Consider the following 54,467-nt stretch of genomic DNA (forward strand, 5'->3'; position numbering starts at 1 on the left):
CGGGCGGCCGCTCCCCGCTGCTGGCCGTCGTCGGCAGCGCCGGCGGTGGCCAGCTCCTGCGGCTGCACGCGGTCGCGCTCGCGCGGGCCAGGGCAGCGGCAGGCTGCAAGCCCGGGAGGGCATGACGGGCCTTCCTGGGCGGCTCGGCGCCGGTGCACCTGGTCGGGCGGCCGCTCCCCGCTGCTGGCCGTCGTCGGCAGCGCCGGCGGTGGCCAGCTCCTGCGGCTGCACGCGGTCGCGCTGGCGCGGGCCAGGGCAGCGGCAGGCTGCACGCCCGGAGGGCATCACGGGGCTTCCTGGGCGGCTCGGCGCCGCTGCACCTGGTCGGGCGGCCGCTCCCCGCTGCTGGCCGTCGACGGCGACGCCGGTGGTGGCCAGCTCCTGCAGCTGCACGCGGTCGCGCTGGCGCGGGCCAAGGCAGCGGCAGGCTGCAAGCCCGGGCGGCGTGACGGGCCTTCCTGGACGGCTCGACGGTGACCCCCTGCTGGCGAGGGGGCGATTACAGGCAAAAAAAAGGGCGGCCCCTTCGGACCGCCCCTCTTCGCAGATTGCGTTAAACCGCGCCTATTCTCGCGGGGTAGTCCTGCGCAACTTTGACGGTTGCCAGCCGCCGGATCGCACTGACCAGCCTCACCAAAACCACAGCTGCAGGCACGGTAACAAAGCCGATGACCAGGGGCGATAAACCGAACGAAAAAATCGCCATGGCAGCCGCCGTCACTGCAAGACCCGAAAACCGCTTCCACGTCCGGACATCGATTTCCAAGAACGTGCGCTCCAACCTCATGCGCTCATCAAACTTCGTGATCTCTTCCGGCGTGAGAGTACGCGCGCCGGCTTCAAGAGAGGCCATCATCCTATCCAGCTGCGGCGTCAGGTCCTTCAGGTTATGCCTGCAATGGACGAACGTCCTGATGCTCTGGAAATTGACCACGCATAGCACTGGAACCGTCAGCAGCAAGAGGATCTTGACAAAAGGAGAGAGCGCAGCCACCGGAGACGAGATTTCGGCAGGCAACTCCGACACTCCCGGAAGCGTCATCCAAGCCCACACCGCCACCCCAAAGGCGACGGTGAAGGCCAAGCGCAGCAACACCTCGAAACGAGCTGCGCGGTACCAAATATCGAGGGCATTCCAAGTCGCATACAGATCGGGAAAATCAAGCTGCTTTGCGTCGTTCATGGGCTTCTACCGGTGTTCGTGAATGAAAATACTGTATCAGCGGTCCGTCTCATGCGGCGATACGGGCAATGGGTCAATGGACGCGACCGAGAAGCGACCGTAATAAGCCGACCCGCGCTCATTCGGTCGGCGGTCGGGGTGGCCGTTTTCGTGTATGTACCGCTCAACGGCGACCATGCCAGCCGAAAGAGCGCACGCGGCGTCGATGTCGTGGTAATCCTTCGGCGGGTACTTGCCTCGGACGTGTGAAACGCGGACATGATGCTTATCGGCCATTGCTGTTGCTCCTGTAGGTAGATGGATAATTCAGAAAAGTGAAAGCTGCGGACGTGGCGACCTGGCGCCCGCGTCCGGGGCGGGCGGTGCCTGCACATCGTCATGCCCGGCGGGCGCGGGGGCGGCCTCTTCCGCGCTACGCCGCAGGCGGAACGACCAGCCCCCACACACGTGGCTGGGGGTGTACCAGTGCTCCCTTGTTTCGAGGGTGAGCGTATTCCCCACAACGATCACCGCAGGAACATCCATCAGGGAGAGCTGGACATACGCCATGTGCGCCGCACGACTATCCACGTCCACCGCAGTAACGTGCACCTGGTGCTTTGGGTTGAATCCGGCATCGAGCATCGCCTCGACGAAAGCGATCACCATCGCGCCAGCGCCGCAAGCAGGCTCGCTCACGGTCACATAGCCGTTCGATTCGATCAGCTGGCGCATGCGTTCACCGTCTCCCACCTGCAGGCGCGCCATCAGGGTGCACACCTCATAGGGGGTGAAGAACTGACCGCGATACTTGTTGTGGACCTCCAACTGCCCAAACACAGCCCCCAGCAGGTCGCCTGGGCACGCGGCCAAGGCCATTTTCGTCTCTGCCAGGATCTGGCTAAAAACGCTCAACTCCTCGCGGTTATAGGCCGCGATGAGCTGCATGTAGCGCGCCTCGCGTGCCTCAAATTGCGCCCAGTCCGCCAGATTGCTCAGCGCAAGCGCCATCATCTCCATGCAGTCGGAAAACAGCCGGTGCAGGTCGTGCCGGTGCCGAAGAGCGGTGAACAACCCAACGATCTTCTTGATGTGCGGTGCATGCGCGCTACTTGCGGTCACCTGTTTGGCGTGCTGGTCTTGCATTGCTCGTTTGCTCGATCTGTGGGGCCAACCGGGGCCGTTGGCGCCGACAGGCACGGCGGTCGGCCGCCAGCAACACCCGCAGGGCCGCAGCGCAGCGAAGGACGCCGCAGGCGTTGTGCTGGTGGCAGCCGTGCCAGGCTGCGCCAAGGTCAGGCCACGGTTCGCCCTGCAGGGCAGACGGGAATGCAGCCGCACGGCAGCGGCAAGGCACACCGGCCGGCGAGAGCCGGCCACATGGCGCGGGGCACCCGCGCGGCGTGCCGGCCAGGCACGCGCAGTGCGATGGGACGCTAGCGGCCCCAGCACTGATCCGGCGCGGCCAGCGCCGCCACTGGCCGTGACGCGTCACGGTAAATGCATAGCCTCCCCTGCCCCACGTCGCTCGATGTAGGCCGCCAAGGGCGCCATGACCTGGGTGGTGTCCACACCGACGCGATGGGCCATATCATCCATCCAATCCCGCAGGTCCATTTCGGTTGCGCAGTACATCGCATACTCATCTTCGCCGACCCGCTCTTGCTCGTCCCATGCGTGCACAGCAGCCTCGTAGGCATCAATGAAGCCGTCCCAGCTTGTTCTGAGCCATTCCGGGATTTCGATGGCTGGGAACCGCTCGCGGTAGCTCAGGGTGTGCGTGTTTTGGATCATCTTGTTTTCCTTGCAGGTGCGGGGTGGCGGCCGCTTGAGCGGCCGCCGATCAAGTCGCTCAGATATGCCATTCAGCAACGACGGTGAAGCGGATGAGATGGCCCAACCAAAGCAAGGCGCGCAAGTCTTCATCCGAGAACAGGTCGGGATTCACCTGCGACAGCCGCACGTCTTCGGCGTAGCCGGGGCCGCCACGGAACCACTGCGCCAGCGACTCGTTGTAGAGGCTGACCGTCAGGTATTCATCCCCCGCCTCGACCATTACCCACTGCCCCGCAATGCGATGGATGGTCAGCGAAACGCCGTAGTCGCCACGGCTGCGCTGCAGCAGACCACGGTGGAAGGTGCTTTCCGCCAATGCCGCCGCATGAAACTGCTCAAGCGAGCAAAAATCCGCGAGGTACTGCCGCCACTTGTGTTCCAGCGCCGGAATTTTCAGGTGAGCAAGGTGGTCATCCTGCGAATGGCTGATGGTCATGCCCAGCCACTGGGTTTCGATCCGCTGCTTCTGATTGGCGTGCTGTACTTGCATTGTCGTCTGCTCGTCGTGGTAACCCTCGTGGGCCGTTGGCGACGTCAGGCACGGCGGAAAGCCCGTGGCAGCACCCGAAGGGCCGCAGCGAAGCGTAGGACGCCGCAGGCGTTGTGCCAGGGGCGGCCGTGCAAGACTGCGACAACAGCAGGCCCGCGAGGGGTAGCACGTGCAGGCCCGACAGTCAGGGCAGCAATGGGGCCCCTGCCGGGCGCCGAAGGCGGCCGGCCATGCCGGCAGCACCGCTGCCGGCACACGGATTGGGGTGGCACGTGGCCACCCCTTGATCCACTTACGGGCGGGCCTCCATCGCCGCCTGCTGCAGGATCTCCCAGTGCGTGGGTGAGCGAACCACCTTCACCGGCACGCGCTTTCGTTCAACGCGCACGAAATGCCCGTTGTCGCTGAACAGCCGCCGCCACCGACCTACCGTGTAAATCTCCCAGTGCGTCCGCATTGGTCCGCTAACGTGGACCTCGGAATGCGGCTTGGTTCGCGCCGGGCACTTCTCGGTCAGCATGGGCTCGTCTTCCGTGCCGTGCTGCACGTAGCACTCTGCGAAGGAAATCAAGTCGCTCATGCGCGGCGCTCCAGCTCGGCAACAATCCAACCTCGCGCGATTCGCTCAGCCACCGCAATGTCGTATTGCTGCTCATGCCCGAGCTGTTTGCCCAGCTCCTCGGCGATGTCGTAGGCGAACACACCCGGGAAGCCCTCGGGGCACACGTCGTCATGCAGGACCCACAGCATTGCCGCGATCCGGGCCAGGTATTCAGCATCTTCCATGGTCACAGGCTGCCCGGACTGGCTCCACCCCGCCCCCAGCAGGGCCAGATCAATGGGGTCAAACTTCGCTTCGCTGATGGCGTTGGTATTGGCTTGCTGCGACATGGTGGTTCTCCTGGTGCTGGCCCGCCGTGGGCCGATGTCGCCGGCAGGCGCGGCGGAAAGCCGCTGGCAGCACCCGCAGGGCCGCAGCGCAGCGGAGGACGCCGCAAGGCGTTGCGCCGGTGGCGGCCGCGCCAGACTGCGACAGCACCAGGCCCGCGGCGGGCAAGGACCAGGACCCATGAGTCAGGTGAACCACGTGCCGGCGCCGCCGGCACCACAGCGCGCCGCGCTGCACGGATGCGAACGCCCTACAAACGAAAACCCCCGGCCGGGCCGGGGGTTCGTTTGGTGCCGAGGTAGGCGTTAGGCGTTCTCGCCAATCTTGACAAGCTTTGTTCCGTCGTCATTTCCAGGTTCACGCTTCATGCTTGACCTCCAGACGTGGTGGTGATTTTGCCCTCAGCGGTGGTGGTCACCTGGAGAGCCAGGCCCAAGGCGTCGAGGACGGAGAGCAGTGTGTTGAATCGGGGATTCCCCGTAGGGCTCAGCGCATCATAGAGCGCTTTTCGCGCCCCGCCCGTGGCGCTGGCCAGCGCGGACATTCCCCGCGCCCGGGCGATCTGACCAAGCACATCAAGGATTTTTTCTTGATCGCCTGTATCAAACGCTTTTTTTAATTTCTTCAGCTCAGCGGCGCTGACCTTGACGCCTTCAATGCTGGACATGCGCCCCAACTCATAATCAATGAGGGGCTAGTGTAACCTATACGACACAGCACGCAACCCGGCCGCGCCGCGCGCATGGCCATCTGCCTTCGCCAGTCGGCTGCCCAGCTCGGCCACATCGCCAAGGGTCAGCACGCCCTTGGCAAACCACGCCAGGAGAAGCCACTCGATGTCGGCGCCGTCTACGGCCGATGAGCCGACAGGGCCACACTCGGCGACCAACTGCAGCAGCTGGTCGCGGGCCTCAGCGCGGGTGATGACGCCAGCGTGGGTTGCATCCTGCATCTTCAATCCTCTCCCTGAATCATGATGGTCAGCACCGGCTTGGCACAGTCGCCGGGGCCGCAGTAGAGATAAAGGCCACTGCCATCGAAGTCGAAGCATGCCGTATTGCTGCCTTTGGATGCCACGGCCGCCATCTTGGCCAGCAGCAGCATGCTGAACAGCCGATGTGGTTGTTCCTCGGGCGAGCCACTGATTGCCGCTTCCCATGCTGCGATAGACACCGCCAGCGGGAGCCGAAAACCGACAGTGGCGGCCTGTTCCGAGGCATCGATCAAGTCTCCACAGGCGAGCAGTTCCGCGCGTGAGGCTGCATGGACCACCGTGAAGTCATCCCACAGCCCAGCCGTTCCGTTTTCGCTCACCGCAGCATCGGTCGTTGGCGTGATTTCGCTGTTCATTGGGTACTGTCCTGGTTAGCCCGTTGTGGGCCGTTGTCGATGACAGGCACGGCGGCCGGCCCGCGGCAGCACCCGCAGGGCCGCAGCGTAGCGAAGGACGCCGCAGGCGTTGCGGCAAGGGCAGCCGTGCCAGGCTGCGACAACTGCAGGCCCAGGACGGGCTGACCTGCGCCAGCCCGATCGACAGCGAAGGCAGGCGCATTTCGGCGCGCGGAGCGCGCAGGTGCCCGCAAGGCGGGCACCGGAAGGGTCAGCGACGAAAGCCCGCCCCTGGGCGGGGCGAGACTGCGCAGCTGGCTCGATGCGCAGCACACCGGCGCGGTGCCGGCCTGCCGGCAGACCCCCAGCCCCAGCCGCCCGAGATCCGCCAGCACCGCAATTCAACCCGCCTCCAACGCCAAGCCCGAATGAGCCTCCAACACGGAATGGTCGAGGTTCACCGCCTGGCGCTCACGCTTGCGGAAATTGATCCGCCGCACCTTCGCCGGCGCACCCAAACCGACCAGCTGGACCTTGAAGGCATACTCGTAATGGTTCACCCCCTGCCCATCCGTGTAGTTGTTGTTCTGGATCGACGCCTCAACGTGAAGCTGGCTACCAACACGGGCATGCTCGCGGACGAATGCGGCATTCATCCCATACGCGTTGAAGGTGAGCGTGACCTGACGTTTGAACGGCTCGCGACCTGGAACGTCGTCAACGATTTCCTCCCGAACCAGCATGAACCACATTGCGCGATTCTCGGGCGGACCGTGTTCGGCCATCTTGGCAATATGACCGCTGAAAAACAGATTGTTCATGCGTTTGAGCCTTTCGTGACGCCCTGGGCACTGGGAAGGATGGGAGCACCGTTGACGTCGCGCTTGAGCTGCGTCGGGCATTTCGGATACGCGGTGCACATGATGAAGTCGAAGGAACCGGGCTTATAGACGTGGCGGAGCGGAGAGGAGCACGCCGGGCACGAGTGCGAGGAAAGCGGGGAGCCGCCGGCGTCGAGTTCGCTGTGCTTGCACGCCGGATAGGTAGAACAGGAGAAGAAACGCCCAGCTGCGCCCTGGCGCAGCTGCAACGGATTGGCGCACTTCGGGCACGGGTAGGTCTTACCGTCGCCCTGCAACACTGCGGCCTGGACGCGGGCGCCGGGCGCGCCGTTCACGTCAGGGACGGTGCATTCGCACGTCGGATAGGCGGAGCACCCCCAAAACGGTAATGACGGCCGCGTGGCGGTGGCCTTGGACATTTTCCGCCGCAGCAGCTCGCCACAGGCCGGACACGGGTGCTTCGGGGCGGCGGCTTCCATCGCGCCCAGCTCCATGCTGAGGCGCGCGTCGGCGGCCGCCACAACGGTGACGTAGTCAGCCTGGCCGTTCGCGATCCGGTCAAGATCAGCCTCCATCGTGCGGGTGTAGTCCAGCTCGATGAAGCTGAAGCGGCCAGTCATGGCATCCACAATGTTGAACGCCAGCTGCGTTGGCCGCAGGAAGCCCTTGGTGTCGGCGACCGAGTAGCCGCGCTCGGTGATCGTGGTCATGATCGCGGCGTAGGTTGAGGGACGGCCAATGCCCTGCTCTTCCAGCTCGGCCACGAGCGTGCCTTCCGTGTAGCGCTTCGGCGCCTTGGTCTTGCGCTTCAGCACCTTCGCCTTCTCGACCGCCACCGAATCCCCGGCGCTCAGCGCCGGGATCGGATTGGCCGCATCAGCTGACTTGCCGCTGTCGTCATCCTCAGCCTCTTCGTAAACGGCACGCCAGCCAGGCTCGATGAGCGTGCTGCCGCGTGCGACGAAACGAACGGGTACACCGTCGACCTGGCCGGTGAGCACAGCGCGGCGCGTGGCATACACGGCGTCGGGCATCTGCGAGGCCACTGCCCGCTGCCAGATCAGCTTGTAGAGCGCCTTTTCTTCAGGTGTTGTGCCCGCCTCCCGGACATTGAAGTCGGTCGGAACACAGGGGTCATGCGCTTCCTGGGCGCCATCCTTAACCTTCCACACGCGCTGGTCGGCGGCCATCGGGATGCCGGCGGCATGGTAGAACTCAGCCATGCGCGCGTAGGTCACGTCGACTACGTTCGGTGAGTCGGTTCGGTGGTAGGTGATGTCTCCGTTGTCGCACAGGCTTTGCGCCGCATCCATTGTCGCCTTCGCCTTCAGGCGGAGCTTGTTGGACGCGGCCTGCTGCATGGTCGACGTGGTGAACGGTGCCTTCGGCCCTTTCCGAGTCGGAGCGTCGACAAACTCGGTGATGGCCAGGGTCTTTACACCCGCCACCGCCATCGTGAGCTGCTGATCCTGGACGTATTCGGCCCCTGCCTTCAGATGCGGGGCAGTGTCCCATTCGGCGGTCCAGCCGCCCGCGAAGGCCAGCTCAATCCCAAAGTGCTCGGTAGCGGTGAAGTTCAGGATTTCACGCTCACGGCGCACCAGGATGGCTACCGCCGGCGACTGGACCCTGCCTGCCGAGACCTGCTGAGACACCATGCCGGAAAGCGGCCCGCTGACGCGGTAGCCAAACAGCCGATCCACCGCACGCCGGGCTTCCTGTGCGCGCACACGGGGGTAGTCGATGTCGCGCGGGGCGGCGATCGCCGCCTCAACCACGGACTTTTCGACCGCGTTGTAGGAGATCCGCTGGTAGGTCCCGGGGGCAAGGCCCAGCTCATCGGCCAAATGCCACGCGATGGCCTCACCCTCGCGGTCCGGGTCGGTGGCCAGCAGCACATGCGAGGCACTGCGGACAGCGGTCCGCAGAGCGTCGACCTTGCCGGGGTCGGGGACCTCGTAGGTCATCGCATATGTTTCCGGATGGATGCCCATCTGGCGTTCCGGCAGGTCGCGGATATGGCCGCGACTGGCCACGGCGCGGTATTCAGACCCGAGGAACCCGTTGAGGGTCTTTGCCTTTTTCGGGGATTCCACAATGATCAGGGTGGTCACGCTATCTCCTTGTCGAACATGAAGGGGCCGAGACGCATGGCGTCATCGGGCGTCACCTCAGAAATGGGGCAGCGCTTGCGCGCGGCCAGATTGATCAGGCCGTCGACCTCTGCGACGTACTTCTGCAGATGCCGGGCAACACGGCGAGCGGCGGGAGGAATGTTGCCGCCGCCGTCTCCCCCGGCCTGCGCGGCGACGGATTGAGCCGCCATGCTGTGCTGCAGGTGAAGCAGGTAAAGCGCCCGTTTCACGCGCTGGGGATCGGTGCTGATCGGCTGCATTCGGCGCGGACGTGGAACATGCCGCATCACGCCACCTTCGGCATGTAGACCTGCCCGGCGTGCAGGTCATACAGCGGCAGGATCGTGCCGATAGCACCATGCAGCCACATCAGCTCGGCTACGGAGACGGCAGTGCCGTCGCGCAGCAGCAGCCCGGTGCTTGCCGGTGAGTGCGGCGTGGCTTTGTCCGGATCTGCAGTAAATACATCGAGCCACTGGATGGCTTGGATCAGGGTAGATCCACGGTGGAAGCGCAACAGGACCGATTCCAGCGGTCGCGTCTCATCAACGACCAGGGATTTCCAGCCTTCGCCTGGACGGGTGGAATCCGGAACCAGCTCTATGTAGACAGCCAGCTTCGGGCTCAATCGGATGGGGTGGATGTGGATCAAAAGTGACTCCAGGGCGGCGGGCGCCTTGATTAATAGTCTATAGACGTAGTTCGCAGGGCAAATAAAAGGGCACCGGCGAGCATAGGCCGGTGCCCTTTACAGATCAGCGCCCCGTTTTGCGCTTGCGAGTAACCTTCTCCTCTTCCTGCGACTGGCTCTGGCCCTGGGCAGCCTTGCCACCCGCACGGTCTGCGCCCTGTGTAGCGCGTGCCCGATCCAGAGTCGCTGCCAGCGCCTTCTCTGCTGCGGCCGCCTGGGTCAGTGCAGCTGCCACCTTCCAACTCTTGACTGGGGTACTGTCATCGACGGTCGTGGCCGGCACCAGCTGGCCAGAGGATCGATCATCAATCGTGCGACCCGCGCGATAGTCGAAAGCCTTGAGGGCGGCCGTAGCGCTGTCAGTCTCAAGCAGGATCTCTTGCCGCGGCGGCTGCTGGTTGGGCACCCACTGGCGGACAACCCAGCGCGCCTCGTCAGCGTTACGCACCGTTTCCATGGTTCGCTCCAACGCCCGCTCTGCGGCTGCCGCTTGGCCAAGCTCCGTCGAGTATTTCCAGCCCTTCAGGCCGGGCTCGTCAACAAGAGAGACGCCCTGCTTTCCGGTTGCGCGGTCCAGAATGCCGCCGCCGCCACTGTAGTCAAATGCGCCTTGTGCGGCCTTTGGGCTATCCGTCTCCAGCACCGTACGTCCGGCCGCATTCGTCACGATCCAGCGTGGCCCTTGCTGCTCCGAATTCACGATTGGCTGTTTCGCTTGCTGCTTGGCCTGGGCCTGCACCGCAGGTTCCCGGGTAGTTGCCGCCGTTACGCGCGCAGCCCCAAGCTGGGCGCGCCATTCGCGCTGAAGCTGCGGCAGTGAAGCGCCGGCCGTCATGTACTTGTCGTTCCAGTCCGAGCCCTGCTCGCCCTTGGTAAAGCGGGGAAGCATGACCAGGCCGTTGACCGACTCGGCTGCTGCGATTGCTTTCTCTTTGCCCACGTTCTTGGCTGGCCGGCCGTCGGCGCCGATGGTGTTCTCCTTGGCATGATCGTTGTCGCCGGCGACGATGATCTGTCGATCCGGGAAACGCTCACGCAACTGAGTCACGATCGCCTGCAGATTCCCGGCGTTGAAGGCAACGATCACCGGCTGCTCCGCGATCTTGGATACGGTGTCTGCCGTGGCGTAGCCTTCGGCGACGATCAACGGCAAGGCGTGGTCCTTGGCGAGCGGCCCTTCCATCAACGGGACGTCGCTGCCGGCCACCGTATGCAGCCCGGACACACGACCACTGGTCATGAAGCCCTTGAACATCGGATTGACGCGCTGCACGCTCCACAGCTTGCCATCCATATCGCGGGCGGGAACAAGCAAGTCACCCTCCATGAAGACGGGGGTTCCTTCATGCTCCTGGCCGAGCTTCTTCACGTCCCACGGCGTTTTACCGATCAAGAAGTTGGCGGTCTGATCACTGGCCGCCGGGGTGACGCGCAGCCCCACCGGGTTGTTGATCCCCTTCTTCGCGCAATACGGGTCTTCACCGGTGGCCGGTGCTGCAGCCGCATACATTGCCGAAGCAACGACGGACGCCTGATCGTACTGCTGCTCCTGCTGACGCTCACGATCCAGCCGACGTGCTGCCGCCTCTGCATTCAGGCGTGCGCGCTCTTCCGGCGAGACAGTGGGAACGACCTTCTGTGTGCGCCAATTCTCTTTGACGCCGGCGCGATGGTTCTCGAAGTAGCCAGCCGGCGTCCCGTCGAGGTAACCCTTGTAGGCGCCGCTCTTCTCCGAACCGCGGTCGCCTTCGATCGGCACGCGGTGGATCTTGCCATCCATGACCGCCAGGTCGTTCATCACAAAACCCTGTTGCTTCAGGACATCCGTGAACTCGCGCTGGTAGTCCACATCCGAAAGGCGGTCCATGGTTTGGCTGACGCTCTGCTGCACCTGGTTCTGCGGCAACCACCGGTCGAACTTGGAGAGATCGGCGTCACCCGGGGCAGACCAAGACTTGGCGTCCGTGTCCCATTCGATGCGGAAGCCGCTATCGACGGCGAGCTGCTTGGCCTCTTCCTTGTCGGTGAACGGGATGGCCAGGTACACCCGATCCGGCTTGATGGCCGCGTTCGGCGGCACCACGGTTTCAACCACGACTGGCTCCTTGATGGGAAGTTCTTGCTGCTCAGCGCCGGCAGCCGCCACTTCCTGCACGAGCTGAGCGATGCGCGCGTCGTTGGCTTGTACTTCCGCCTCTTGGGCGCTGCTGATGGACACGGCGGTGATCTGCTGGGGCGATTCGCGGTCCCACGAAATCTGCGGGGGCGACTGGATGGCGCCGGACTCGGTGATTGCCGCCCTACCCCGCTTATCCATCATCAAAGACTTCGGCTGCAGGCGACCATCGGCATCGACGTAGTCGATCGCATACGTCGGCTGATTCGGGTCGGCCTGGCTCCAGTCGGAGAGACCGGCAAACCGCACCATCGGCCGCAAGCCCTGTTCTTCGGCCGAGAACTCGATTGACTTCAGCGCATCCTTCGGCGCTTTGCCGATCGCCAAGGTGGAGCTATGGGCGTCGAGCGCAAACCGCGCACGTTGATCGGCGCGAACGCGATCCTCGTGGCTCACGGCCTGCACCTGGTCGGCCGCCACCCCCAGTTCCATCCGGGCAATGCTCAGCCGGGTAACGCCCTCCTGCCATTCCTGCTGCGCCGACGACGCGGCAGCGCGTAGCGGGCCGCGGTCCTCCTCGCTGGCCACTTCCACGTCAAACGCCCGGTCCTGGAAATCGGAGTAGGCCTGAGAGGCATCCTGTTCGGCCGCCATCAGCTTGTCCCACTGCTGCCGCAGCTCGTCAGGCGCCCCCGAAACGGCATTGGTCAGGTTCGCCTGGGCAGTATCCTGCCAGCTCGTCGCAAGGGCTTGCTGTTCTGCCAGCGTTTCCCGGTCCATGGCCGGGTCGGTCCGGGCCATCTCCATCATGGCCTCTGCATCACGTGCGGCCTGCAGCGCCTCACCGCGCAGATGGAGAAGCGTCGAAAGGTTCTCGGCGCGCTCTTCGGTCAGGAACCGGATCCGTTCCTGCTGCAGCCCCAGGACGTAGGTCTGGATCTTTTCAGCGTCAGCAGCTGCGCGGAATATCTCACGCGGGTCGTCCTTGAGCGCCTTGATCCAGCTTTCCACATAGGCGGCGTGGCGGTCCGGGTTGTGCCCGATGCCGAGAGTGTCACCCATCATCAGGGAGGCGATTTCAGCACGCAGTTCCTCGCGCGCGTATCCCGCAGACCCGAACGGGTGCGAAAGGTCGCGGCCAAGCCGTTGCGGGTGACCGGTCCAATGCCCCAGCTCGTGCAGCGCAGTGGAGTAGTACCCGCTCGGTTCATGGAACTGCTCGCGGTCTGGCAGGGTGATCGCATCCGCCGAGGGGCTGTAGTAAGCCTTGTCCCCGCCATGCTGAATCCGGGCACCCGAACTGCGCAGGATCGCTTCAGCGGCGGCGTGCCGCTCCATCTCGGGCGCCATCGGGCGCGCCTCCGCCGGCGGCAGTCCTTCGATCTGCTGGGCATTGAACACCACCGCATGGAAAACGCGCGGACTGGTGTATTCCACCTTCTGCTGCTTGATCGAACCGTCCGGATTCTTCACGTACTCGCCGGTCTCGTCGCGGACCGGTTCAGTGCCGTGGAACTTCCAGTATTCGATCTTCGTGCCCTTCTGCCCACGGCGCACCTGGGCACCTTGGGCCTGGGCTTGCTTGTAGGTCAGCCAGCGAGAGTCGCTGAACCCGCGGCTCATCAGGTACACCGAATTGATGCCGCGGTACTCGTTGCCGCTGGTCGGGTTGTAGGGGCGGAATCGCTCACCAGGCTTCCACGGTCTCTGCCAAGGGGCAACACCGCGCTGCAGCTGGTCGATAAGCGATTGGCTTACCTCGTCGGCGTAGTTACTTGCCATCGTTGCCGCCACGGACGGGAGCCAGCTTGCTGACGGTCAGGCCGGCCTTGTGCCGGGACTGGGCAACTGCTTCCGGCGTGGTGTCCGCATCGTCCAGTGAAGCATTTGCATCCCACGCGGACTCTTCGGAAAGCGCCGTTTCCTCGAACGCACCCATGCGTTCGGCTTCGTCTGCGCCGACCTGGACCATGACGCCTGGAATGCTGGCGTCCTGCACGCTGCGCGAGTAGACGATCGTGTCATCACCGGCACCCGGCTGGGTGTCGGTGGTCGGTTGCTGGTTCATTCGCTTGGTCTCCTTGCGGGTAAAAACGGTGGTTTCGGTACTGGGGTCATAGCTCGGTGCGGTGTACTGCATTGCGACCGGTGGGCCGTCGATGCGCTGGATGTAGCGATTGACGTAGCCGTTAGAAAATCCGTTGCGGAAGTTGCCGGTGTTGTAGGCCGAGAGCGAAGCAAGCAAGGCCTGTTGTCCACCGCCAAATTGGCCCGACGCCGATCGGTAGAACGTGGTGAGGATCTGAGCGCCTGCCGAAATGTTCGTGCATGGCTCGAACATCTCTGCGACTGAGAACCCCAACTTGGGGAGGTTGTGGCTGTTTACCTGCATCAAACCCATATCGACGCTGTAACCCGCTTGGATCAGCGGGGTAACGATCGCGACCGCCTCGGCGGCCGTGGTGGGCGCCCGATAGCTGGGCTTCGCGTGCCCCTTTCGCGCGTTGACGTTGATCGCAAGGGGGTTGCCCCTGCTCTCCACATGAATGATGTGCTGCACTGTTTCGGGCGCAACCTGGGGCGCGCACATGAGAAGAAGATCAAGGCCGAGCATGGGTGCTGCTCCTGTCACTGAAGATGGCTGCGGAGTCGCCACGCACCAACAACGGTGATGCGATGCCGCGAACGTCCTGTTGATGCAAGGGTCCGAAGTACCGCGAATCGAAGCTGTGATCGGTGTAGCTGGATACCACCCACAACTGATCGCGCTGCACGACATACCGGCCCTCCTTGACGGCGGGTATGCCAAGAATCAGATCGGCCGATCCGCTATTTCGCAGCGGGTGCCCATTGACCGAAATGGCACCGCGCAGTACCTCGACGGTGTCACCTTCGACGGCCACGACAGGCTTCAGGAACGGAACCGTCGCGGATGGACAGGGCCTCGGCGCAATCCAGTGAAACACCCCCCAATCAGCTGCGATGTGTCCCGCGTCTCGCAGCCGGGTAACCAGCTCGATGTCCGGCGGACAGATGGCCACAGTGGCGCCCCGGCTCACCGGGAGCGCTACGTCAGCCACTCGCCACACGCCGGCCGGCGCCGAGGCGGAGACATTCAGCCGAAACCCTGCCGAGTAACCGACCAACGCGAGTACACCAAGGCTTACGGCGGCACCCATCAGGACACCTGCTGCAGGTCGACGGCTCAGCATCAGTGCACCCGGAACTCTTCGACCGCTACGCCCGCGTCCATGCCTTGGTCATGCCCATCTTCGAGATAGGGGTTGTCCTCGTCGGGCGCGAGGAGCGGCGCGGGCGCGCTCCAGGCTGGCGATTCATAGGGCAGACCCCACCGCTTGCTCATCTGCGGATCCAGGAAGTAGACCGACTGCACGCCGCGAATGACAGCAGTACCAGCGACGAATATCAGCATTTCACCTGGTGCAATAACGCGGCCTTCCTTGGTCTTCTTGGCACCTGGCAGCGTCCTGATTTCGTCGGCCGTCATGAGCGGTCGTTGCTGCTCCTCGATGCTCACCGAAACGTTCTGATGCATCGCCGCCATTCGCTTGCCAGAAAGCGTGGTCTTCTCCTTCATGTACGTGCTCGTACCGGTCATCTTCGACAGGATGTCTGCCGTCTCCGGGCGGTTGGGGGCAAACGCAGCCAGGATGTGGCAGTTCGCGATGATCTGTTCTTCGGGGCCGTATGCCTCACGGGAACGCAGCTGGGAGAAGTCCTGCATGATGAGCATCGCCTTGATGCCATAGCCGGCCATGTAAGCGAGATTTTCCTGCAGGACCTCCAGCTTGCCGAAGCTTGGAAGTTCGTCAAACAGCAAGAGCAAGCGGCGCTTGTGCGGAGACACTTCGCGGCCGTTGACCATCTGAATCGAGGGCCGCAACAGAACCCGCAGGATCTGGCTCTTGACGAGCCGGATCAGCGGTTTCATGCGGTCCTTGTTCTCGGGGGACGGGCACAGATAGAGCGTAATGGGGTCATCAGAGTTCATCAGGTCCATGACCTGGAAGTCGCTGTGTGCAACATTGCCGCGCACAATCGGGTCGTCGTACAGCGAGAAGAAGGACTGCGCCGTCGACAACACCGAACCCTGCTCTTCTTCTGGCCGATCAGCCTGCGTGCGACCCTGCTTCGCAACGGCCATGTGCACCTGGCCATTGAGATGAGTGTTGTTCATCATCTCTTCGTACAGCTCGGTGTGAGCACGCTGGGGATTGGACATCGCGTCGCTTACATCGCCGAGGTTCGCGCATCGGCCTTCACCATCGCGAACCTGGTAGAGCACATGCAGAACCAATCCGACCAGGAACTGCTGGGCGGTCTTTTCAAAGTGGCCAAGCCTGTCCATGCCCTTGCCGGATGGGTCCACGATCACGGTGGTGATGTTCTGCACATCGCCAACCTCGTATGGCGTGCCCAACCGGACCTCTGCGAGGGGATTGAACCGCGTTGGTGAGGTAGGGCTGCTCGGTGCGAACTTGAGGATCCGATTCTTGGCGTACTTCGAGCGCCATCCGGCGGTGCCGTTGAAAAGCTCCTCCTTCAAGTCGCCGACCACAACACTATCCGGCCAGGAGAGCAGCGTGTTGTTCACGATGCTGATGCCCTTGCCAGAGCGCGTGGGTGCAACAACTGCGACATGCTCGGGCCCGTTGTGTCTGAGGTAGCGCAAAACGCCCTTCTCGTCGCGCCAGCCACCGACGAATACACCAGTGCCCTTCTTTCCTTCTGCCGGCAGCAATCCGGCCTCCTCGATTTCAGCGCGCTTGGCGAAATGTGCGGTGCCATGCGCATCGAGGTGCTGCTTCAACTTGCGATTCTTCAGACCGTGGGTCAGCACATAGGCGCCCAACCCGATACCTGCGCCGGCCAAGAACCCGACGTAGGTGTTATTGAAGGTCGCGGGAGCAGAGTTGTAGAACTTTGCCTGCCAGGAGAACCATGACCAGGGCGCATAAAAATGGGCGAACAACGGTTCGCCCAATGCCGGGTGGTACTTCAAACGGCCTGCCGCGTACTGCGTGCAAAGCGACGAAACAACACCCCAGTACAGAGTCAGCGCAGGGATGCCGATGGCATGGAACCGCTTCTCTCTGTCCTTGATTTCTTCTGTCACCGTCTTCGACCTCGTGATGTATCGACGAACCGACCACGCTCGTCCAACACGACGGCCTGGCCAACTTTGAATCGGCTGGCCTTGGCAGCAACAGCAGCGGTGACTGGCTTTACCAAGGTTTGCCCTTGGCGACCCAGCAAGACCACCTCGCTTCCATCCTCCATCCGGCGGCGACCTTGGTAGGTTGCCTCGCCGGCATCGGTGGATACCCATAGCCGCGTATAGTCTATATCAGATACGCGATGGGCGGTGTTGTTCCGCTGAGCGACCCATTTGATAACGGCCGGGCTGGGCGTTTCTTTCGCCCCAGTTTTGAGAACTGCGTCACCGATTGACCCATCCGCAACCTGCCCCTCCTTCGTGGGCTTGGATGTTGGCTGTTGGCCGGAATCGGGGCTTGGCTGCACCGTAGGAGCGGGTCCGGCGGCCTGGTTCGGTGTCGCTGCGACTGTGTTGCCGGGCTGCGGCTTGGCCTGTTTGGCCAGCGCGGCTGCGCGATCGGCCGACGCCTTCGCTGCCTGCTGGCGATGTGCTTCCATGCCGGCGTCCGCGAACCGCACCTGTACGGCCTTGGTGCCAGCCAGCTCAGCGACCTGTAGGCGAAACTCTTCTGTCCCCTCGACGACTAGGGGCTGCCCAGGGAATTTGGCCGCAGCCAGGCTCAAGGCAATGAATGCCGCGGTAGCGGTGGACTTTACCGACCGCACCTCTCCTCCTCGGTCGATGACCAAACCACCATCGCTGGTTTTGTAGTGGATCTCCCCACTCCGGGCTACGCGGGGCTTCAGATGCTTGAAAACGATTGCCCTTGCCTTCTCGGCATCAGGGGCAGTGAGCAAATCAAGATGGGTCTTGATCAGCCTGTTCGCGCGGGCACGCATCAACGCCAATGCGTCCTGGTCACCCGTGGCCGCCCGTTGCCGAACGAAATCGTCCCAGCTCGGGGCCACGTTGGACTGGACTGCTGTCTTCCGGGCTTTGGCTAGCTCAGCCCGGATGGCTGCGACGTTCGCCTGATGCTCCATGCGAAGTGCTTGGTAGCTGATCTGCTTGGCATGCCGAGGGATGCCCCCGATGAGCTTTAGCGCCTTGCGTTTGGCGGCATGTACCGCACGCGCATGCTCAAGCTGGGCGGCGCCCTGCTTGTTGATTGCATCGAGCGCGCTGCGGCGCTGCGCCTGCTGGTTGTCTCTATGCCGCTGGTACTCGGTGTAAAGACCGCTGCTGTCCAGCCCCGGCGAGCGAGGGCTGCGGGAATAGCCCTTCCCTGGAGCGACAGAATGGGCAGATGGAGTGAACTGCCCCAGTCGATCACTGAGCGACTTCATCGAAAGCGAACGATCCACGCTGCTGGGTCGGATGCCGATGCGAGCTGCCGGATCATAAATGGTCAAGCCAGCACCGCGCAGCTTCAGTTCCAAGCCCAGCTCCCCAACGACGCGATGCACCTGCTCCCAGCTCGCCGCGGACTTCAGATCCTCCAAGGCATGCTTTCGCACCCATGTCTGCATGCTGTCTTCGCCGGTGTACGCCTCCATGGACGCAACGCGAGCGGTCGGCCTCACCCCATCGCGGCCATCATCTTTGCCCTCCGCTCGGCCAACGCCATCTCCCGCCCGTCGCAATACTTCAATTCCTGCGGGTTTTCCAGCGTGTACGTTGTCACGTGCATTATTCTGCAGTAGCACGTCACCGCCCCGGGTGACGCGAACCATACGGAGGCTGGACACGTTTGGCAGGCTGTGTAGTTGACCGGGCGCATGCCTTCGGGGATCAAAAGCAAGGTCGGACTCACGTAGTCCAGCAAGCTCGCTCCATCGGTCGTTACCGGGGGGTGGAAGTCGTCCGGCTCCTCGTGCTCGATCTCGATCTCTATATCGCTCATTGGTACGTTCCTGCTGCTGTTGAAGCCGCTTCTCGTGAAGCTGTTGGCGGCCATGATTGGTGGGCTGAAGACCGTGCTTAACCTCCAGGCGATCACAGGCCTCCATCAGGCGTTTGTGGTCGTAGAAAGGCTCGAAGTTGCGATAGGTCTTGGGGTGAACCTTGTTGATGGCCACATGGACATGCAGGTGGTCTGTGTCGATGTGGACAGCTGAAATGCGTTGATGGTCGGCCATGCCGATGGCGGCACACAGCTCGTCTTCGATCGCGTGCAACACAGCCATGGGCGGCTGCTCACCAGGCGGAAAGGAGAAGACCAGGTGATACGTCTTGTCCGCCTTGGAACGGGTGTTCAGCGCCTGCGTGGCCAGGATCTCCAGGGTGGCCGCAACCGGCTCGGTCGAGTGGCAGTTGCTCACACGCATGCCGCCGACCTTCTCGCCGTTGCTGCGGGTGGCCAGGATGTACTCGGCGGTGTTCGTCCAGGAGCGTGGATCCTCCCGGCCCTGGGCGTCCACAACGTACCTGACCAGCTTGGCCATGTTCGAGGTGGCGCGATCACGGGGTATGCGTTTGGCGATCACGACCGCAGGACCTCGCCCATGACGTTCAGCATTTCGACCTGCCCGTCACGAATCCCATCCAGGACGGCCTGCACATCGCTGGGCTTGGCGCCGCGGCCGCGCCTATCCGGATCTGTCAGCCACAGCTTCAGCAGACCGCCAAGGCGCCCCAGGTCTGCGTTGACCTTCGCCAGCCGGGCGACAGCCTGCAGGTCCACCTTGGACCGGATCGGCTGATTGAGGCCGACCAATTTGAGGTAGCCCGATCGGGACAAGCCGGCCTCCTCAGCACGAGCTGAGATCGCTGCCTTCTCCTCATCATTGACCCATACCTCAATCGGCTTGCCCCGCCGTCGAGCCTTCTTCGCTGGTGCCGCGGTGCTGTCAGTCATCTGTTGCCTTCTTGGAGCGCTCGTATCGCTGTTGCTGGGCTTTGGCTATGGCTTCTGTCGCGGCAGCGACCGTGTGCGTCGCAGACCAAGATGACGTCGAGCCGAAGGCGAGTAAGGCCAGGTGATGGATGGGTGCGGGCTTGCCCGCACCCGTACATCACACATCTTGTCATCTTCTTCTCCGCGATTTTATGCGTTTGCTTGCCCCATCTCCACCCCAGCAAAGCTGACCGCACCACAAGCTCTGCGGTGGTTCGGAATGCGGCTTCCAAATCAGCTGCGGAGCAGCTGACACGGATCCGAAGGCATTGAAAATCAGGCTCTCGCCCTCTGTTCGACAACCTGGTGAGGCATCCCGACCGATCCCAAAGAAGTTCTAGGATGAATGGATACTAAATAGCGCTACTTAGCGCTACATTGCATTGTGTTGCATTAAATTGCGCTAAGTGGCATACTTTCATTGCACCGTAGCGCTAAGTAGCGCTATCGTCCTCACCACTGAAGCCGGGAAAGGCCCATGAAATGAGTACGCCAGAGAAGAAGTCGCGGGGCGGTGGGCGAGTCGCGTTCCTGAAGCACCGCGCCGCGATCAAAGAAAAAATCGAAGCCGGGCATGTCCGGCGCCACATTTACGACGACATCCCGGACCTGGGGATTAGCTACAGCCAGTTCATCCGGTATGTAAATCACTTCATCACCCCAGGGGATCCCAATGTCACCCAAGCCGCGCCGCAGCAGACCCCAAAACCCCGAGGCCAAGCTGACGCCGGCCCAGGAACAAGCCCTCCCTCCCCTGCCCGACCCGAACCAGCCCAGCCAGGCACCCCAGCAAAGCCCGCCTCAACAAGCGAGCGCCGCTCAGGAGCCCAACCCCGACTCCAGCACACCAGCGCAGCCAGCAAAGACGACCTCGTCGGCTAAACCCACTGAAGGATCAATCCAAAAAATGAACGCCATCGTGAACAACAACCAGTCCGCTTCTTCCGCTCGCGGCCCGATCGTCCATTTCGTCCTGCAGGGCAAGGGCGGCGTCGGCAAGAGCTTTGTTGCCTCCCTGATCGCCCAGCACGCGCGCGATGCATCCGTCCCCCTCGGCCTCATCGACACTGATCCGGTCAATGCCACGTTCTGCGGCTATAAGGCCCTGAACGTCGACCGCCTGGAGCTGATGGAAGAGGGCACGTTGGTTGAGCGCCGTTTCGATCAGGCGATCGAACGCATCCTGGGCGAGGACGCGACCTTCGTGCTGGACAACGGTGCTGCAAGCTTCATTCCCCTGAGCAGCTACCTGCTGGAGAATGACGCCATCCAGATGCTCCTGGATAGCGGCAGGCGCGTCATGATTCATACCGTTGTTACGGGTGGCCAGGCGATGACCGACACCTTGAACGGCTTCAACACGCTGGCATCGCAGTTGCCGGATGGGGCTGAACTGATCGTTTGGCTCAACGAATTCTTCGGCCCCATCGAAGCCAACGACAAGTCCTTTGAAGAGATGCGGGTCTACCTTGAGCACAAGGACAAGGTGAAGGGGCTGATCACGATTTACCGACAGACCGGCTCCACCTTCGGGACTGATGTGCAGCTGATGCTGGAAAACAAGCTGACCTTCGATGAAATCGCCACGTCGAGCGAGTTCGGATTGATGGCCAAGCAACGCCTGAAGACCGTCCAGAAGAGTATCTGGAAGCAGCTCGACATCATCCTCTAAAGCACGGAGAGGGTCACATGGACGACATGCTCGAACCCTCTGCCGCACGCATGGCCCTGATCGAAAAGATCAGGGCCCGCGTCGCTGTGGAGCAGCACGTCTTGCTTGGCAAGAACGATCCCATTCTGTCGGTAGTCCTCATCATGGAAGAGGTCATCAAACAGTATGGCGAAGCAATTGCGGACGACATCCAGCTGAATCAGGAACAGCTGGGGATACAGCTACAAACGGTAGTGGAGGGCGCCAAGGAGAGCGCAGGAAAGCTCATCACCGACTCGGCCGGCTACATGAGCAAACAGATGGTTGCAGCTGGCGACCAGGTGAAACGCGACATCTTGCAGGCTGCGAGTGAGATTCGCGCCCAAGCAACCAATGACAGCAACCGCATGCAAGAGGACAGCCGGCGCGTGCATGACCAAGTGCATAGCATGCGCACAGAAGTGGTCGACGCCAAAAAAGGGATCAATCTGGCGATGATTGTGACGGTGATCTCGGCAGCAATTGCTGTCGGTGCTAGTGTCATTGCTCTCTTGAAGTAACCACCACTGACGCAACAGGAGATGTCTGATGCGGCTCTTGAAGTACATCGTTCACTGGGGCATTTGGGCACCAATTCTGGCGGTCGTGTACTCGACCGTCGTGATCTGGCTCTTTAAGGATGGCGCACTGGATAGCGTGCCGCGTCTCCTCCAGAACATGGTTGGACTGAGCTGCTTCGTCATGCTTGGAGCGGGGATCCTGGTCGTTGGGTTCTTCTCGCCAAGTACCGCTGCTATCAATAGGAAGAGGGAACAGGCCAGGATGTTCTGGGCGCAACGCGGGTAGCGGCCTGCCGAAAATCAGGTATGAACCTCCAAAGCCCGCCCCTGGCGGGCTTTTCATTTGCCAATTCGGCAGCACCCTTGCATTTGGCACGCGCACGCGGCACGGCACTGTGTCGCACCGCACATCACTGGGTACGCCGCGCTCGATGTCGGGCCTGGGGCGGCGCACTCACCGCTGCGGCCCGGCCGCGCTCGATGCCGGCGCCGACGCCGGCGTTGGCGTTGGCCAGCGGGTCTACCTGCAGGCCGCCCCGGGGCAGATCCACGTCGCCATCGCCGCCGGTTGCTGCATGACCTGGTGCGATCGCCAGCGGCATGCGCACGTGGTCCCCACCGCGCCCAGCTGCAGGCCGAGCTGGGGACAGGGCGGTGCACTCACCGCCGCGGCCCGGCCGCGCTCGATGCCGGCGCCGGCGTTGGCCAGCGGGTCGACCTGCAGACCGCCCCGGACAGATCCACGCCGCCGGCAGCTGCATGACCTGGTGCGATCAGCACCGGCATGCGCATGTGGTCACCACCGTGCAGCTGCAGGCCGAGCTGGGGGCAGGGCGGTGCACTCCACCGCTGCGGCCCGGCCGCGCTCGATGCCGGCGCTGGCGTTGGCCAGCGGGTCGACCTGCAAACGCGCCGGGCGGATCCACGTCGCCGGTGCCACCGGCAGCTGCATGACCTGGTGCGATCGGCACCGGCATGCGCACGTGGCCACCACCGCGCAGCTGCAGGCCGAGCTGGGGGCAGGGCGGTGCACTCACACCGCTACCCGGCCGCGCTCGATGCCGGCGCTGGCGTTAGCGTTGGCGTTGGCCAGCGGGTCTATCTACAGGCCGCCCCGGGGCGGATCCACGTCGCCGGCGCCGCCGGCAGCTGCATGACCTGGTGCGATTGCCACCGGCCCGCGCACCTGGCCACCGCCGCGCCCAGCTGCAGGCCAAGCTGGGCAGGATGATGCACTCACAGCCTCGGCCTGGCCGCGCTCGATGTCGGGCCTGGCGCTGGCCAGCTGGTCGACCTGCAGGGTGTCCTGGGCGTATCCAAGCCTCCGACAGCTGCAGAACCGGAGCGCGAATGTGACGACGGGGACACCGTGAGCACCGTCGCGCCCAGCGGCGGGCCGGAGCAGAGCGGCACGCTCAATGTCGATTGTCATCAGCGGGCCACATGGCCTCTCGCGTCCTCAGCACCGACCCACCACTGCTTCATTTGGAGCGGCATTTTATTTGTTTCTTTGTTTCTTTGTTTCTTTCTTTGTTTGTTTAGGATCATGCTACACTGCAATCAACCACCCGAAGGAGACAGGTATGCGACCCGCCGAAATCAGCGATGCCGAAATCATTGAAGCCGGCACACAGCTGCAGGCCCAAGGCACGAACGTGACTGGGTTTTCGCTTCGCAAGCGCACAGGGCGTGGCAGTCCGGCGCGGCTGAGTCAGGTCTGGCAGACCTATATGGCCACGGCGAGCGTGGCCCCGGCGGTGGCAGCCGAGCTGCCCGTCGAGGTGGCTGACGACGTGGCCAAGGTCGTAGCTGATGTAGGGGGTCAACTCCATCGCGTAGCCACCCTGATGTACGACAAGGCTGTGAGGACAGCGGAGCGTCGAGTGGCAGAACTGGTTAGGGCGACCAAGGAACAGCAAGCCCAAGCAGACCAGGAGCTGGCCGATGCGTCCGCGGCCTTTGAGGAGATGGAGGACCGATTCGACACCCAGTCAGCTGAGATCGAAAGCCTGAAGGAACAACTGGCGTCCGCACGCACCAGCATCCAAGGCCAAGCAATCGAACTGGCCAAGGCTGGCGAACACCTGGTCAGTGAGCGGCAGCGCAATGAAATCCTGCAATCCGAGCTTGCTCAGGCCCGCTCAGATGGCCGGGATGCAGCTGTTCTACAAGGGAAGGTTGACGCTCTCACTGAGCAAAATGCCAACCTGATGGCACATCTGAATGGGCGTGGAGCAATCGCGCCATCGCACGACTAAGAATGTTCCTCAAGGAACATTCAGCCAGTCATTAACGCAATTTAATGCAATTTTGCGGGTTTAAATGCAACACAGTGCACTTTAGTGCATCTAGAGCGGGCGGTTGGAGAAGGGATTCAGTCCGGTTTGCCCGTGGTTACCGGGCTCGCCCATAGCCGGCCGCCCTTGATGACTCCCCGGCCCGTCGCTGCGTAGCGGGCTGAATTGTAGGTCGCCCTGGGTGAGTCCACGTCGCTGCCGGCGCCGGCGCTGGCCAGCCGGTCGATCTGCAGGACGCCGCGGGCGGATCCACGTCGCCGGCAACTGCAGGACCTGGTGCGCGATCGACACCGGCCGCGCAGCTGGCCACTACCGCGTCCAGCTGCAGGCCGAGCTGGGGCAGGGTGGTGTACTCACCGCCGCGACCCGGCCGCGCTCGATGCCGCCGCCGGCGTTGTCCAGCGGGTAGACCTGCAGGGCGCCCCGGGCGGATCTACCCCGCCGGCAGCTGCAGGACCGGTGCGATCGCCACCGGCCCGCGCACGTGGCCACCGCTGCCCCCAGCTGCACTCCGAGCTGGGGCAGGGCGGTGCGCTCACCGCCGCGGCCCGGCCGCGTTCTATGCCGGCGCCGCCGGGAGAAGTTGTCCTCGCAGACTCCCCGGCGCTTGCCGCTGTTGCTCTTCCAGGCTCTTGATCCCCTTGTAAATCGCCTGGCGCCTTATCAACTTGTTTATATACAAACATGAAGAGCTACTTGGGAAGAGCTACGTGTAAAGCCTACTTGTGTGCGATCTCTAACGCCTAAATGTTCTTTGAAAACATGTGGTTGTATGACATTTCGGTTCTTGATGCATTAGAGATTGCACGTGAAGACGTTAGAGATTGCACGTGAAGACCGTTAGCGATTGCACGCACATGCATTAGCGGTTGCACGTGGATAAATGTTTAAGTAGATGATTTTAAAGGAAATTCTAGGCGTTAGAGAACGCGCGTGGATAAGTCGGTCTTATCCACAAGGTATACATACCTTATCCACAACCACTGTGTATAAGTGCGGTAGCCCTTGGGGCGCCAATGCTCTGACGCGATCACCGTGGGTTCTCTGACGCGCCCATCGGAAAGTGACTACGGTTACTGGATCGTACATTCCAACCCTTTTGGATCGTACGTTCCAATGCACTGGCCTAACGGTGCGTGGCAGGCTGGCGTTAGCGATTGCACGCGCTCGCAGGCCAATATCAGCCTGGACACCGTTAGAGATTGCACGCGAGAGGAAGCCGTTAGAGATTGCACGCACCCTTTCGTCTATCGGGTCTGCGCTGAGTAGGTACACTCGCGGAAATGTTCGCCAAGGAACAAATCAGTGGACCAGCTCGCCGAGATTGAGCGCCTGCAGGCTGCAGGGAAGCTACAGCGGGAAATGGCTGTCATCCTGGGGCTCAGCCGGCCACGGGTCGCCAACCTGGTCCGCGTGTTGGCGCTGCCGGCGTTCTTGCTTGAACTGGTTCGCTCGGGTGGGTTGACCCCTAAGCATGGCGAGCTGCTCGCGGGTATCAAAGACAGCGCCGTTCAGCGTCGCCTTGGCGAAAGCGCGTTGGCTGGCAGGTGGACAACTGCCAGGCTGGCAAAGGAGATCGACCGATCACGAGGGAAGCGTGATCGGGATGATGTCCACAAGGACGCGGACATAGCGCATCTGGAGCGTCGCCTTGGAGAGCATCTGGGAACAACCGTGCAAATAGAAACAGGCGCAGGCCACGGGGGGGCGCTGCGCCTGTTTTATACCGATCTGGATACCCTGAGCGGGCTCCTGGAGCGGCTTGGATTCAGCGAGTAGGGAGCTTTGCCATGATGTGCAGCGGCGCCGGTGTCAGCACCAGGTTGTCGCGATCGTCCGTGATGTGGCCACGAGCCTCGGGATAGAACACGAGGACTTCATCAAGGCGCTTCAGGAAGTAGTAGCGGAAGGACCGCACGCCGGCCGCAGTGTCCGCGTAATTGCTGCCGATCTGCCCTTTCAGGCCCAGCCACGGAATCTTGACCGAAGGCTTACGCGAGTGCCGAAGGACGTACATGCGGTAGGTCAGCCACGTGTAGATGTCCATCGCCAGCGGTGATTTGCTGATCGAGTGAAACACGCGCAGATCCATCGGCACGGGTCGTTCCGTGACTTCACGGAAGAACTCGTCGGTGAGGTTCAGCGAACTGACCCACAGCGACTGCACGTCAGGGTTGTGGTGCCAAAACACCTTTTCTGAGGTGCTGATCGGAAGGCGAACGCTGTTCTCCGACAGGTCGTCGTCTTCGTACTCGATGGAGATGACCGATCGGAACAGGGACATCGCCTGCTTGCGGAAGCGGGCGATGTCCGAGCCATTGCTATGCAGACCGATGCGCTTCAGGAACTCCGCCTGACTGCGGCCTAGATCGAGCTGCTTGTTTTGGGTCCGCACCGCTTCGGTGCAGATCCACGCCAACAGCACGCGGGGTATGGACCCGTAGGGGATGCCATACTTTCGGGTTGTGGCGACAATGTTGAGGGTTGCCCGCCCGGTGGATCGGGAATACATGGTGCCAGGCGGAAGCTTGGGGTCCATGTGGGGCAGGGTGGCCTGAGCCAGGATGCGAGCCATGTAGCCCAAGGCCCCAGCCGACACGGCATCCTCACGCTCGATGGCCATCCAGTCGTCCAGCATGGCACGATGACGGGGTCCCAGGAGGGACTTGTCCGGGGGCAGGATCAACGTGTCGCTTTCAACCTGAACGGGTCTTTTGTTAGATTCGTCAGTAGCCATGCTCTGTAGCCGCTCCTTATTGGTGTGCAGAGTGTGGTTTCGTGTCGGTCGAGGGCTGCAACCCTCGGCCGACTTTACTTTAGCCTGATTGTATGGAAGGGCAAAACTTTGCGATTCCGCGAGCGGAAGTGGCCAAGCAGCACACAATGAAACGACTTCCAGCCAGCGTAGACGAGTCCGAGATCCCCGAGATGCGGAAGAAGTTCGCAAAGAACTTCCGCGCAGCCAGGATCAGAGCGGGTCTAACACAGAAAGACATCTGCGAAAAGGCGGGCCTGACCCAGCCATACCTCAGCGAAGTTGAGCGGGGCTTGAGCAACATCAGTCTCGACAACATGGAAGTCCTCGCAGGCCTGGTGCACAAGCCACTATGGGTCCTGCTTAGGTAATGACCTGATCCGAAAAGAAGAAGCCGCCGCTGGGCGGCTTTTTTTTTGCCCGATGATCCTTGCAGCTAAAGGCGAACAAGCCAAACGTTGGCAAGTTCTGTGATCGTGTTCGCAAAAACAGGGGTGTTGGACGCTGAGAATTATAGTCTATAGACTATACGCGGGGAATCCTTCCCGTGGAGATTTGCTGTGGATGGAACAGGCACACCCTCGCAGCCAAGTAATAGCGGCAGCTCGGCCGATCGCTTGAGGGAAAAGTTGGAGCGTGAGCTGGGGCGTCCCGTCATGGAGCTTCTGCGTGATCCGACTGTTGTTGAAATCATGCTCAACCCCGACGGCGTGCTGTGGGTAGAGCGCCAGGGCAAGCAGATGGAAGAAGTAGGAAAAATGGCGCCACATTCGGCGCTTTCGGTGATGACTACCGTGGCCAGCTTCCTGCAGACCGAGATCACTCGCGAAAAGCCGATCCTGGAATGCGAGCTGCCGATTGATGGCTCTCGCTTCGAGGCGTTGCGACCCCCGGTGGTGTCAGCCCCCACCTTCGCAATCAGAACGAAGGCAAAGCGCATCTTCACCCTGCAGGAATACGTCGACAGCGGAATTATGTCGCCAATGCAGATGCAGCAGCTTCTGTCGGCCGTGCGGAGTAGGAAAAACATCTTGGTCGTCGGTGGCACCGGTAGCGGTAAGACAACGCTGTCGAACGCCATCATCCACGCGATCTCGGAAGAGCACCCGAACGACCGAATCCTAATCATCGAAGACACCGGTGAGCTGCAATGCGCGGCCGCGAATGCCGTCGTTATGCGTGCTGTCGAGGACGTGACGATGGAGCGGCTGTTGAAGGCATCGTTGCGACTTAGGCCGGATCGAATTCTCGTCGGCGAAGTCCGTGATGGATCCGCGCTGACACTCATTGAGGCCTGGAACACCGGCCATCCAGGTGGCATTGCCACCATCCATTCCGACGTAGGAGATCCGGAAGCGGCGCTCCTACGCATGGAAAGCCTGGTGGCTCGCGCCACCAAGGCACCGCAGCAGGCTCTGATTGCCAAAGCGGTCAATGTGATCGCCTCGATCGCGAAGACCGCAAATGGTCGAAAGGTGCATGCAATCACCGAGGTGACGGGCTACGACAGCCTGAAAAACACCTACTCGTTTCAACATGGAGATGAAACATGAAGTTCAATCGCGCGGGCAGCAAGCTGGCTCGCATCCTGACCCATCCGGGAACCCGTACGTTCCTGATGATGCTGCTGTTCCTGTGCGCCGCCCAGGTAATGGCGAGTGATGCTGGTTCCGGCGGCGGCGGTAGTGGCCTTCCCTGGGAAAAGCCGATCGAGAAGATCGTGGCATCGATCAGTGGGCCGGTTGCATTCGGCATCTCGCTGCTCGGACTGATCGGCGCTGGCGCGGGTCTGATTTGGGGTGGCGAGATGTCTACCTTCATGAAGACGCTGCTGTACGTGGTCCTCGTGATCAGCCTGATCGTCTTCGCCAAGGGCCTGATCGGCGGTGCACTGTTCAGCGGCGCGTCGCTTCCCGATGGCGTGATGACCTACCTGCATTCCGTGCGCGGCGCAACGGCAGGGGGCTAAGCCGTCATGGAAGAGCAGCTTGAGCACGCGAACTTCTACTACGCCCTACACCGGCCGCAAGAAGTGCTGGGTGGGGAACGCGAGCTGACGCTCTTCAGCATGCTGCTGGCAGGCGCGCTGATCTTCACCGGCATGAGCTGGACAACCACCTTTATTGGTGGAGGCATCTGGATGGTGTGCTGGTGGGTACTGAAGAAGATGGCGAAGGCGGATCCGATCATGTCCAAGGTCTACATCACGCAGCTGAAGTACAGCCCGTACTACCCGCCGCACTCAACTCCATTCGCCGAGTAACCGCCTGGGGCGGTTCCCCGCCCCTCGCGGCCTAGTGATCAGGACACACAATGAACAAGCTCCAAGAGTTTCGATCAAAGACGAAAGGCCTACCGGATCTGCTCAACTTCGCGGCACTGGTAGAGCCGGGCACGATGCTCTGCAAAAGCGGCGCGATCCTGGCCGGGTTCTTCTTTCGGGGTGACGACCACGCGTCGTCCACCCCGGCAAACATGAATTACGCGGCCAACATGGTCAACGACGCAATGAAGTCGCTTGGCGCCGGCTGGACGACCTGGACGGAAACCATTCGCTATCGTGCCCCGGGATACATCCCCGAGGGCACGTCAAGCTTCACCCAGGAAGTGCCGCGGTTGATCGAGGCGGAGCGAAGGGAAACCTTCATGGGACAGAATGTCTTCAAGTCCGAGAACATCTTGATCGTGCAGTATCTGCCCCCGATTCGTCCGGAGCTGAAGGCTGGCTCCAAGATGAAGTCTGTGAGTGAGATGGTCATCGAAGGCGATGAACTGAATGAAGATAGTGTGCAGGAACGCATCCTCGCCGAATTCAACAAGGTCCTGAAGGACATCGAGGACCGCCTTGGAAATGCGGTCAGGATCCGTCGAATGGGTCGCTATGAGGGCGAGGACGGATACGGCGGGTCATACGAATCTGATGAGCTGGTGAACACGCTGCGCAGCACCGTGACCGGCACGATGATGGAAGTCGCATTGCCAGAATGCGGGATGTATGCCGATAGCTGGATGTTCGGCGACGACCTGTACGCCGGCACCACGCCAAAGCTTGGCGAAAAATTCATTGGTGTGATCGGAATTGAAGGCTTCCCCTCCATTTCGTACCCGAGCATTCTCAGCATGCTCAACGAGATGGCTCTGCCCTATCGCTGGTCGAACCGCTTCATCCATCTTGATCGCCACGAGGCCGAGTTCGCGCTTGGCCGCTACGTGAGCAAGTGGAAGCAGAAGATCAGAGGTTTCGTCGCTCAGATGACGAACAAGCAAGGGTCGATCAACACCGATGCACTGAGCATGACGCAGCAGGCCGAATCGGCAGTTAATGAGGTCCGAAACGGAAACAGCGCGTATGGCTACTACACATCCTGCATTGTCCTGATGCATGAGGATCCTGCATGGGTGGCTTCAACCGCACGAAGAGTACAGAAGGCCCTGCGGCAGGTCAGGTTTGCTGGGCGCATCGAAACCATCAACTGCATGGAAGCATGGATTGGATCCATCCCAGGGCATGCGCACGCCAACGTGCGTCGGCCACTGATCAGCACGCGCAACTTATCGCACATGCTGCCTCTGTCCGCACCCTGGGCAGGTCTGCCGACGAATCCTTGCGACTTCTATCCGAAAGGTTCGCCCCCGCTGATGCTGACGGCAACCACCGGCTCGACGCCATTCAACCTCAATCTTCACGTGAGTGACGTTGGACACACCCTCATCTTCGGCCCCACCGGCGGCGGCAAGTCGACCCTGCTGGCGACGATTGCAGCGCAGTTCCAGCGATACCCAAAATCAACCGTTATGGCGTTCGACAAGGGCCGTTCGCTGCTTCCCCTAGCGCTCGCCATTGGGAAGCACTACGACATCGGCTCGGAAGAAGGGGGGCCGCAGTTCTGCCCACTGCAGTATTTGGACGGTCCCTCTGACGTGGCCTGGGCACAGGAGTGGGTAGAGATGTGCTACTCCCTGCAGGCCGGGAAGCCCATGGTTCCTACCCAAAAGAAAGATGTCTATGAGGCGTTGCTCAGGCTTCAGCAGAAGACGCATCGGTCGATGACCGATTTCGTGTCGGAGCTGCAGGAGGATCTGCGCGCGGCATTGAGCTACTACACCGTTTCTGGACCGATGGGATATTTGCTTGATGCGACCACCGACGCTTTGGCGGACAACCCGTTCAATGTGATCGAGGTTGATGAGCTGATGAAGCTCGGCGATGCGGCGGCCCTGCCCGTGCTGCGGTACCTGTTCCGCAGATTCGAGAAGAGCCTAAAAGGACAGCCGGCTTTGTTGATCCTGGACGAAGCATGGATGGCATTGGGCAACCCTGTGTTCCGTGCGGCGCTGCGGTCCTGGTTGAAGGAGCTGCGTAAAGCGAACTGCGCAGTTGTGCTCGCAACTCAGAGCCTCTCCGATGCAGTCGGCTCGGGAATCCTGGACGTACTTCGAGAGTCTTGCCCGACGAAGATTTTCCTTCCGAACAAGGATGCGCTGGAGGATACCGACCTCTACAAGAGCTTTGGTCTCAACAGTCAAGAGATCCAGCTCATATCCAGAGCAACGGCAAAGCAGGAGTACTACTACAAATCAAGCCTCGGATCTCGCATCTTCAATATGCGTCTTGGGCCGCTCACATTGGCCTTCACTGCCGCGTCCGACAAGACCTCAATTGCACGAATCAAAGCGCTGCACAAGCAACACGGAACCGGTTGGCATCGCCACTGGTTGGCAGAAAACGACATCGACTACCACAAGTATCTCAACGACAGAGGTGAAGCAGCATGAGCAAGATCATCCGCAGGACCTGGACAGCCACCACCACTGCAGCCCAGCGCTTCGCCCGCACGGGTGTGATGTGTGTCGCGCTGACCGCCGCGGGCGCGGCGTGCATCGCCGTTGGCCCGGCCAACGCGCAGTGGGCGGTAACCGACTTGCCGCAGACCATTCAGGTCATGCTGGCTGACCTGAAGCGTGCCCAGGACGACTCCAAGTCGTTCCAGGCACAGAGCCAGCAGCTTTCAACGCAGCTGCGCCAGTACGAAGACATGGCGCGCAACAGCGGCCGCCTGAGTGAGTCGCAATGGGCATCGGTCACCGGCGATATGAAGAAGCTGCGCAATGTCTACAACAAGACCAAGGCGTTGGCCTACCAGGCGCAGGATTTCGATAAGCAGTTCAAGGGCACGTTCAAAGACTACAAGGCCTTTGCCAGTGCACGCCGAGACAAGAATTTCGAGGACGAGTACGCCAAATGGGCGGAGTCGGGCTTCGACAACGCCAAGAACGCGATGGAAGCCGGCGGCATGCAGGTCGAGATGATGGATGACGAAGATGCCGTGTTGGCTGACCTGGTTGCGCAGAGCCAGAGCGCCGGCGGACGGATGCAGGCACTTCAGGTAGGCAATCAGATGGCCGCGCAGCAAGTTCAGCAGACGCAGAAGCTCCGCCAGCTGCTGGCCGCCCAAACCAACATGCAGGCGCAGGCACTCGCCCAGCAAACCCAGCGGCAAGCGGCGGAAGACGCAAACACCAACCGCTTCTTTAACGAGCCCAAGAAGAGCAAGGGCAAGGAATTCTGATGCGCATCATGGACAACAGAGCGGGGCTCTGCTGGCGCCGGATAGGCGCAATGCTTGGGGTGCTGGCCATGGCGATCGCAATTTCTGGCTGTGACAAGCCGCAGCCGGTGCCAAGCCTCGACCTTGAAGTCATCCAGAACAAGTGCTACGCCGGCAGCGTGCCGGATTGCGACACCTACGAGAGCGTGGCCGGCAAGGATTTGCCGTTCGCGGAGAATGTCCGAAAGGCCCATTCCAAGCCAAAAACCAAAGGAGCGGAGTTCTGATGGCTGGCTCCCGAGCATGCCTGCAAGCGGCAGGTTGGGCCTTGTTCGCTGTGCTGGCCGTCACTGCAGCACCGGCGTTCGCTGCGGACCTTCAAGACCCGACCGCATCGTTTGACGGTCTGCTGCAGCTTGTGCAGCAGACTTCGGCGTCTTGGGGGCCAAAGCTTCAGGGCTACGCCACGACATTGTTCTGGCTGCTGGCCACTATCCAGTTCACCTGGAGCATGGGGATGTTGGCCTTCAAGAGCCCCGACTTCGGCGAACTCTTCGGCGAGCTATTCCGACAGGTCATGGTTATCGGTTTTTGGTTTGCCTTCCTGATGTTCTCCGTGGAATGGAACACCGCCATCGTTGATAGCTTCCGTCAGGCTGGCGCTGCAGCTGCCGGATCATCGAAGAGCCTAATCCCCTCGGACATGTTCACCCTGGCGGTCGAATTCGCAACCAAGATCGCGCAGTCCGGCGCGGGGCTTGTATCGCCGCTCAACCCGTTCGCCCAGGTACTCACCTCGATCTCGGCAATCATCGTACTGCTCTGCTTTGCCTTCATCGCCGTGCTCATGGCCGTTGCGCTCTTCGAGAGCTACATCGTCATCAATGCTGGCGTGTTGATGATGGGATTCGCGGGTTCGTCATGGACCCGTGATATGACGCTCCAGTTCTTGAAGTATGGCGTCTCTGTTGGCGCCAAACTTTTCGTGCTTTCACTGCTGGTAGGGCTGATCAGTCAGGCATCGAGCACGTGGGCGGACGCCTATCAGCCAATGTCAGCGGACGGCTCCTCGACGTTCACGCTGCTCGGGTTGGCGCTGTGTTGCGCATACTGCTGCAAGACGATCCCCGAGCTGATCCAGGGCGTAATCGCCGGCGTTTCCCCTGGTGGCGGTGGGGCGATCGGCGGGATTGCTGCCGCCGGCATCGCTGCGGCCGCGGCCACCGCTGCGGTGGCCAAGACAGTGGCTACAGGTGGGCTTGCGGCGCCTGCGGCAGCGGGCGCTGCGGCCAATGCTGCCAGTTCGGTCGGTTCGGCTGCTGGTATGGGCGCAGGTCAAACCCTCACCAGTACAGGTGGAGCGGCGGCGGAAGGCGCCGGTGCTGGCATGGCAGAACTCGGTGAAGGTGTGGGGCGCGGTGGCGCTGCCGCTGGTGAAGCTGCAGACGGCGCTGGCGGTGGAGCCGGTGACGTTGGTGGCTCCAGCGAGGGCGGTGGTGATTCAAGTGGCGGCAGCGATGCTGAGGGCGGGTCGTCGGGTGAGGACGATGGTGGTCCGGCCGCTGCGAACGATGAGGAGTACAACTCCGGAACGGACATTCAGGACGACCTGACGGGCACCGGTGACGATGGCACCGCCGCGGCTGAGAGCAGCCCGGAAGACGCTGCGACGGGGCAGGGTGCGGACCCTGGGAAGGGTGGGAAAGAGAGTGGCCTGGGCGGCATGTTCGAGGCGGCCCGTCACGCAGGCCGTGGCGCATACGCGGCGGGGGCGATGGTGACGCCTGGAATGGACACCAGTCCATCGGCCGACGGGCTGGCTACTGGGCCCGGCAACCTCAAGGGCGACAAGGAAAAGGACTCCGACGCTGGCACCAGCTCGGCTCCAATGCCTTTGCCGGACAACGTGATCAAGCCGGAGTCGCCGACCGAGGGTAAGGACAGCTCCAGCGGTGGAAAGAGCAACGGTGCAAAGCCGCCGAAGCACGACTAGCCCGGTTCTTCGACCGCAGTCACAGAACAGCGGGTAGAGCACCGAATCCCTAAAGAATACGCGCTGCCAGCCGTTACTGGGCTGGTCAGCGCGTAACTAGCCATATATGATAAAGACTATATGAAGCGCGACGATTCCAAATCAAAGCTCAAGCCTTCGGCCAGCCCCTACGATTCCGCCAAACAGGAGTGGTTGGAGCGGTACGGCTCCTATATCGCTCAGGCCCGGAACTGGCGCATCGCTGCGCTTGGGGCAATTGCGGTCGCGTTCCTGGCCGTTGGCGGCCTGGTCATGATCAAGAATGATCAACGCGTGGTCGCGTATGTGATCGCGACGAACGGCGATGGCAGCGTAACCAATGTCAGTCAGATGCAGGCGGGCGTTCGCCCGGAGCAGAAGCACATCCGGGCCGCACTCAATGAGTGGATCACGGGTGCTCGCGTGGTGTACGTCGATGGCCGCGCGATCGACGCGGTGAACAAGAAGGCGTACGCCATGACGATGCCTGGCTCGCCGGCGTACCAGGAGCTGAGCCAGTATCACCGCGCCAACAATCCGTACACCCGCGCATCGCAGGAAACCGTAGATGTCCGGGTGGAATCAGTGCTCCCGCTGAGTGATTCAACCTGGCGGATCGAATGGACTGAGGTAATTCGTGGGCGTGGCGGCCGCGAAGTGCGCGAACGCCGCTGGCAGGCTACCGCGACGGTTGAAATCCGGACGCCGACCGAGGCATCCGAGCTGGTCAAAAACTCTTTCGGTGTCTTCGTTACCAACTACTCCTGGGCCGAACGGCTCTGATGGCAACCGCATTTAGGACAGTGAACATGAAGATGAGCATCCGCCTACTGGCGGCCGCAATGGCGATGGCATCTGCGCTGCCGGCAGCGGCACAGGAAGTCCCGGCGCTGGGCCGACGCGTGATGGAGGGTGTTGTGGTTCCCGAAGTCAACATGATCTCCAACGCGCCGGTAAAGCTGACGGATAAAGAACAGCATGCCGTCGCGCTGGCGGCAAAGTGGATGGATAACCCGGACAAGCCGCGCTGGGAGTCGGACGGGAGCGTGCGCTACCTGTTTGGGGCCACCTTGCCTACGTTGGTTTGCGCCCCGATGCAGATTTGCGTGATCCGCCTGGAGCCCGGCGAGACCGTCAATCAGATCGACGCGGCCGACAAGACGCGGTGGAAGTTCAAGCCTACGGTCGTCGGCTCCCCGCAGGGCGAGATCACCGAGATTGTCGTCAAGGCGACCGATTCAGGGCTGGAGCAAAGCATCCGGATCGCCACGGATCGCCGTGGCTACACGATCAAGCTGCGGAGCACCCCATCCACCTGGATGCCGATGCTTGCATTTGACTATCCGGAGGACGTCGATCGCGAGTGGGCCGCGTATGCAGAATCGCGCGCCAAAAAGGCTGTAGCAACCACGCTCCCAACCGGACAGACCTTCGGAGAGCTGGATTTTGGCTTCCGTATGAGCGGCGACAAACCAGCATGGCTGCCCCTTCGCGTCTATACCGATGGCGTAAAGACGTACATCCAGTTCCCGGACACGATGCAGCACGGCGAGTCGCCGGCCTTGGTTGCCATGGATGGTGGCCAGGAACAGCTAGTTAACTACCGGGCGGCCGGGGATCGCTACGTGATCGACAAGGTGATCGAGCGTGCGGCCTTGATCTCCGGCGTGGGTCGGGATCAGCGGCGCGTAACCATCTCTCGGACCAAATCGCGATGATGTGGCGCGTCCTGTTGATTACCTGCACAGCGCTGGTGCTCACCGGCTGCACTGGCCTGCTCCGGAAGCCCTACATTTCGCGCGGCATCACCGAAGCGGATGCAGCCTCGATCGCCGTTGAGATGGCGGCGTACCTCGGGCAGAAGCATCCGCCCGCGCGCACGATCATTGCCATCGATCTGCCCAGGTTCGCGCGGTGGCGTGACCCGGTGGCTCCGGTCCTCGCAGAATCCCTGCGACGTGGTGGCTTCGCTGTCATGGAGAGCGATACCGGCGCAATCATTCCAGCCAGCGCGCACCGCGTGAGCTATGCAGTTTCGGCCTGGCCGGATGGTGTGTCAGTTCAGATTGAGCTAGATGGCACTGTGGCATCACGCTGGTATGTGCGCAGCGCTGGCGGCGGTCTTTTTGCCGTGTCTCCGTTCGCGGTCCGGGAGGTCGGTTATGTCCGGTGAAGAACTGCGCCAGGATGAAGTCGAAATTGGCGGGCCGGACGATTCCCCGGACTTCCAGCTGCACCCCAAGCCCACGCCGCCCAAGGGTCTGAAGCGAATCAACAAGGTGCCGCTGATCATCATTGGCGCCATCGTTGTTGCATTCGTGTTCGCAGTCACTTACACGATGAGTGAGCGGCAGGCGGCTGAGATGAAGCAACAGGCAGCGCCCGCGACGCCGTCTTCCCTCAATGAAGCTGCTGTTGCACCTACCACTGCTGGCAGCGGCATGGCTGGTGATGGCTATATTGCCCCCGATGTGCCCACCGATCCGGCCATGCTCGCGGTCGGGCCGCCCGCTCCCCAAGAAATTCCGGATGGCTCGATGCCTTCGGACGGTTCTGGTTCGGGCAACGCCGGGTTGATTTCTACCGCGGCCGAGCCATCGCCCGAGGAACAGTTCGCTGCTCAGTGGCGCATGGCACGTCTGGAGAAGCTGAAGGAGCTGGAAGAGTCGAAGTTCGAGGCGCAGCGGGCTGCGCTCCAGGGCGATTCCACATCAGGCGGAAAGGGCGAGCAGAATGCGGCTGCGGCGGGTCTTGACCCGGCCACGATGGCGGCTCTTTCGGGTCTTGCAGGGGTGAACACGGGCGGGATGGACCCGGCCACTGCTGCGCAGATTGCGGAGCTGCAGAAGCTCAGCAGTGCGGCCCTTGGCGGTGCTGCTGGTCAGGACGCCGGGCGCCAGGCTCAGGCCGATAAGCGTGCCTTCCTGGAACAGGGTGGAAGCTCGGAAACGTACCTGAAGGCAACCCGGGAAGTGGCGCTGTCGCCATATGAGCTGAAGGCCGGTTCGTTGATCCCGTCGATGCTGATCAGCGGCATCAACTCGGACCTGCCGGGCCAGATCATCGGCCAGGTGCGTGAGAACGTCTACGACACGGCCACCGGGAGGCATCTGCTGATTCCGCAGGGCTCCAGGTTGGTTGGCACGTATGACATTGGGATCAGCTTTGGCCAGAACCGCGTGCTGGCCGGCTGGACCCGTGTCATCTATCCGGATGGCTCTTCTTTGAACATTGGCCTCATGCCGGGTTCGGATCGGGCTGGATACGCGGGCTTCGGCGACAAGACCAACAACCACTATCTCAGCACGTTTGGGAGCGCGTTTTTGATCGCGGCTTTCACTTCCGGTGTCCAGCTTTCACAGCCCAGGAGCAGCGGAACGAATGGCGCGTATGACTCGCAGCAGATCCTGGCCGGGGAGCTGGGTCGCCAGCTTGGCCAAGTCGGTGCCGAGCATGCGAAGCGCAGCTTGGACCGCGCTGCAACGGTGGAGGTACGCCCGGGCTACAAATTCAACGTGATGGTCAGTAAGGACATCATCCTGCCGCCATACAGCCGTCAGCGATAAACGCAAGGAATCACTACACATGCACGTTTCAATTTTTGGCGCGCTGGCCTTGGTGCTGGGGCTTGGATGGACGCCGATGGCCGCGGCACAGCAAAGCGATGCTCAACGATGCCTCGACGCGGTGAAGCCAGTCCTGCGCAACGAGGACGGGTCGCTGTCCCCCAACCCGGCCTTCGACGAGTGCCTGCGCAATCCGTTGATCACGGCACGGCCAGCGCCCCGGTCCAGCGCAGTTGCTGCACGCGCGGCGCCGGTCGCTGCAGCCGTCGCCCCAGCCGTTGTGCCGCAGCGCGAATGGCGCGCGATGGCGAATGTGACTGTCGAATCCACGATCCGCTCATGGTTGCCGCAAGGCTGGCAGCTGAAGTGGGACACCAAGGAAAAGCCCCGTGGCGTCGAGCTGCACATCACAGGGGAGTTCCTGGACGCGATGAAGGCACTTGCCGGTAGTCGCCGGCAGTGGACGGACAGCGATGGCGGGCGCCTGCAGGTGCTGGTCTTCAAAGCCGACCGAATCGTCCAGGTCCGCGAGGCCACCGCAATCGTCGAACAGGGGGCAGGCAGTGCCCCCGCAGTTCGCACCGAATCCCTTTCTGGAGCAACCCCGTGAATAAACGATCTGTCTTCTGCTGCGCCGGCCTGCTTGCATTGGCGGCCTCTGCTGCATCGCATGCGGCCGATGCGCCGGGCGGGGCGGCATCGGTCGATGACGACGGGTTCGTCGTCGTCGAGGCTGGCAACTACACCCCGCCACCGGTGGTCGTGCCGCCGAGGGTCCTGAAGCAATGGAAAGTGCCCGCCAATACGCCGCTTAGGCAGGTCCTGGCGACCTGGGCCAGCTCGGAAGGGTGGGAGTTGTACTGGCCGAAGGCAGATGAAACCACCGACCTGGTGTCTGAGGTCGATGTCAGTTTCGGTGCCGCGAATCTGGAGGACGCGGTGACCCGCTTCGCCAACGGCCTGCCGCCGGACGTGAATATCGCCGTGACGTTCAACCGCGCCAACAATCCCAAGCTCCTGCACGTCAGCGAGTCCACCCGTAGGCAGACCGTCATTTCGGACGGAAAGCCGGAGATCCGATAAATGCGAAGCACCCACACCCCCAAGATTTGGGCCACCGGCCTGCTCGCGCTCGCTCTGGCTGGTTGCATGTCCACCGAGGTCCGCAAGGAGATCGATGGCCATGACCGTGATGTGCGAGCTGCATTCGCGCAGCAGCCAGTGGCCGCGGCGGACGCCGTAGTCCAGGCCAACGAGCGCCTGTACATCCCGGTCCGCCGGGTGAAGCTGACGGCAGGCCAGCAGCGCAGCTCGTGGCTGGCATCCAAGCGCATCAACGTGGAGCTGGACGAACCCGTGCCGCTGGCGACTGTGCTGCAGATGGTGAACGCCGAAGGCGTGAACATCGTCAGCGATCAGCCGCTGACCGGGTATACCTGGCAAGGGCGCATCAAGCACACCGACGTTGATACCGTTCTCCGCGTGGTCCTGGGCGGCGTTGGTCTGGACTACGACGTCGATGACAACCGCCAGCTGGTGACGGTGCGGCCGGTGCGGTCGCGCAGCTGGACCCTGAATGTGGGTCCGCGTTCCACCACCTTTGCGAGCGGTGGCGCCAACGCGACTGCGCTGAACGCAAACGACACCGACATTACCAACGCCAGCAACGGCGGAATGGGGGGCGGGCGCAACCTCAGCGGTGGCGCGGGCTCGGGTAGCGGGCAAGAGTCCGGCACCGGCGCGCGGATCTACGCCGCCGACAATTTCTGGCAATCGCTGACCCGCGAGCTGGACAATCGGCTGCAGGTTCGCCTGACCCGTGAGCAGGGCAACATCGCTGGCCAGGGCAGCAGCCCCGTGGCAGTTGCACCCGCGGCCGCGCCGATCACCGGCGGCGCAGCCGCAGGCGCAGCCGTCAGCGCTGACAATGGCTCGGGGCAGGGGGCGCGAAGCTGGATCGGCTCCTACGCCATCAACCCTGAAACGGGCTCGGTAACCGTCTCAGGACCGGCATGGCTGTTGAGCGACCTGGACACCTACTTGACCAAGGTTCAGGCGATGTACAACGCCTCGATCACGTTCAAGGGTGAGCTGCTGATGGTGTCGCGCAAGCGCAGCGATACCGAAGGTCTGGACGTCACCTCGTTCGCCAAGTTCGCATCCGGGCGCTATGGCGCGGTGATCCAGAACAATGCGCTGGGTGGCGTCACGGTTTCCATGCCTACGGGCGGCGGCCTGCCCTCGGTCTCGGCGGGTGCTCAAAGTGTGGGCGGTGCCCTGATCGGTATCACTTCCGCAGCAGACTCGCTGCAGGTGTTCAACTCCTGGTTGTCGGAGATGGGCCGGGTGTCGATCGTTGAGGAGCCGGTGGTGACCACCACCTCCGGTGTGCCCGCTGAGTTCAGCAATAAGACCCCGACCTACTTCAACCTGGTCACGCAGGAAACGTCCTCTGGCGGCCTGAGCGGTGCAGTAAGCGCGACGAAGAACACCCTTCAGTCCAAGTCGTTCGGCACCCAGCTGACGATCAACCCGCGCTTTGACTATTCCACTGGTCTTATCCGCGCACAGATCAATCTCAACCACGTTCTGCCCAATGGCTTTCAGCAGATCAACCAAACGATCAGCTCGGGCAACACCTTCAGCACGGTCCCGACCAGCATTCCACTGGACACGCAGATGTCCTACAACGGCGAAGCACTGCTGCGTGATGGCGACCTGATTGTGATCGGGGGTCTGAGCAAGGAAAATCGCGCGCTCAATGAAGACGGTCTGCCGGGGAAGAAAGGCACGATCAGCGGTCCGTTCGGAAAGAAGTCGGCCTCGCGCGATCAGCAGACCTACTACTTCGCACTTCGCGTCTCGGTAAAGGAGCGCTGAGATGCGCCGCAACAACGCCAGCGGCTTCACTTTGGTGGAACTGATGATCGTGGTGGTGGTGATCGCAGTTCTGCTTCTCCTCTCTGCACCGCTGCTGGGTGAGTACGTCGCATCCATGCGTGGAAGCTGGCGGGCGCAGGCGGCGCAGGATAACCAGGCCATCGCAACCGCGATGGCCCAGTGGGCGCGAAACAACGGTGGTCGGCTGCCGGCGCCCTATACCGGCGCCGGCTACACGATGACCGTGCAGAATCCGAGCGGCAGCACGCCATTGGAAGTGTCGTTCAACGCCGCGCTCTCTGACCTGGAGCTGGCACGGAATGCGATCAACGACGATGGCACGACAGCGCGGAACGTGCGCGTATACCAACGCGTGACAGGTATCACCCGGGATGTCCCGCTCTACGGTCGCTCCGGCCCTGCGGTCACAATCAGCTATGACCTGGGCGTCATCTACCTGACGGAGTGCGCCCGCACCGGAAGCACCTGCAATCCGAATGGGGCGACCGGCCGGCCGGGCGCCTCTCCGGCGCTGACGGCCTCCAACCGGAACACCTGGGCTCAGGTAAGTCCCGATGCCGGCGCCCGCTTCGTGTCCACGTTGCCGGCTGAAATGGACATGCTCGCCGCCACCGCTCGGCGGGTGGATCGCGTTCGAGATGCGCTGCTCTCCTACTACCGCGGCAAGCAGTTGGCTGCCGCGCCCACGGATACCACCAACTGGTTCCCTGGCGCGACGCTCGCGGGCAAATCGCCCGCCGGTAACCAGGGCTGCAGGGATGGCTGGTATGCCTTGGACAGCACGCAGATCCTCCCGCTTGTGGGGCTTTCTCGCGAAGAGTTTGGAGTAACGGGGTGGGGCGGTCGGCTGGAGTATTGCGCCGATTACGACGCGCTCGCTTCAAAGAATCCCAACGCTCCACCGCACGCAGCGGCCCTGCGGTTCTTAGCCAACGTCTCAGCCGGTGGTGCACCCGACCAATCTGTTCTTTCAAACAACGTTTTATTGACCCTGTAAGACCACAAGGAGATCCAAAAGTGAAGAAGTTCTACACCAAGCGCCGGCAAGGCGGTTTCACGCTCGTTGAGCTGATGATTGTCGTGGTGCTGCTGGGCATCGTCGCCGCCATCGTCATCAGCAACATGGTTGGCAATACCGACGCCGCGCGAGCCCAGCTGCTCAAGCGCGTCGCGAAAAGCAGCACCGATTCCATTGCGCAGATCGCGCGCACCTGCGGCACCTCCAGCGCCATCACGGGTAGCCCGCTGCCGGCGTCTGGCCGGACGCTGCTGGACGTGGTCTTTAACGGTGAGCCGGCCGTGGCGGCAACGTACAAGACCTGTTACTCCGATTCGTCGGTTCGCCCGATCCGTGACTCGGTTACCAAGAACGGCACCGCATGGCAGGTGGGCAGCTACCCCATGAACGTGACCGGTGGTGGCCTGGCCAAGTTCACCGTTGAGTTCCAGCGCGTACCCGATGCGGCCGTTCTGTCCCTGGCGCAGAGCTACACCGAGAACCTTTCGACCTTGGCTGCTTCGGACACCACCAGCGATGTCGTGCGCTACAGCGCGGCGTCCGGTGGCACCCGCACCGTAACCATCCTGCTGGACTGACGCCATGTGGGTGCTCTGGGTATCTGCTGTTTTCCTCGCTCTGATGACGGGCCTTTTCGCTCTCACCACCAGTGTGAGGAGTGACACCTCGCGCCGGCAGGAAATGACCATGCGCGTGGACCAGGAGCAGATCGCCGAGGGCATTGAGCAGTACGTCAGTCTTCACGGCTCTGCGCCGGCGAGTCTTGACACGCTGACCAGCGCTGATGGTTTTGAGCATCTGCGAGCTGCCAGGAACCCCTGGCAGCGATACGAGCGTAGCGGTGCCATCAATGACGGCGTGTGGCGCTTCCAGCGAGCTGCCGCTTGGACAGCGGTGCGGAGCGATGGCGCTGCTTCATACCGGACTGAGAACGCGTGTGGTACCGGCGACGTCGCCACCGCACAAGCCTGGTGTGGTGCGGACGACGGGACCTGGTACCGCACTGAATCGAAGGAAACCTATAACACCGAGATGTCCACTCAGCGCGTGCGCATGATGCGGACGCTGCAACTGTTTGCCGACCATTGGACGGCAAACCAGGCATTTCCCTCCACTGGAAACGACGGGGTAGGGCTTGCACCGGGGCAGCAGCGCACGTTGGCGGCCTTGGCGGGCTACTCAGGCGCGGCGGCGAACTGTCGCGGCGTATTCGTCTGGCGGGGCATTCCACTCGATTGTGGCGCGTTGTTCGACCACTGGGGCCAGCCAGTCAAATACCAATTCCAGTCGTCCAGCCTGATCGTCCTCACCACCGAAACACCCTTTACAGCCGCTGACGGTACCCCCGTTGTGGTTGCAACCCCCTTGCAGGTCCAGGAGTAACCGTGTCCGCGATGATGAAGAGTTCCAGTAGCCCCGTCGACCAGCTCGTAGCCGAGTGGGGCTGGTTGAATCCTCCGGCAGAAATACTGCAGCTGGCTGAGCTGGCGCTGGCTGTGGGCACCAGCCAGGCCGAAGCCCTCCGTGCGCTAAAGGTTTTGAACGATGCTGATCTGGCACGCCTGCAGGCGAACAAGCCGGCATCGAAGGACCTGCTTACCTACGCCGCAGAGCAGCACCCGTCCACGGTGCAGCCGGTGCAGGAGCAAATTATCGCCATCACCGGCGGATCGCCCTTCTACAGCCAGCTCAAGTACCTCAGTTCGCATCCGGATATGGTCAAGACGGAGATCCGCGGCCGCTGCGATGCGCTTGAATGCGTGCTGATGACCATCGAGAACGCCCGCCCGGTCCTGGTGTTCGCGACCCATACGGGCATGACCAAGTTCGAGACCATGGGCCGTTCGGAGCGGTCCGAGGATCCGCTGACCGCCGCGGCCGGTGAACGCCCGTTGCTCGCGGTTGGGGCGCGTGACGACATCTCGGTGTTGTTGTCGCGCCACCGCAATGGGGAAACCTACGCCAATGAACAAGCCCAGGTGTGGTACGCCGCAACTGAGGACACAGAGAACCATCCGGAGCGACGCGAGCTGATTCGCTTGCTCGATCATGCAATTTCCACGAAGGGGACCGACATCGCGCTGACGCCCAACCTGGACGGTAGCTACGGCGTGTCCGTGCGCCGTTGGGGCGCGCTTGCCCCGGCCATGACCGGTCGCACCTGGCCACCCGAGGTAGCCGACGCGGCAATCCAGGTGCTGCAGAACAAATCGGGGGCCAATCCGGACAATGTCCAGTACAGGACACCGCTGGATGGCCAGATCACCTACCGATCGACCGTTGGCGATGCCTTCATGCGGTTGTCCTTCATCCCTCAGAACCACGGTGGTGACATCAAGGGCAGGCCCTCGGTCAGTATCCGGCTGTTCTCGCGGAGTGAATCGAAGATCGACCTGGATGAGCTGAAGCTCCCTGCCGAGGTCAGGTCCGCGATTGAGGACGCCATCCGCATGCCTGCAGGCGGGATCGTCGTTGCCGGGCCCATGAACAGCGGCAAGTCCACGACCATCGGCGGCATGGTCGGCCTTCACCACACCATCTACGGCGAATCGAAGAAACGCGTGTCCGTCGAAGATCCCGTGGAACGGTATATCTCCCACATCACGCAGTTCAATGTCCCCACCATCATGCATCGCCGGGACGGCACGCAGATTGAAGACCAGGAGCGCTTCAACACGATCATGCGCGGCCTGAAGCGGCACGACGTGAATGTGTTCTGGATTGGCGAGGTCCGCGACAAAGAAACGGCCGAATTCTGCGTTAACGCGTCGGTTTCGGGTTGTCTGGCCCTGTCCAGTATCCACGCAAAAGACTGTGTTCTTGCGTTTGATCTGCTGAGCCAGTTCGTGGACGGTACCAAGCGATTCCAGCTCGCCGAGGCGATGTCCCTTGTCATCAGCCAGCGCCTGGTACCCGCCCTGTGCGAGCAGTGCAAGGTTCCGCACGACGCAACGGATGAAGACCGCCGCCGGTGGGATCTGTACATGCAGTTTGCTGGTGAGGATCTGCCCCTCCCGGGAAGCTTCTACCGATCGGTGCCGCATTCCGAGTCCGGGTGCCAGCACTGTCAGAACGGTTTCACTGGTTACGCGCTGATCTGCGAGGTACTGCCCTTCACTCGTGAAGTGCGCACCGCTGCCGGCACCCTGGCTGCACGGGAAGCGGGTACCGCCCAGGCCCGGGAAGTGATGTCGAACGCGCGCACCCTGACCATGGTTGCATCGGCACATCGCGAGCTGCAGGCCGGCAACGTCGACCTGAACTCCGTACTTCACCTCTGAGGTAATCATGGAACGACCAATGAACCTGAAGGAAGTGATCAGGTCTGCAGCGTCACTGCGATCCCAGCTGGCTGCGGGGCGGGCCCTGAGCTGGGCTGTGGGCAAGCTGATAAAGCAGCAGCCGGAGTATGCGCAGTTTTGGGGCGGTGCCGCTCAGAAGATTCAGAATGGCACTCCGCTGTCGGAGATCATCGGCGGCGTGTGGCCAGAAGAGGGCGTGGTGGTGGTGCGAGCCGGCGAAGCAACCGGCAAGCTGCCTGCCGTTCTGGAGCACTACTGCGAATCGCTCAAGCTCCAGCAGCGCCTTATCGCGTCGGCCGGACGCATGAAGTATCCGATCGGAATCGTCGCCGCGGCGCTCTTGCTGTTCCTTGCGCTTTTCGTGACCGTGGTCCCGGTGGTTGGCGAGAGCATTCAGCGTGCCAACGGCCGTTCCGGATCAATGACCGGATTCACCGGCGCCGGGATCGCGACGCAGGCCTGGCTGATTGAGAACTGGCTGTTCGCCTCCGTCGCGGCCGTGGCCCTGATCTTCGGTGTCGTGGCATGGCTGCGGTCGCCAGCCTTCAAGTTGGAGGCCCAGCGCATGCTGCTGGAAGCTCCCGTGATCGGCCCAGCTTTGACAGAGATGGCATTTGGGCTCTGGACCAAGTACGCCGCAATGTCCTTTTCGGCCGGCATTCCGACCGCGACCAGTGTCCGGGCTACGTCCGCCGTTCTGCCGGCGCCGCTTCGTGCGGGGGTGCTTCTTCTTGCAGATGACCTTTCCGTGAAGCATCGCCCGCTGTCTGAAGCAGTGAACCTCGAAAAGCTAGCTGCGGACGATCCCCGGCAGCGCTGGCCGGAGTACGTGATCGACGCGTTCTCGACGGGTGATGTCACTGGCCGGCTCGATGAAGAGCTGAACCGGGTGTCGCCGGAGCTGGTCAAGAACGGCGAAGAGGCGTTCGACCAGGTGCTCAAGATCAGCCAGTACGTGGCGATGGGCATTTCTGCGGCGGTAGTGGGCGGCACGATGCTCATGCTCTACCTGCCCATGCTCAGCAATATCAAAAACATCCGGTGAGAACGTCATGCTGAAGAACCTTTTGAATAGATTCAGACCGTCCAAAGGCGGCACCGCTGCGCAGCCTTCGATCGATGTCGCAGCAGCTCAGGAGCCTAACGATTTGGTGGACGACATTGAGCCCAGCGGCGGAATGGAGCTGGAGGAGATGGTGCCGGCGGCCATCGCGCCGACGGGTAGGCGAAAGAAGAAAGAAGTTCGCCAGAAAAAGCCGCAGGCGACCGGGCGGGCGTCTGCCCGGACCGATTACGAGATCCTGGCACATCCGGACATGCTGGACGAAGCTGGGCACAGGAAGCTGTTGCTTGTTGGCCATAGTGCCTGGGCATCGTTGGATCCCGTGCGCGAAGTCCCAAAAACGATGCTGCTGCAGGCCGAGCGCGGTACCAAGCCGGCGGTGGCGGCGCTGGTGGGCCGTAAGGCTCGGGGATTGCGTGTTGCGCTCGATCAGCGTCTGTTCGAGCGTAGCCGCACCCGATACGCGCTGGCACTGGACGCGTACCTGGCGTGGGGCCTGACAAACGCGGCAGAGACGACCATCCTGCTGGGCGGTGTCGAGAGCGCTGGCACGACCTACCTGGACGTGCTCGTCTTTCAGAAGAAGACCCTGGTGGCGATCGAAGACAGGGAGCTGCCAGCAATGTCTGAGCAGCGGTTCAGCGTCGCGCTGCGCGTGCTGCTTGGCGAAATGCGTGCGCAGTTTCCGCATGCCCGCATCGTCGCGGCTGCCCCGTTGCCGGACTGGGCCCAGGATGGCATCGAGTATTTGGGGGTCAAACCCCTGCGCAGCCTTCGCTTTGCGCCGATCAATGCCCGTTCGGTGTCTGCTGGCACCTACCGGACTGGGGGCATCGTGGCGGGCGTGGGCGTAGTCGTGTACTGCACGCTGCTTGCGGTGGGCTGGCAGCAGTACAGCTCGGCCGGGAAGGAATATCAGCGGGAGGCAGCAGATCCTGCACTGCAGGCTGCCGGCGGCGTCAACAACGCCAAGTTGGAGCTGCAGCAGCGGCAACGTGCATTCATGGAGTCGCCTCGCCCGCAGATCGTGCTTGCGGAGCGCAGCCGCAGGGTGGTCAGTGGCATCGCCTCGGTGCCAGGTCTGCGCATCGTCACGGTTACCTTCGGCGCCGGCGCCAGCGGCCGCGATGAGGGGCAGTTTGGGCCTGCGGTGACACCGGAAGCCCCGGGTAGCCAGCCGTTGGCGGCCAATTTCGCCCCGACACGCCCGGCCGATGTGCACATGGTGGTGGAGGTTCCGATCAGCGCGCTATCGGCAATGGAGCAGGCGAAAGGCGTGATGGCACAGATCAGCACGGCGACTGGCCTCTCACTGCGGCTGACGCCGGGAGGGTGGAACGACGACATCGGCTCGAACGTTCGCAAATTGACCATTGAGGGGTCGATTCAATGAGCAAAATCACTATTTTTGGCGTAGCGGTAGCGGCTGTTGCGGTGTTCATGGGCTGCCAGGGCTTCGCCCGGCTCAGCGAGCGAGCCCAGCAGCAGCGGGAGGCGACCGAGGGCGTTGCCCGCTGGAAGCAATCCGCAAAGGCGTTGGAAGCATCCAATGCTCAGTGGAATCGCCGTTACCCCAGCCTTGAGCGCTACAGCGACGTGCTCGCACTCGTTGGATCGCTCAGGCTCCCGCAGTTGGGTCTGCAGACCGACCTGGACAAAGTGAGCGTCCCCAAGGCCGAGGCTGTGACACAAAACAACGTCGACCTGCAGCTGGCACGGATCTGTCTGGCATCTAGTGCGGATAACGCTGCAGCCGGGCTTCAGGTCACAGCGAATTCCTACGGTCAGCTGTTGGCTGGCATCGGCGCGCTTGCCGCCCGCCCGAACGTATACATCGGCGGCATGGCCATCCAGGGCACGGCAGAACAACCCACTGCTGTGCTCACCGATTTCTGCGTGCTCGCGCGGCAGGAGGCAGCATGAAGCTTCTCGATTCCAGTTTGGTGCAGCTCGCTATAGGTCTGACCGTAGTGGTCGGGCTGTGGGGTCTCGGCAACAAGATCAACCTCAATCTCGCTCAGCTCCCGGTGGAACAGGCGGCCGATGTTTCATCGGCTGCTGAGGTCGCCGCAGTGAAGCCGATGTTTCCTGTGGCCGTTCAGGCCTCGGCAAAGCAGGCGAGGGCACTTGAAGCGGTGGATCCGGCCGCGGTGGAAGCCGCCTTCGGAAGCCGTGCCGGAGAAGTGGAGCAAGCGCCGGCGCCTGACTTCGCCGAGCTGGCCAGGGGAACCATCAAGATCGAGGGAGTCAGCAGCGGCGGCGTCTTCATTGGGGGCAGGTTCTACGCCATTGGAAGCCGGCTCGCCGCGCTCGAAGCAACCCCGGAAGGCGTCTCCACCACCCCGCGCCTGGTCGCGGTGCAGCCCGATCGTGTGGTGTTCGATGTCGGTGGCGCATCCCTGGTCATGACCAAGGACGGCGGGGGTTGGCATTGAACCTCACCGACTTCCGCTATGACCACCCCCGGCTGTACTGGGGCGGAGCTGCTGCCGCCCTGGTGCTTGGACTAACTGCTGTTTTCCTGATCCTTCCACAGAACTCTTTCTTTGAAGCGATCGGGGTGTCCGAGGCCCAGCGCCGTGGGCATGCGCTGCGCAATGCCGGGTACTGGTACAGCAGATCCGCAATCCACGCCTCCTCCAAAGGCCTGGCGTTCGAGGTTCGATACGGGAACGTGGTCCGTTACGCCGATGGCGCAGTGGTTGCTTCGGTCCCGAATGGCGACAGGTTCTTTGAGGAGGCACTTCACCTGGCGGATGTGGTGGTGAAGGAACCCCTGCAGGCGGCTGCAGCTGTAAAGGCCGCGCGGTTCAAGGACGCGCGGTTTGAGGTCTACGACCAGGACAAGGCGGTGATCTGGATCGATGGCAAGCCCTTGAACATCACCCTTATCGAGCTTGGCGCCGCCACGCCCGATCCCAACCCCCCAACCAACATCGTCGACTTGGCGTTCGCGTCCTACTACTGGACCCAGTTCAAAGGAGAATGAGCATGAAGAGAACCATCCTCGCAATCGCCATAGCAGCGGTCGCGCTGCCGGTCATTGCGCAGCAAAGTACGCAGCGGGGTTCGGACGGATCGATCACGGTCGCCCGCCCCTCTGATGCCGGCGGCCGCAGTGCGGCCGGCGCGCAGCCGCCTATCGTCATCGTGGGTGGCAAGCGCCAGGTCGGCACCGATTGGGTGGCCCCTGTCGAAGGCACGTTGTCGGTGGGGACGGCGGCCGGCGCGCGATCGGTCAAACTGAATCCGAAAGGGGGCAATGTTTCCCTGACGGCTGGCAGCGCCGTTCAGGCCCCGACGATCATGCGCAACGGTGCTGTGGCCCGCTGGGTGCCGCAGAGCAAGGGGTGTCCCGCGTACTACAGCGGGTCGATCACCTGGGAGGCTGAGGAAGTCTCCAGCATCAGCAATGGGGCGTGGACTGCCACTGGCGCGGTTCGGAACTATGTCGAATCGTGCACGGCCGTTGTCGAGACGCGGTGGGTTGCACAGTCGGCGGGCTGTCCTGCCGGCTACAGCGGCTCCAACACCTGGGAGGCCGAAGAGCGCAGGGTGGGCGGTGGAAGCTGGGCAGCCACTGGTGGCATCCGTAGCCAGAACAACTCCTGCACCGCGCCGCCGCCGCCGCCGCCGCCGCCGGATCCGGATCCGGTACCGGACCCTGGATCCTGTTCCCCGCAGGTGAAGCTGCACACGCTCTCCACAGCGCCGCTACCGGTCCCATTGCCGCCCACACAATGTGGCCCCGCGACCCTTGGACGCCTGGCAATTGGATCATGGAACATCAGGGCGATGGGTCAGAGCTGCATGGCGTATCAAGCGACCTATCAATGCATCAACGGGGGCTGGCAGATTCATGCGTATAACAGCTCGAACTGCGGTGGGTTGTATCAAACGGGAAACGGAACGCATCTCGCGAACAACTGGGATGCAGTGTTGGAGACAGCTTTGATCAGTGACGACATGTACACCGCAGGCAAGGTCGGGCGTGCACTGTGGGACGCGCGCGCTCCTGGGCAGAATGCAATGTTTGGCATCGGCTGCATCGCGTTCCCCTTGCCGTGATGCCGTGATCGCGACGACAATGTAAGGGCAGTGTTCAAATCCTGTTCTCCGGTGCGGCCCGCCGCGGGGTATTCCCCCCGAACTCCCTCGCGGCGGGCCGCAGCCTTTAAATCCCTTCGATCTCAAAAACGTGACCTCCCGCACATTCGTGGGGGGTTGCGTTTGTGTGTTTTATACAATACAGTATGGGTCATATCACATACGGAGCGCGTCACCGGTTGATGCCTACCGGCTCAACTTACACATGGGAAGGCCGATAACGCTGACGCCGGCCTTCGCCTCTCGACCGTTTGCCTTTTGCGTCTGAGCGAACCCGTGGCTGGAATGCCATAAACCTTTACGTACCAGGAGCACCACCGCAATGAAATCCCGCACCTGCTTCACCCGCACCCTGATGGCGATGGCTGTCGCCCTGGCCGCTTCGCCGGCAATGGCGTCCGACTCCTTCAGCCAGACGGTGTTCTTCGGCGACAGCCTCACCGACTCCGGCTACTTCAATCCACTGCTGCCGGCCGAGAGCCGCGCAGTGACCGGCCGGTTCACGACCAACCCGGGCTGGGTGTGGTCGGAGCACGTTGCGGATCACTACGGGACCAATGCAACGCCGAACGGCAATGGCCAGAGCGGCGACAACTACGCCGTGGGCGGTGCCCGCGTGGGCGTGGACGGCGCCGGCGGTCTTGGCCCGATCGCATCGATCAAGAGCCAGGCCGCTCGCTACCTGGCCGCCAACGGTGGCAAGGCCGACCCGAACGCTCTCTACACCGTGTGGGGCGGCTCGAATGATGTGTTCGCCGCACTGCAGTCCCTCGGCCAGGCGCAGACGATCATCAACGCCTCGATCACCGATCAGGTCTCGCTCGCAAAGACCCTGCAGCAGGCAGGCGCGCAGTACCTGCTGGTTCCGAACATGCCGGACCTGGGCTTGACTCCGCGTTTCCTCGCCATGGGCCCGCTGGGCGCCGTCACCGGCACCCCTTTCTCCTCCACGTACAACAGCTCGCTGTACAGCGGCCTGAAGGCGGCGGGTGTCAACTTCATCCCGCTGGACACCTTCACCATCCTCCGCGAAGTCGCCGCGAACCCGGGTGAATACGGCTTCCGCAACGTGACCGACGCGGGCTGCAAGCCCAATGCGCAGCTCGGCGATGCCGGCGTGATCGTGTGCAACCCGCTCAGCTACGTCGCTCCGGACGCGTACAGCGCCTACCTGTTTGCCGATGGCGTGCATCCGTCGACGGCTGCCCACGAGATCCTGGGCCAGTACGCGGTTTCGGTGCTGGAGGCCCCGCGCCTGCAGCAGGTGCTGACGCGTTCGGCGCAGACGGTGGGCCGCGCCCGTGCCGATCAGGTCAGCCTGCACCTGGGCGCCCGGCCGGTCGATGGCCTGTCCTGGTGGGGCGGTGTGCGGGGCGATATGCAGCGCTACGATCACGCCGACCTGTACGACGGCCTGGCGCCGGCTGGCCTGTTCGGCATGGACTGGGCGCGTGATGGCATCGTGCTGGGCGGTTTCGCGGGCTACGGGCGCCTGGACGCCGATTTCGGCAACAGCAAGGGCGACTTCAAGCAGACCGACGCCAGCCTGGGTCTGTTTGCTGGCTGGTACGGTGATCGCGCATGGGTCAATGGCCAGGTCAGCCACACCTGGCTGTCCTATGACGTGACCCGCAAGGTGCAGCTCGGCCCGGCCACCCGCGAACACACCGGCTCGCCGGATGGCAGCAACCTGACCGCCGCGATCAATGCTGGCTACGAGTTCGGTACCGAGGGCGGTTTCCGCCACGGTCCGGTCGCCTCGGTGACGTGGCAGAAGGTCAAGATCGACGGCTACACCGAAAGCAACCTGAGCGCCACCGCCTTGGGCTACAACGACCAGGACATCGACTCCACGGTGGGTCGTATCGGCTGGCAGGCCCGGTTCGACGGCGGCAGCGTGAAGCCGTATGTGCAGGTCACCTATGACCACCAGTTCGAGGACGGCGAGCAGGCCAGCGCATGGCTGCAGACCGTGCCGGAAGTGGGCAGCTACCGCGTGCCCGGCCTGGACTTCGACAAGAGCTACGCGACGGCTATCCTGGGCGCGCGCATGGAGCTGTTCGGCCTGCAGAGCAACATCGGCCTGAGCACCACCGCAGCGCAGAAGCGTGCCACTGACATGACGGTGTTCGTCAGCTTCAGCGGTAGCCTGTAACCCTGCACGGCGCGGCGCACTTGCGCCGCGCCACTGGCTGGCGATCGACCACGGAGTAATGGAATGCGTAAACCATCAGATGGCGTTGCCCTGGCTGCAATCGTCGCGAAAGAGACCACTGAGGGTACTTGGAAGGGCACTGGTGCTGGCGTTGGTATGGGCACCGGCGGCCTTGGCCTTTTCGTAGGCGGGATGCGCGGTACCAAGCGCACCCAGTCGAAGCGCGCCAAGGAGCTTCAGGCGCCGCGCAAGACCTCCTACAACATCCTTTACGTTCTTGGGCCCGCCTTGGCATTTTTAGGCATTGGCGTCTTCATGAGCTGGACCCCGGGCGTCATTGATCTTGTCGCCCCTGCTGCAAATGCCCCGGCGGGCTCTACCGTCGCTGCGATCAACGATAACGTCGGCAGCGCTCTCTCCGGTATCGGAATCTGGGCACCTGTCGGGGCCCTTGCCGCCGCCCTGCTCTATGTGGCTTTTGGCAAGAGTCGGCGCCAGGCGGATGAGGATGCCCGGTTCAAGGCCGCGCAGGCACGTGACGTCGTGGTCGCAGAAGTCTACAACCGCCTGCGCTACGTTGAAGCCGATCACATCGTGTTTGATCCGAAGACGATGTATGAAGCCAGTGCCACGCCCGTGGGCGTCGAACAGCTGCTTAGAAAGGTCGTTTCCCGAACCTCGGCCGTGCACAAGGAAGGGCGATGATGGCGGTCGTGGAAGACATTTCCACCCAAGGATTAAATGCTTTTCCTTTGGCGCAGCTTGGATGGGCTTTGGAGCCTTTTGCCAGCATGCTGATGGTGATCGCGATCCTCGCCGCGTTCTTCTCTGGCGTCGTCTGCATGATGGGATTGATGCCATTGCGTCGCGCCGTGATTGGCATATTTGTCGCTGGAAGTTTCCTTGTTATGTCAGCCAGGTTCTCGTCTGATGTTGAGAAGGCGAGGCTCTTTGATGCGCCGGCTGAACGGGTAGGCGTCGTGCAGACGACGGTGGTGACGGGTGGCGGTTGCACACCCGTCCGAACTGAGATCAGCACCGTTGAGGGGGCAGGGCTACAGCTCGACGGGACGCTACGCGGACTGAGTTCGGGACAAGAAATTTTCAGCAAGGTCATCCTCCAAAATGGCGAGAAAACACGCTTCATCTGCATCGGCAACAGCCCGACAGCAAGTTGCAAGGCTACGCCGTAGGCGAGGCATCTAGGCATAGTGAAGGGGCGGCCATCGGTCGCCCCTTTTTTGTGCGCGTGTGCCCACCACCGCGCCCGGCCGCGCTCGATGCTGGCGGCGGCGTTGGCCAACTGGGCGACCTGCACGACGCCCTTGGCGGATCCACGTCGCCGGCAGCTGCAGGACCTGGTGCTATTGCCACCGGCCCGCGCATGTGGCCACCGCCGCGCCCAGCTGCAGGCCGAGCTGGGGCAGGGGGGCGCACTCACCGCCGCGGCCTGGCCGCGCTCGATGTCGGGCCTGCCGCTGGCCAGCTGGTCGACCTGCAGGATGTCCTGGGCGGATCCACGTCGCCGGCGCCGCCGGCAGCTGCAGGACCTGGTGCGATTGCCACCGGCCCGCGCACGTGGCCACCGCCGCGCCCAGCTGCGGGCCGAGCTGGGGCAGGGTGATGCACTCGCCACCGTGGCCCGGCCGCGCTCGATGCCGGCGCTGGCCTTGGCCAGTTGGTCGACCTGCAGGACGCCCTGGGCGGATCCACGTCGCCGGCGCCGCCGGCAGCTGCAGGACCTGGTGCGATTGTCACCGGCCCGCGCACGTGGCCACCGCCGCGTCCAGCTGCAGGCCGAGCTGGGCAGGGTGGTGCACTCACCGCTGCAGGCCGACCGCGCTCGATGCGGACGCTGACGCTGGCCAGCTGGTCGACCTGCAGGACGCCCTGGGCGGATCCACGTCGCCGGCGCCGCCGGCAGCTGCAGGACCTGGTGCGATTGTCACCGGCCCGCGCACGTGGCCACCGCCGCGTCCAGCTGCAGGCCGAGCTGGGCAGGGTGGTGCACTCACCGCTGCAGGCCG

The 54,467-nt window shown here is 62.6% G+C and carries 57 protein-coding genes and 1 pseudogene; 36 read left to right on the top strand and 22 right to left on the bottom strand.

The window, feature by feature from the left end; translation table 11 throughout:
* Nucleotides 1–553: 553 nt before the first annotated feature.
* From AC3WJE_RS15715 to AC3WJE_RS15810, 20 genes are all read right to left on the bottom strand, one after another.
* On the bottom strand, nt 554–1,183 hold the full coding sequence (locus AC3WJE_RS15715) for a hypothetical protein (RefSeq protein WP_493731756.1): 630 nt from the start codon (nt 1,181–1,183) through the stop codon (nt 554–556).
* Nucleotides 1,184–1,219: 36 nt separating this feature from the next.
* Nucleotides 1,220–1,459: a hypothetical protein gene (locus AC3WJE_RS15720; protein WP_493731757.1), complete on the bottom strand. Its 240-nt coding sequence runs from the start codon at nt 1,457–1,459 to the stop codon at nt 1,220–1,222.
* A gap of 30 nt (nt 1,460–1,489) precedes the next feature.
* Nucleotides 1,490–2,308, bottom strand: coding sequence for an N-6 DNA methylase (locus tag AC3WJE_RS15725; RefSeq protein WP_493731758.1), 819 nt, complete (start codon nt 2,306–2,308; stop codon nt 1,490–1,492).
* Nucleotides 2,309–2,653: 345 nt separating this feature from the next.
* Complete coding sequence (locus tag AC3WJE_RS15730) at nt 2,654–2,956, bottom strand: hypothetical protein (RefSeq protein ID WP_493731759.1); 303 nt, start codon at nt 2,954–2,956, stop codon at nt 2,654–2,656.
* 58 nt (nt 2,957–3,014) lie between these two features.
* The gene (locus AC3WJE_RS15735) at nt 3,015–3,488 is read right to left on the bottom strand and encodes a hypothetical protein (RefSeq protein WP_493731760.1); all 474 of its coding nucleotides are present in this window, start codon (nt 3,486–3,488) and stop codon (nt 3,015–3,017) included.
* A 292-nt stretch (nt 3,489–3,780) separates the two neighbouring features.
* Nucleotides 3,781–4,068, bottom strand: a complete 288-nt coding sequence (locus tag AC3WJE_RS15740) for a hypothetical protein (protein WP_493731761.1) — start codon at nt 4,066–4,068, stop codon at nt 3,781–3,783.
* Complete coding sequence (locus tag AC3WJE_RS15745; protein ID WP_493731762.1) at nt 4,065–4,379, bottom strand: hypothetical protein; 315 nt, start codon at nt 4,377–4,379, stop codon at nt 4,065–4,067. The genes AC3WJE_RS15740 and AC3WJE_RS15745 overlap by 4 nt, the downstream gene beginning before the upstream one ends.
* A 362-nt stretch (nt 4,380–4,741) precedes the next feature.
* On the bottom strand, nt 4,742–5,044 hold the full coding sequence (locus AC3WJE_RS15750; protein WP_493731763.1) for an addiction module antidote protein: 303 nt from the start codon (nt 5,042–5,044) through the stop codon (nt 4,742–4,744).
* Between the two features lie 27 nt (nt 5,045–5,071).
* Nucleotides 5,072–5,329 carry a hypothetical protein gene (locus AC3WJE_RS15755; protein WP_493731764.1) on the bottom strand — a complete coding sequence of 86 codons (258 nt, stop codon included), beginning with the start codon at nt 5,327–5,329 and terminating at the stop codon, nt 5,072–5,074.
* 2 nt (nt 5,330–5,331) lie between these two features.
* Entirely contained in the window at nt 5,332–5,727 is a 396-nt protein-coding gene (locus AC3WJE_RS15760; protein WP_493731765.1) for a hypothetical protein, read from the bottom strand.
* Nucleotides 5,728–6,107: 380 nt separating this feature from the next.
* The gene (locus AC3WJE_RS15765) at nt 6,108–6,527 is read right to left on the bottom strand and encodes a hypothetical protein (RefSeq protein WP_493731766.1); all 420 of its coding nucleotides are present in this window, start codon (nt 6,525–6,527) and stop codon (nt 6,108–6,110) included.
* The gene (locus AC3WJE_RS15770; RefSeq protein WP_493731767.1) at nt 6,524–8,662 is read right to left on the bottom strand and encodes a DNA topoisomerase; all 2,139 of its coding nucleotides are present in this window, start codon (nt 8,660–8,662) and stop codon (nt 6,524–6,526) included. The genes AC3WJE_RS15765 and AC3WJE_RS15770 overlap by 4 nt, the downstream gene beginning before the upstream one ends.
* Entirely contained in the window at nt 8,659–8,943 is a 285-nt protein-coding gene (locus AC3WJE_RS15775; protein ID WP_493731768.1) for a hypothetical protein, read from the bottom strand. Before AC3WJE_RS15775 ends, AC3WJE_RS15770 begins: the two co-directional genes overlap by 4 nt.
* A gap of 26 nt (nt 8,944–8,969) precedes the next feature.
* The gene (locus AC3WJE_RS15780; protein ID WP_493731769.1) at nt 8,970–9,335 is read right to left on the bottom strand and encodes a hypothetical protein; all 366 of its coding nucleotides are present in this window, start codon (nt 9,333–9,335) and stop codon (nt 8,970–8,972) included.
* A gap of 103 nt (nt 9,336–9,438) precedes the next feature.
* The gene (locus tag AC3WJE_RS15785; RefSeq protein ID WP_493731770.1) at nt 9,439–13,272 is read right to left on the bottom strand and encodes a zincin-like metallopeptidase domain-containing protein; all 3,834 of its coding nucleotides are present in this window, start codon (nt 13,270–13,272) and stop codon (nt 9,439–9,441) included.
* On the bottom strand, nt 13,262–14,104 hold the full coding sequence (locus tag AC3WJE_RS15790; protein ID WP_493731771.1) for a lytic transglycosylase domain-containing protein: 843 nt from the start codon (nt 14,102–14,104) through the stop codon (nt 13,262–13,264). The genes AC3WJE_RS15785 and AC3WJE_RS15790 overlap by 11 nt, the downstream gene beginning before the upstream one ends.
* On the bottom strand, nt 14,091–14,669 hold the full coding sequence (locus tag AC3WJE_RS15795; RefSeq protein WP_493731772.1) for a S26 family signal peptidase: 579 nt from the start codon (nt 14,667–14,669) through the stop codon (nt 14,091–14,093). The genes AC3WJE_RS15790 and AC3WJE_RS15795 overlap by 14 nt, the downstream gene beginning before the upstream one ends.
* A 32-nt stretch (nt 14,670–14,701) precedes the next feature.
* Complete coding sequence (locus AC3WJE_RS15800) at nt 14,702–16,627, bottom strand: type IV secretory system conjugative DNA transfer family protein (RefSeq protein WP_493731773.1); 1,926 nt, start codon at nt 16,625–16,627, stop codon at nt 14,702–14,704.
* Nucleotides 16,624–19,095 (bottom strand): TraI/MobA(P) family conjugative relaxase, encoded by a 2,472-nt coding sequence (gene traI / locus AC3WJE_RS15805; RefSeq protein WP_493731774.1) that lies wholly within the window; start codon nt 19,093–19,095, stop codon nt 16,624–16,626. The genes AC3WJE_RS15800 and traI overlap by 4 nt, the downstream gene beginning before the upstream one ends.
* Nucleotides 19,092–19,466: a plasmid mobilization protein gene (locus AC3WJE_RS15810; protein ID WP_493731775.1), complete on the bottom strand. Its 375-nt coding sequence runs from the start codon at nt 19,464–19,466 to the stop codon at nt 19,092–19,094. The genes traI and AC3WJE_RS15810 overlap by 4 nt, the downstream gene beginning before the upstream one ends.
* Before the next feature lie 522 nt (nt 19,467–19,988).
* On the opposite strand from AC3WJE_RS15810, the pseudogene AC3WJE_RS15815 reads away from it, so the two are divergent.
* From AC3WJE_RS15815 to AC3WJE_RS15825, 3 genes and pseudogenes are all read left to right on the top strand, one after another.
* Nucleotides 19,989–20,144, top strand: a pseudogene (locus AC3WJE_RS15815) (TraK family protein); the annotation flags it as partial.
* A 34-nt stretch (nt 20,145–20,178) separates the two neighbouring features.
* Entirely contained in the window at nt 20,179–21,177 is a 999-nt protein-coding gene (locus AC3WJE_RS15820; RefSeq protein ID WP_493731812.1) for a P-loop NTPase family protein, read from the top strand.
* A 17-nt stretch (nt 21,178–21,194) separates the two neighbouring features.
* Nucleotides 21,195–21,716: a hypothetical protein gene (locus AC3WJE_RS15825; RefSeq protein WP_493731776.1), complete on the top strand. Its 522-nt coding sequence runs from the start codon at nt 21,195–21,197 to the stop codon at nt 21,714–21,716.
* 410 nt (nt 21,717–22,126) lie between these two features.
* On the opposite strand, the gene AC3WJE_RS15830 is transcribed toward AC3WJE_RS15825, so the two are convergent.
* The gene (locus AC3WJE_RS15830; RefSeq protein ID WP_493731777.1) at nt 22,127–22,267 is read right to left on the bottom strand and encodes a hypothetical protein; all 141 of its coding nucleotides are present in this window, start codon (nt 22,265–22,267) and stop codon (nt 22,127–22,129) included.
* Nucleotides 22,268–23,134: 867 nt separating this feature from the next.
* Here AC3WJE_RS15830 and AC3WJE_RS15835 point away from each other — a divergent pair.
* The 3 genes from AC3WJE_RS15835 to AC3WJE_RS15845 all read left to right on the top strand — a co-directional run bounded on the left by AC3WJE_RS15835 (nt 23,135) and on the right by AC3WJE_RS15845 (nt 25,792).
* A complete protein-coding gene (locus AC3WJE_RS15835) occupies nt 23,135–23,974 on the top strand; it encodes a DNA-binding protein (protein WP_493731778.1) in 840 nt (279 codons plus the stop codon).
* Nucleotides 23,975–24,194: 220 nt separating this feature from the next.
* Nucleotides 24,195–24,422 (top strand): hypothetical protein, encoded by a 228-nt coding sequence (locus AC3WJE_RS15840; protein ID WP_493731779.1) that lies wholly within the window; start codon nt 24,195–24,197, stop codon nt 24,420–24,422.
* 896 nt (nt 24,423–25,318) lie between these two features.
* A complete protein-coding gene (locus AC3WJE_RS15845) occupies nt 25,319–25,792 on the top strand; it encodes a ParB/RepB/Spo0J family partition protein (RefSeq protein WP_493731780.1) in 474 nt (157 codons plus the stop codon).
* On the opposite strand, the gene AC3WJE_RS15850 is transcribed toward AC3WJE_RS15845, so the two are convergent.
* Complete coding sequence (locus AC3WJE_RS15850; protein ID WP_493731781.1) at nt 25,782–26,750, bottom strand: replication protein RepA; 969 nt, start codon at nt 26,748–26,750, stop codon at nt 25,782–25,784. The two genes, AC3WJE_RS15845 and AC3WJE_RS15850, sit on opposite strands and share 11 nt — an antisense overlap.
* A gap of 191 nt (nt 26,751–26,941) precedes the next feature.
* Here AC3WJE_RS15850 and AC3WJE_RS15855 point away from each other — a divergent pair, with 191 nt between their 5' ends.
* From AC3WJE_RS15855 to AC3WJE_RS16000, 30 genes are all read left to right on the top strand, one after another.
* The gene (locus AC3WJE_RS15855) at nt 26,942–27,139 is read left to right on the top strand and encodes a helix-turn-helix domain-containing protein (protein ID WP_493731809.1); all 198 of its coding nucleotides are present in this window, start codon (nt 26,942–26,944) and stop codon (nt 27,137–27,139) included.
* 189 nt (nt 27,140–27,328) lie between these two features.
* Entirely contained in the window at nt 27,329–28,321 is a 993-nt protein-coding gene (trbB, locus tag AC3WJE_RS15860) for a P-type conjugative transfer ATPase TrbB (protein WP_493731782.1), read from the top strand.
* The gene (locus AC3WJE_RS15865) at nt 28,318–28,737 is read left to right on the top strand and encodes a TrbC/VirB2 family type IV secretion system protein (protein WP_493731783.1); all 420 of its coding nucleotides are present in this window, start codon (nt 28,318–28,320) and stop codon (nt 28,735–28,737) included. The genes trbB and AC3WJE_RS15865 overlap by 4 nt, the downstream gene beginning before the upstream one ends.
* Before the next feature lie 6 nt (nt 28,738–28,743).
* Nucleotides 28,744–29,031, top strand: coding sequence for a conjugal transfer protein TrbD (gene trbD / locus AC3WJE_RS15870; protein ID WP_493731784.1), 288 nt, complete (start codon nt 28,744–28,746; stop codon nt 29,029–29,031).
* 50 nt (nt 29,032–29,081) lie between these two features.
* A complete protein-coding gene (locus AC3WJE_RS15875) occupies nt 29,082–31,544 on the top strand; it encodes a VirB4 family type IV secretion/conjugal transfer ATPase (RefSeq protein ID WP_493731785.1) in 2,463 nt (820 codons plus the stop codon).
* Nucleotides 31,541–32,338: a P-type conjugative transfer protein TrbJ gene (gene trbJ / locus AC3WJE_RS15880; protein ID WP_493731786.1), complete on the top strand. Its 798-nt coding sequence runs from the start codon at nt 31,541–31,543 to the stop codon at nt 32,336–32,338. Before AC3WJE_RS15875 ends, trbJ begins: the two co-directional genes overlap by 4 nt.
* Nucleotides 32,338–32,604, top strand: a complete 267-nt coding sequence (locus AC3WJE_RS15885) for a hypothetical protein (RefSeq protein ID WP_493731787.1) — start codon at nt 32,338–32,340, stop codon at nt 32,602–32,604. Before trbJ ends, AC3WJE_RS15885 begins: the two co-directional genes overlap by 1 nt.
* 50 nt (nt 32,605–32,654) lie before the next feature.
* A complete protein-coding gene (trbL, locus tag AC3WJE_RS15890) occupies nt 32,655–34,310 on the top strand; it encodes a P-type conjugative transfer protein TrbL (RefSeq protein WP_493731810.1) in 1,656 nt (551 codons plus the stop codon).
* A 120-nt stretch (nt 34,311–34,430) separates the two neighbouring features.
* On the top strand, nt 34,431–35,111 hold the full coding sequence (locus AC3WJE_RS15895) for a VirB8/TrbF family protein (RefSeq protein ID WP_493731788.1): 681 nt from the start codon (nt 34,431–34,433) through the stop codon (nt 35,109–35,111).
* 26 nt (nt 35,112–35,137) lie between these two features.
* Nucleotides 35,138–36,046, top strand: a complete 909-nt coding sequence (gene trbG / locus AC3WJE_RS15900; protein ID WP_493731789.1) for a P-type conjugative transfer protein TrbG — start codon at nt 35,138–35,140, stop codon at nt 36,044–36,046.
* Nucleotides 36,043–36,501 (top strand): hypothetical protein, encoded by a 459-nt coding sequence (locus AC3WJE_RS15905; RefSeq protein ID WP_493731790.1) that lies wholly within the window; start codon nt 36,043–36,045, stop codon nt 36,499–36,501. The genes trbG and AC3WJE_RS15905 overlap by 4 nt, the downstream gene beginning before the upstream one ends.
* Nucleotides 36,491–37,894: a TrbI/VirB10 family protein gene (locus AC3WJE_RS15910; protein ID WP_493731791.1), complete on the top strand. Its 1,404-nt coding sequence runs from the start codon at nt 36,491–36,493 to the stop codon at nt 37,892–37,894. The genes AC3WJE_RS15905 and AC3WJE_RS15910 overlap by 11 nt, the downstream gene beginning before the upstream one ends.
* 19 nt (nt 37,895–37,913) lie before the next feature.
* Nucleotides 37,914–38,504 (top strand): hypothetical protein, encoded by a 591-nt coding sequence (locus tag AC3WJE_RS15915; RefSeq protein WP_493731792.1) that lies wholly within the window; start codon nt 37,914–37,916, stop codon nt 38,502–38,504.
* Nucleotides 38,501–38,977 carry a TcpQ domain-containing protein gene (locus AC3WJE_RS15920; protein WP_493731793.1) on the top strand — a complete coding sequence of 159 codons (477 nt, stop codon included), beginning with the start codon at nt 38,501–38,503 and terminating at the stop codon, nt 38,975–38,977. Before AC3WJE_RS15915 ends, AC3WJE_RS15920 begins: the two co-directional genes overlap by 4 nt.
* Nucleotides 38,978–40,774 (top strand): secretin GspD/PilQ domain-containing protein, encoded by a 1,797-nt coding sequence (locus AC3WJE_RS15925; RefSeq protein ID WP_493731794.1) that lies wholly within the window; start codon nt 38,978–38,980, stop codon nt 40,772–40,774.
* 1 nt (nt 40,775) lies between these two features.
* On the top strand, nt 40,776–41,792 hold the full coding sequence (locus tag AC3WJE_RS15930; protein ID WP_493731795.1) for a prepilin-type N-terminal cleavage/methylation domain-containing protein: 1,017 nt from the start codon (nt 40,776–40,778) through the stop codon (nt 41,790–41,792).
* Between the two features lie 20 nt (nt 41,793–41,812).
* On the top strand, nt 41,813–42,391 hold the full coding sequence (locus AC3WJE_RS15935) for a type II secretion system protein (RefSeq protein WP_493731796.1): 579 nt from the start codon (nt 41,813–41,815) through the stop codon (nt 42,389–42,391).
* A gap of 4 nt (nt 42,392–42,395) precedes the next feature.
* Complete coding sequence (locus AC3WJE_RS15940; protein WP_493731797.1) at nt 42,396–43,196, top strand: hypothetical protein; 801 nt, start codon at nt 42,396–42,398, stop codon at nt 43,194–43,196.
* 11 nt (nt 43,197–43,207) lie between these two features.
* Nucleotides 43,208–45,094, top strand: a complete 1,887-nt coding sequence (locus AC3WJE_RS15945; RefSeq protein WP_493731811.1) for a GspE/PulE family protein — start codon at nt 43,208–43,210, stop codon at nt 45,092–45,094.
* Nucleotides 45,095–45,113: 19 nt separating this feature from the next.
* Entirely contained in the window at nt 45,114–46,160 is a 1,047-nt protein-coding gene (locus AC3WJE_RS15950) for a type II secretion system F family protein (protein WP_493731798.1), read from the top strand.
* A gap of 7 nt (nt 46,161–46,167) precedes the next feature.
* Nucleotides 46,168–47,571: a hypothetical protein gene (locus tag AC3WJE_RS15955; protein ID WP_493731799.1), complete on the top strand. Its 1,404-nt coding sequence runs from the start codon at nt 46,168–46,170 to the stop codon at nt 47,569–47,571.
* Nucleotides 47,568–48,101, top strand: coding sequence for a hypothetical protein (locus AC3WJE_RS15960; RefSeq protein ID WP_493731800.1), 534 nt, complete (start codon nt 47,568–47,570; stop codon nt 48,099–48,101). The genes AC3WJE_RS15955 and AC3WJE_RS15960 overlap by 4 nt, the downstream gene beginning before the upstream one ends.
* The gene (locus tag AC3WJE_RS15965) at nt 48,098–48,613 is read left to right on the top strand and encodes a hypothetical protein (protein ID WP_493731801.1); all 516 of its coding nucleotides are present in this window, start codon (nt 48,098–48,100) and stop codon (nt 48,611–48,613) included. The genes AC3WJE_RS15960 and AC3WJE_RS15965 overlap by 4 nt, the downstream gene beginning before the upstream one ends.
* Entirely contained in the window at nt 48,610–49,167 is a 558-nt protein-coding gene (locus AC3WJE_RS15970; protein WP_493731802.1) for a hypothetical protein, read from the top strand. The genes AC3WJE_RS15965 and AC3WJE_RS15970 overlap by 4 nt, the downstream gene beginning before the upstream one ends.
* A gap of 2 nt (nt 49,168–49,169) precedes the next feature.
* Nucleotides 49,170–50,246: a hypothetical protein gene (locus AC3WJE_RS15975; protein WP_493731803.1), complete on the top strand. Its 1,077-nt coding sequence runs from the start codon at nt 49,170–49,172 to the stop codon at nt 50,244–50,246.
* 361 nt (nt 50,247–50,607) lie between these two features.
* Nucleotides 50,608–52,440 carry an autotransporter outer membrane beta-barrel domain-containing protein gene (locus tag AC3WJE_RS15980; RefSeq protein ID WP_493731804.1) on the top strand — a complete coding sequence of 611 codons (1,833 nt, stop codon included), beginning with the start codon at nt 50,608–50,610 and terminating at the stop codon, nt 52,438–52,440.
* A gap of 63 nt (nt 52,441–52,503) precedes the next feature.
* The gene (locus tag AC3WJE_RS15985) at nt 52,504–53,145 is read left to right on the top strand and encodes a hypothetical protein (protein ID WP_493731805.1); all 642 of its coding nucleotides are present in this window, start codon (nt 52,504–52,506) and stop codon (nt 53,143–53,145) included.
* Complete coding sequence (locus tag AC3WJE_RS15990; protein WP_493731806.1) at nt 53,142–53,633, top strand: hypothetical protein; 492 nt, start codon at nt 53,142–53,144, stop codon at nt 53,631–53,633. The genes AC3WJE_RS15985 and AC3WJE_RS15990 overlap by 4 nt, the downstream gene beginning before the upstream one ends.
* 132 nt (nt 53,634–53,765) lie before the next feature.
* On the top strand, nt 53,766–54,299 hold the full coding sequence (locus AC3WJE_RS15995; protein ID WP_493731807.1) for a hypothetical protein: 534 nt from the start codon (nt 53,766–53,768) through the stop codon (nt 54,297–54,299).
* A partial coding sequence (locus AC3WJE_RS16000; RefSeq protein WP_493731808.1) for a hypothetical protein occupies nt 54,287–54,467 on the top strand: 181 nt, incomplete at its 3' end. The genes AC3WJE_RS15995 and AC3WJE_RS16000, both read left to right, overlap by 13 nt.

The organism is Pseudomonas sp. GW821-FHT07E12 (assembly GCF_058986605.1).

Bases quoted from the DNA above. Each gene is read 5' to 3' on its own strand.
- AC3WJE_RS15715 (WP_493731756.1), bottom strand. From the start codon at position 1,183: ATGAACGACGCAAAGCAGCTTGATTTTCCCGATCTGTATGCGACTTGG.
- AC3WJE_RS15720 (WP_493731757.1), bottom strand. From the start codon at position 1,459: ATGGCCGATAAGCATCATGTCCGCGTTTCACACGTCCGAGGCAAGTAC.
- AC3WJE_RS15725 (WP_493731758.1), bottom strand. From the start codon at position 2,308: ATGCAAGACCAGCACGCCAAACAGGTGACCGCAAGTAGCGCGCATGCA.
- AC3WJE_RS15730 (WP_493731759.1), bottom strand. From the start codon at position 2,956: ATGATCCAAAACACGCACACCCTGAGCTACCGCGAGCGGTTCCCAGCC.
- AC3WJE_RS15735 (WP_493731760.1), bottom strand. From the start codon at position 3,488: ATGCAAGTACAGCACGCCAATCAGAAGCAGCGGATCGAAACCCAGTGG.
- AC3WJE_RS15740 (WP_493731761.1), bottom strand. From the start codon at position 4,068: ATGAGCGACTTGATTTCCTTCGCAGAGTGCTACGTGCAGCACGGCACG.
- AC3WJE_RS15745 (WP_493731762.1), bottom strand. From the start codon at position 4,379: ATGTCGCAGCAAGCCAATACCAACGCCATCAGCGAAGCGAAGTTTGAC.
- AC3WJE_RS15750 (WP_493731763.1), bottom strand. From the start codon at position 5,044: ATGTCCAGCATTGAAGGCGTCAAGGTCAGCGCCGCTGAGCTGAAGAAA.
- AC3WJE_RS15755 (WP_493731764.1), bottom strand. From the start codon at position 5,329: ATGCAGGATGCAACCCACGCTGGCGTCATCACCCGCGCTGAGGCCCGC.
- AC3WJE_RS15760 (WP_493731765.1), bottom strand. From the start codon at position 5,727: ATGAACAGCGAAATCACGCCAACGACCGATGCTGCGGTGAGCGAAAAC.
- AC3WJE_RS15765 (WP_493731766.1), bottom strand. From the start codon at position 6,527: ATGAACAATCTGTTTTTCAGCGGTCATATTGCCAAGATGGCCGAACAC.
- AC3WJE_RS15775 (WP_493731768.1), bottom strand. From the start codon at position 8,943: ATGCAGCCGATCAGCACCGATCCCCAGCGCGTGAAACGGGCGCTTTAC.
- AC3WJE_RS15785 (WP_493731770.1), bottom strand. From the start codon at position 13,272: ATGGCAAGTAACTACGCCGACGAGGTAAGCCAATCGCTTATCGACCAG.
- AC3WJE_RS15790 (WP_493731771.1), bottom strand. From the start codon at position 14,104: ATGCTCGGCCTTGATCTTCTTCTCATGTGCGCGCCCCAGGTTGCGCCC.
- AC3WJE_RS15795 (WP_493731772.1), bottom strand. From the start codon at position 14,669: ATGGGTGCCGCCGTAAGCCTTGGTGTACTCGCGTTGGTCGGTTACTCG.
- AC3WJE_RS15810 (WP_493731775.1), bottom strand. From the start codon at position 19,466: ATGACTGACAGCACCGCGGCACCAGCGAAGAAGGCTCGACGGCGGGGC.
- AC3WJE_RS15820 (WP_493731812.1), top strand. From the start codon at position 20,179: ATGTCACCCAAGCCGCGCCGCAGCAGACCCCAAAACCCCGAGGCCAAG.
- AC3WJE_RS15825 (WP_493731776.1), top strand. From the start codon at position 21,195: ATGGACGACATGCTCGAACCCTCTGCCGCACGCATGGCCCTGATCGAA.
- AC3WJE_RS15835 (WP_493731778.1), top strand. From the start codon at position 23,135: ATGTCGATTGTCATCAGCGGGCCACATGGCCTCTCGCGTCCTCAGCAC.
- AC3WJE_RS15850 (WP_493731781.1), bottom strand. From the start codon at position 26,750: ATGGCTACTGACGAATCTAACAAAAGACCCGTTCAGGTTGAAAGCGAC.
- AC3WJE_RS15855 (WP_493731809.1), top strand. From the start codon at position 26,942: ATGCGGAAGAAGTTCGCAAAGAACTTCCGCGCAGCCAGGATCAGAGCG.
- AC3WJE_RS15865 (WP_493731783.1), top strand. From the start codon at position 28,318: ATGAAGTTCAATCGCGCGGGCAGCAAGCTGGCTCGCATCCTGACCCAT.
- trbD (WP_493731784.1), top strand. From the start codon at position 28,744: ATGGAAGAGCAGCTTGAGCACGCGAACTTCTACTACGCCCTACACCGG.
- AC3WJE_RS15875 (WP_493731785.1), top strand. From the start codon at position 29,082: ATGAACAAGCTCCAAGAGTTTCGATCAAAGACGAAAGGCCTACCGGAT.
- trbJ (WP_493731786.1), top strand. From the start codon at position 31,541: ATGAGCAAGATCATCCGCAGGACCTGGACAGCCACCACCACTGCAGCC.
- AC3WJE_RS15885 (WP_493731787.1), top strand. From the start codon at position 32,338: ATGCGCATCATGGACAACAGAGCGGGGCTCTGCTGGCGCCGGATAGGC.
- AC3WJE_RS15895 (WP_493731788.1), top strand. From the start codon at position 34,431: ATGAAGCGCGACGATTCCAAATCAAAGCTCAAGCCTTCGGCCAGCCCC.
- trbG (WP_493731789.1), top strand. From the start codon at position 35,138: ATGAAGATGAGCATCCGCCTACTGGCGGCCGCAATGGCGATGGCATCT.
- AC3WJE_RS15905 (WP_493731790.1), top strand. From the start codon at position 36,043: ATGATGTGGCGCGTCCTGTTGATTACCTGCACAGCGCTGGTGCTCACC.
- AC3WJE_RS15910 (WP_493731791.1), top strand. From the start codon at position 36,491: ATGTCCGGTGAAGAACTGCGCCAGGATGAAGTCGAAATTGGCGGGCCG.
- AC3WJE_RS15915 (WP_493731792.1), top strand. From the start codon at position 37,914: ATGCACGTTTCAATTTTTGGCGCGCTGGCCTTGGTGCTGGGGCTTGGA.
- AC3WJE_RS15925 (WP_493731794.1), top strand. From the start codon at position 38,978: ATGCGAAGCACCCACACCCCCAAGATTTGGGCCACCGGCCTGCTCGCG.
- AC3WJE_RS15930 (WP_493731795.1), top strand. From the start codon at position 40,776: ATGCGCCGCAACAACGCCAGCGGCTTCACTTTGGTGGAACTGATGATC.
- AC3WJE_RS15940 (WP_493731797.1), top strand. From the start codon at position 42,396: ATGTGGGTGCTCTGGGTATCTGCTGTTTTCCTCGCTCTGATGACGGGC.
- AC3WJE_RS15945 (WP_493731811.1), top strand. From the start codon at position 43,208: ATGATGAAGAGTTCCAGTAGCCCCGTCGACCAGCTCGTAGCCGAGTGG.
- AC3WJE_RS15950 (WP_493731798.1), top strand. From the start codon at position 45,114: ATGAACCTGAAGGAAGTGATCAGGTCTGCAGCGTCACTGCGATCCCAG.
- AC3WJE_RS15955 (WP_493731799.1), top strand. From the start codon at position 46,168: ATGCTGAAGAACCTTTTGAATAGATTCAGACCGTCCAAAGGCGGCACC.
- AC3WJE_RS15960 (WP_493731800.1), top strand. From the start codon at position 47,568: ATGAGCAAAATCACTATTTTTGGCGTAGCGGTAGCGGCTGTTGCGGTG.
- AC3WJE_RS15965 (WP_493731801.1), top strand. From the start codon at position 48,098: ATGAAGCTTCTCGATTCCAGTTTGGTGCAGCTCGCTATAGGTCTGACC.
- AC3WJE_RS15975 (WP_493731803.1), top strand. From the start codon at position 49,170: ATGAAGAGAACCATCCTCGCAATCGCCATAGCAGCGGTCGCGCTGCCG.
- AC3WJE_RS15980 (WP_493731804.1), top strand. From the start codon at position 50,608: ATGAAATCCCGCACCTGCTTCACCCGCACCCTGATGGCGATGGCTGTC.
- AC3WJE_RS15985 (WP_493731805.1), top strand. From the start codon at position 52,504: ATGCGTAAACCATCAGATGGCGTTGCCCTGGCTGCAATCGTCGCGAAA.
- AC3WJE_RS15990 (WP_493731806.1), top strand. From the start codon at position 53,142: ATGATGGCGGTCGTGGAAGACATTTCCACCCAAGGATTAAATGCTTTT.